The sequence below is a fragment of the Lentzea roselyniae genome (genome assembly GCF_039537795.1).
GTDB lineage: Bacteria > Actinomycetota > Actinomycetes > Mycobacteriales > Pseudonocardiaceae > Lentzea > Lentzea atacamensis.
The window spans coordinates 110107-159565 of record NZ_BAABBE010000019.1 but is presented as its reverse complement, the minus strand read 5'-3'; the positions used below and the strand labels follow the sequence as shown (position 1 = coordinate 159565).

The window sequence follows — 49459 nt, the reverse complement described above, 5'->3', positions numbered from 1 at the left end:
GCTACGACGGGGCAGGCATCGGCGTGTTCACGCCGGTCAAACAACCTACGGACGGCCAGGTGCTCGACATCGACACTCGCACCTACAACGCCCTGCTGCGAGGCCTGCGCTGCCTCGGTGAACGCGGCTTCGCCCTGCTGACAGGGCGCTGGCGCGCCCTGCGGCACTTCACCACCAGCCCACGCAAGATCGGCCACATCGTCAAAGCCGCACTCGTACTCACCCATTTCGAACACGGACGGCTCACCTGAAACTCGTTGAGATCACGTCATTGGCTGCCGAGATGGCGGATGCCGGTGTTCACGAATATTCCGGACCACCTCGTATCCGCTGTGTGACGACCTTTTGGTTGTGGCCAAAAGCTTCGACGACAATTTAGGCCGTCTGGAGACTGGCGGTGGGGCAGGTGCTTGTTGGGGAGAACAGGTCGCCTGGGTAAGAGGGGATACAGGGGGAATCTATGAAGAGGCACGTGCGCGACAGTTTCTTCGTCGTGGGCGAAGGTGTGCTGGAATTCGACGACAAAGGTGAGGCCACCACGCGTCAGCCCTCCACGGCGGAGGAGTTGCGCAGGTTCCGCTTCTCCCGGCTGGGGCCGAAGGGCCCGCGGACGGACGAGGCACTGCGCGAGGCGCTGGCACTGGCGATGACGCCGGGGCGGGAGGTCGCACAGCCCGACTCGGAGAACCCGGCCGTGCCAGCGGGGTTCACCTACCTCGGCCAGTTCGTCGACCACGACCTGACGATGGACCGCACCGAGTCGCAGCTCGGCCAGGACGTCAACATCGACGATCTGATGCAGGGCCGCTCACCGGCGCTGGACCTCGACTCGGTCTACGGCCGCGGTCCGCGCGACAAGGACGACCAGATCTTCTACGCCGAGGACGGCGTGAAGCTCAAGATGGGCACCACCACCGCGCTGGGGCCGGGATTCCCTCCGTTCGAGGGCTTCGACCTGCCGCGCCGCGGAGGGACCGCGGGCACGCCGGCGGATCGGCGGGCGCCGCTGATCCCGGACCCGCGCAACGACGAGAACCTGGTGATCGCGCAGACTCACCTGGCGTTCATCCGCTTCCACAACCGCGTGGTCGACGAGCTCGCGCTCACCGGCCTCACCGGTGACCGGCTGTTCCGCGCCGCCAAGGAACTCGTGGTGCGGCACTACCAGTGGATGCTGAAGACGGACTTCCTGCCGCGCATCGTCGACCCGGCGATCGTGGACGACGTCTTCACCAACGGCCGCAGGTTCTTCGAGGTGCCCGGCAGGCACTACGGCCGGGACAACACCCCGACGATGCCGATCGAGTTCTCGGTCGCGTCCTACCGGCTCGGCCACAGCATGATCCGCGAGGAATACGAGTGGAACCGCGTGTTCAACACGCCCGCCGGCGTGGCGGGAACGCTGTTCCTGCTGTTCGTTTTCACCGGCACCGCCGGCAACTTCGACCCCACTTCGCAGGCGCCGGAAGACCTGGACGACGTGAACAGGGGCGAGCTCTTCACGTTGCCCAGCAACTGGATCGCGGACTTCCGCCGCCTCTACGACTTCACCGAGGCGGACCGGGACGACCTCGTGCCACCGGCGGAGTCCGGCGGCGGCAACGTCACCAAGCGGATCGACACGCTGCTCGTGAACCCGCTGCGAGGGCTGCCGGCCGGCACGTTCGGCGGTCGTGGGACGCAGTTCCCCGAGATCCAGCGCAACCTCGCGTTCCGCAACCTGACCAGGGCGAACATGATGGAGCTCGCCACCGGTCAGCAGATCGCGGAGCTGTTCGGGGTCGAGCCGCTCACCGCCGAGCAGATCCTGACCGGCAACGGTGGCGCGAACCTCGACTCGCTGACCGAGGAGCAGAAGGCGCAGCTGGCCGAGGCGACGCCGTTGTGGTTCTACGTCCTGCGTGAGGCGGAGTTCAACAACGGGCTGATGGGCCCGGTCGGCGGGCGGATCACCGCGGAGGTCTTCCACCGCGCGATGGAGGGCAGCCGGATTTCGATCGTGCGCTCGCCGTACTGGCGGCCCACGCTCGGCCCGGACTCCAGCACGTTCCGCATGGTCGACCTGATGCTGTTCGCCTTCGAAGGCAAGGCGGACCTGCTGAACCCCCTCGGGGACTCGTAGCCCGACAACTGATCTTCCTCGTCCGTCCTGTCTGGCTGGGTGGTGGCAGCCGGACAGGAGAGGGAGATTGATGTTGCGTCCAGAAACCACACGCCGCGAAAGCACGGAAGAACGCCTCACCCGTTTCGCGGGTGGCGCCGGAATTCCACTGCTGCGCATCGGACTCGGGGTCGTGTACCTCTGGTTCGGCGTGCTGAAGCTCTTTCCCGGTGGCAGCCCTGCCCAAGATCTCGTCGAACGCACGGTCTCCGCGCTGACGTTCGGGATCATCCACGGGGATCTCGCGAGACTGAGTGCCGCGATCACCGAAATCGGGATCGCACTGGTTCTGCTGAGCTTCCGCGCACCACGATTGTGCGCGGTCCTGCTGATCGGTCACGTCGTGCTGGTGTCGACACCGCTGGTGTTGTTTCCCGGCGAGATGTGGACCGGTCCGCTGCAGGCGTCCTTCGAAGCCCAGTACATCCTGAAGAACCTGGTGACCGTCGCCGCCGCGGTGGTCATCGCCTCATCGCACCCGAGGGTGCGATAGCGCGGGAGCCGCTCGATCCCCCAGATCGGGCGGCTCCCGCTGCGGTACTTTCCGACCATGGGGGATTCGTTCGCGCCATTGGCGCATCCGGCTTTTCGTTGGCTGCTCACGGCCCGTGCGACGACCATGGCGGGCAGCGCGATGGCGCAGATCGCGCTCGTGTTCGCCGTGCGGGACGTGACCGAGTCGATCACCACACTCGGTGTCGTCGTGGCGGCGCGCTCGATCGCGAACGTCGTGTTCCTGCTGTGGGGCGGTGTCGTTGCGGACCGATTGCCCCGCCAGTACGTGCTCGTGGGTTCGTCCGCGGTCTCCATGGCCAGTCAGGCCCTGCTCGCCGTCCTGGTGCTGACCGGAACCGTGTCCATCCCGGCGTTCGTGGTGCTGGCGGCGGTCAACGGCATGTCGACCGCCTTCTCCTTCCCGGCCTCCGCGGCACTCGTTCCGCAGACGGTGCCTGCCGAGCTCCGGCAACGGGCCAACGCCCTGCTGCGCCTCGCGCTCAACTCCTCGATGATCGCGGGTGCGTCGCTGGGCGGCCTGCTGATCGCGTTCGCCGGACCGGGCTGGGGCCTGGTGGTGGACGCGTTGTCGTTCGGCCTGGCCGCGCTCGCCTTCTCCTTCGTGCGCGTGCCGGCCGCCCGCGTAGCCGCCGAGCACAAGCCGGGTGTGCTGTCCGAGCTGCGGCTCGGCTGGACCGAGTTCGTGTCGCGGACCTGGGTCTGGGGCGTGGTCGTGGCCTTCTTCTTCGTCAATGCGGCCTACGCCGGCGGCACGATGGTCCTCGGCCCGGTCATCGCGGACACCGTGATCGGGCGCGAGACGTGGGGCCTGGTGCTGTCAGCGCAGACCGCGGGCATGCTCGCCGGAGCGTTCGTCGCGATGCGCATCCGCGCGCGGCGCCTGCTCCTGTTCGGCGTGGCATTCGTGATGGGGTTCGCGGGACTGCCGCTGGCGCTCGCCCTCCACCCGGAACCCTGGTTGCTCATGGTCGCCTCGTTCGTCTGCGGCGCGTGCATGCAGCAGTTCGGGGTGGCCTGGGAGACCTCGCTCCAGCACCACGTGCCGGGCGAACGACTCGCGCGGGTCTACTCCTACGACATGCTCGGGTCGCTCGCGGCCGTGCCGCTGGCCCAACTCGTGGTCGGGCCGGTGTCGAGCGCCGCGGGTATCACGGCGACGCTGCTCGGCTGTGCCGCGATCCCAGCGCTTGCGACGGTGGCGATGGTCGCCTCCCCGTCGGTGCGGTCCGTCGAGAACGCTCCAGCGGTTCAGGCGGTCCGCTGACCGTCACCGTCCGGGTTGTGCCAGAGTGCGCGGCATGGGGAGAGCGCTGGGGACACTGGCCGTTCTGCTGCTCTGCGCCGGATGCGGCGCGGGTGAGGTGGCGACGCAGCCACCGCCTACGACGACAGTGCCTTCTGGACACGCGGTGGTCGTGCCGCAACCGGCACCCACGAGCCTGGCTCCGAAGTCCTGCACGCCGGACCCCGCCACCGTGCGGGCGGTGCCTGCCCCGCTGATCCCGAAGGTGGCGCGGGAGCCGTTGTCGCCAGAGGGAAATGTCGCGGGAACCGAGCTCGCCGCCAAGATCCGGCCGGTGCTCGAGCGGGTGTGCGCGTCCGGTGACTTCTCGCCCGAGGCAACCCGGAAAGCGCTTGCTGGTTACGATGCGCGGGTGTTCCGGCCCGACGAGTCGATCACCGGTGTGGCGTTCGTGATCACCGTGCCAAGAGCCTGCGTGCTTGGCGAATTGAGACCGGGAAACGTGCGGATCTCCGTAGAAGGGACTACGAAGTCAGCGCGATGCGAATGATAAAGTACAACTGTATCAGATCCACTCGACTGGGGGAGTGAATGAAGCTCAAGCGGTTCACCGTGCTGTGCACCGCGCTCACGCTGACGGGTGCCACCCTGGCACCGGCCGTGGCTTCCGCGGAAGACCACTCGTTGGCGGAGCGTCTGCGTGAGGCGATCGTCGCGCAGAACTTCAAGGACGTCATCGACCTGACGCCGCCGGAGGCGACCCTCGCCACCGCGCGGTCGGCGGAGCAGCGGGAGAAGTACGACCCGAGCCCGGCCGAGCTGATGAACAAGGCCCAGGCGCGGATGACGATGTCGGCGGAGGCAGCGGGCAAGCCGTTGCACCAGACGCCGAACATGGACGCGGCGATCATCGAGCTCAATGAGTACGGCCGGCCGAAGCAGGTCGCGAACGTGCTGCTCAGCCCGCAGTACCCGAACGGCGTCGTCGTGCCGGTCAAGAAGTCCGGACTGTCGACCGACCAGGTTCGTTACCGCTGGTGGGACGACACCGAGTGGGACGTCAACGGCGGCAAGGGCACGCGTGACGTGCTGGCCGGCCGGGAGAACGCGCCGATCGACTTCTCCTCGCCGTACCCGGCGTCGGTGCTGAAGCTGATGGTGGGCTTCGGTGTGCTGCGCCTGGCCGACGAGGGCAAGGTCGACCTGGACGCCGACTACGTCTACGACCCGAACCCGGTGCGCCCCGCGTGCGGCGGCAAGTCGGTGAAGAAGATCCGTCAGCACTTCGACGAGATGATCACGAAGTCGCAGAACGAGTCGACCTGCGCGCTGATCAAGATGATCCACGATCTGAACGCGTGGGACCACGTCAACCAGACGTTCGTCAACCTCGGCATGCCCACGCTCATGGTCACCGAGACCATTCCCGGCAACGGCGGCCGCTGGATCGGCTCGAACATGAGCGGCCTTGACACCGCGAAGCTCCTGCTGCTCATCAACGGCGGTGGCCCCGGTGCACTGTGGACGACCGGCAAGGGCAAGGCGGTCACCAGGAACGAGCTGTCGCTCTCCTCGCGGAAGTTCTTCCAGGAGACGCTGCTCGGCCAGGGCCACAACGAAATGCTGTCCACCTCGAACTGGTGCGGCCGCGACTACCCGACCCAGGGTCTGCCGCAGCAGGTTCCGTCGCGCTGGATCAGGCCGGACGGCACCGTGAAGGTCGGCGACGCGGTCTACGACCGTGACGTCCGCCCGTGCAACGAGACCGCCGAGGTGACCTTCGCCCACAAGACGGGCTGGGTCGACACCACCGGTTCAGACGCGGGTATCGTGAAGTCGTTCCGCGGCAAGAACAAGCGCAACTACATCGTGGTCGTGTTCTGCAACCTCGGCACCGACTACGTCGACGCCAACCGCCCGGCCGACCCGCCCGGCGTGTTCCCCGTGCTGTACACCCAGAAGTACGCCCAGCTCGGCAAGGCGATCGACAACATCATGAAGAACATGTAGTTCTGGTACCGAAAAGGGCCGTCTCCCGTCTGTGGAGGCGGCCCTTTGTCACACCGCCGCGGTGCCGATCAGCCCGTTGCGCGTCACTTTCGCCGCGAGCTCCTCTTCGGACAGTTGCTCGGTGCCCGCAGGCCGTCGCGGCAGCACCATGTATCGCGACTCGGCGTTCGCGTCCCACACCCGGATCTCCGTGTCGGCGGGCAGCTCCAACCCGAACTGCGCCAGCACCTCCCGCGGATGGCTGACCACCTTCGACCGGTAGGCCGGACTCTTGTACCAGGTGGGCGACGGCCCGAGCAGCGCGATCGGATAGCAGCTGCAAAGCGTGCACACCACCACGTTGTGCACCTTCTCGGTGTTCTCCACGACCCGCAACCGTTGAACCTGAAGCCCGCCGCCCATCGACAACCCGACCGCGGGCAACGCCTCGTTCGCGTTCTCGAGCAGCCTCGCCTTGAACTCCTCGTCCACCCAAGACCGTGCCACGACCCGGAACCCGTTGGCAGGCGTGGCCTTGTGCGCGAACGCCTCCAGCGCCCGGTCAAGTTCAGTCGCGTCCAGCAACCCCTTCTCCTCCAGGATCGCCTCCAGCTCGCGAACGCGCGCGGCGATGGGAGAGTCGTCGTGATCGTCACTCATCGCTGAGGTATTCCTCCCAAAGGGACAGTGTCACCGTGTGATCCCCCTGCCCGAACAGTTCCCGCGCCGTGAACCGCACCAGATGAACCGGCTGCGGCCGCTCAACCCCCCGCGCCCTCAGGTCCGCCAGCGGATGCACGCCGTCATCACCGATCACCACGCCCACCCGCCCACGCGCGTAGCCGGGCAGCCGAGTGTGATGATCCGGGTCCGCAGCGGACGTCCGCACCCGGTCACCCTCCCGGAACCGCTCAGACATGCCCCTTCTCCTTCAGGAGCGTCTGAATGGCCCGGAACCAGTTCTCGTAGTACGACGACTCGTGTGACATCGTCCGCTCAACCGCGTCCCGGAACTCGTCCAGGTTGTAGACACCGCGTCCGACCAGCGCCCGGTTCATCGCGAAGACGTGCGCCTCCCAGTCCGCGTGGAACGCGGGCTCGTCCAACTCCTCCTCGACCGGCCCGAACCCGTCCTGCCCGCCGACGTCGTTGATCCTCGGCATCTCACCTCCTGCGCTCAACCAGATTCTGCGCCGCCTCGGCCCAGTTCGGAAAGCGGAACTCGAACCCGGCCTCCCCGAGCCTGCCCGGCACGACCCTCCGGCTCTTGAGCAGCAACTCGGTGTCACTCCTGATCGCGAACGCCCCGACCTCCGCCATCCGCCGGTTCGCCGGCAGCCCGACGGGCACGCGCCAGGCCTTCCGCAACTCCCGCATGAAGTCCTTCTGCGGCAACGGCCCAGGCGCCGCGAGGTTGACCGCACCCTCGATCGGCTCCCTGATCAGCAGCGCAACGGCCCGCACGAAGTCGTCGTCGTGAATCCACGACACGTACTGCCTCCCACCGGCAACCGCTCCGCCAAGTCCGAGCCGCACCAGCCACGACAGGTAGTCGAACGCCCCACCCCGGTCCGGACTCATCACAATCGCAGCTCTCATCGCGACCTTGCGGGTCTCCGGAGTGTCCGCCTTCTCGAGCTCGGCCTCCCAGTTCTTGGCAATCTCAACGCTGAACCCCCAGTACTCCGGCACACCCTCCTCGTCCCCGCCGACGATCCCGGTCGCCTCGTCGTTGGGCGCGTCGAACCGATGCGCGTAAATCGTCGCCGTGCTCATCTGCAACCACACCTTCGGCGGCCTGGCAGCCCGAGCAATCGCTTCCCCCACCACCCGCGCCGACTCGACCCGCGACCGCATCATCTCGTCGAGGTTCTCCCGCGTGTACCGGCAACTGACACTCCGTCCGGCCAGGTTGATCACCACGTCCGCGCCGTCGATCTCACTCGCCCACACCCCGAGCGTCCGCCCGTCCCACCGAACGCCGCTGCTACGGCTGACGATCACCACCTCATGACCGGCCGCGGTCAACGCCCTGCGCAGCACGCCACCGATCTGGCCGGTGCCGCCTGGAATCACGATCTTCATCATCATCGCCCCCTTCGGTGGCGACGCTAGCCCGCTGAACCTGAGAGTCCGGGTTCGGCGGCTTCGCCGACCCGGCACATGCCCTCCTTCGTCGGGCGTGTGCCGGACCGAATTTCTGTGGCCGGCTTTTGTTGGTGGTTGCGGGGCGTGGTCTGTTTGCTTTCGTTTCGTTCCGGGTGCGTAGGTGGTTGCTAGTGGTTGCGTAGCGTCTAGAGAGAGTTGGTGCGCACGGTGCCATATGGCGGTTGAACTGCTGGTTCACTCGATGGTGTAGTGCTCTGGCCCCTTTGTGGTTTTTGATCTCGAATAGAATTTGGGGTATGGACGCGGTCGAGGTTCTCGATGCTCTCGCCTATCACGAGAAACAAGTCGCCTATCATCAGGCGCAGGGGTTGCGGATTCTTGCGGATTACGCGATCGCGTGTGAGGGTGAGGAATTCTTCGACGCGGAGATCGCGGCCGGGATGTGCTGGACGTCGCGGTGGACCAGCGACCAGATCGCCCTGGCTCTGGACCTGGCGACGAAGCTGCCGCGCACGCTGGACGCGTTGGAGAAGGGGGACATCGACCTGTACAAGGCGCGGGTTGTGCATGACAAGACCGTGCCGCTGTCGGCTGGTCTGGCGGCGGAGGTGGAGCAGCGGGTGCTGGCCAAGGCCGAGGGCAAGACCGGTGCTCAGCTGCGGCAGTTGGCCAGCCGGGTGGTGATGCGCGTCGACCCCGACGGCCACGAGGACCGGGCCGAGTTGCGCAAGGCGCAGCGGTGCACGGGGTTGTCGGTGACGCCGGAGGACGGCATGGCCCAGTTCTGGGCCTATCTCCCGGCCGCGCGGGCCACCGCGTGCTATGAGCGCGTGGACACCATCGCCCGCGGCCTGCAGACCCCGGCCGACCCGCGCACCGTCGACCAGATCCGCGCCGACGTGGTGGCCGACCTGCTGCTGGCCACCCCGGACAAGACCAGCGCGGTGAAGGTCGAGCTGTACGTGACCGTGTCGGCGGCGACGTTGCTGGGGTTGTCGGAGCAGCCGGGTGAGCTGGCCGGGTACGGCCCGATCAGCGCTGACCTGGCGCGGGAGCTGGCCGGTGACGCGACTTGGCGGCGGCTGCTCACCGACCCGACCACGGGTGAGGCGCTGGAGTTCGGCACCAGCACCTACCGGCCACCGGCCAAACTCCGCCGGTTCGTGTGGACGCGGGACCGCACCTGCCGGTTCCCCGGTTGTATGCGGCCCGCGTACAAGTCCGACCTCGACCACACGGTGCCGTTCCCGGAAGGGCCGACCTCGGAGGCCAACCTCGGCCCGTTCTGCCGCCACCACCACCGCGTCAAGCACCGCACGGCCTGGGAAGTCAGCCAACCCGAACCCGGCAGGTTCCACTTCCGCAGCCCCGCCGGAAAGACCTACCAACGCGAACCAGAACCGGTATTGGGCGACCCGCCACCGTTCTAGACCCGCCCGGTGAACGGGTTGCGATCCAAGGAAAATCCCTCGATCGCAACCCGGCCTTTGGCGACCGTCAACGCAGCCGGCGTCCCACCGCATCGCCCTGGGTTGAACCCGCGTTTCTGGCAGCCGTCGACGCAACAGCGCTACCTGCATGGGTCTGGGTTGCAACCCGCTCTTTGGGGACACCCGCGTAACCGGCGTTCCACCGCATCGGTCTAGGTCGCAACCCGACCCCTGGCGACCACCTACACAACTGGCGCCATCCGCACGCCACATGCCCATGCCCCGCAACCACCTACGGGACCTGACCACAGAAACTAGGTCAGGCACACACCCGACGAAGGAGGGCATGTGCAGGGTCGGCGAAGCCGCCCAAACCGCGACCCGGGCCACCCGCCCTACCCACGCAATCCGCGCTACCGGCCTGTGCTAACCGCGCTGCCTAGCGCAACTCGTGCCGCTGGCCTGCGCTACTCGCCCTGTCCACGCAATCCGCGCTACCGGCCTTCGCTACCCGGTCTGCCTAACGCAATCTGTGCCACCGATCCACGCCACTGTCCAACCCAACGTCACCAACGCCACCGACCTGCGCCACCAGCCCGCCAACGCACGCACGTCAGCCCTCCACGTGCGCCCGCCACGTACGCCCACCCACGCCCCCACTGGCGGCCGACCCGTCAGACCGGATGCCGAGCCACCAGCACCATCGCGTCCAACACCCGCCACCAATCCTGCTCACCCGCGTCCACCACCCGCCCAACAGCAGCCAACGCAGCAACCACATCCGCCGGATCAGCACCGATCTCAGCCGCCACCCGCCGAAACCGCTCACTCCGCCCCACCCGGACAAGCGACGGTGGCACCGGCAGAGGCGCCTCCTCGGCACCCTCCCCGAACGAGACGCGCAACTCGGTCCCCAGCGCACCGGCCAACCGCGCCAGCGCCCCGGTGGTCGGGTTGCCGCGCCCGTTCTCAAGGTTCGCGATGTACGGCACGGAAAGCCCGGCATCAGCGGCAACCGAGGCGACAGTGCGCCCGCTGGCCTGACGAAGGGCACGAAGCGTCGGTCCGAGAGAGTCCACGACGCCTATCTTGACAGAGCATAGAACGCCTGTCTCTATCTTGTGAGTATGAGTGCCTGGGGGATGAGGGACTTCCGGTTCCTGTGGACCGGGCGGGCTGTCAGCCTGCTCGGATCGTGGTTGCTGGTGGTGGCGGTACCGGCGCACATGTACGCGCTGACCGGATCGGTGTTCGCCACCGGCCTGACACTCGCCGCCGAGTACCTGCCGGCGTTGCTGCTCGGCCCGATGGCCGGCGTGCTCGTCGACCGCTGGGACCGGCGGCGGGTGATGATCGCGGCAGACGTGTTCCGCGCCGGCGCTGTCGCGGTGATGCTGATCGGGACGCCGGCTGCGATCTACGTCGCGGTGATCGCGGAAAGCGTTGGCGCGGTGGTGTTCCGGCCCGCGGCTCAGGCGCACGTGCCGGCTGTGGTGGGGACTGGTCGCGCGTTGAGCAGCGCCAACTCGTGGAACGCCGCCACCGACGGCGTGGTGCGGCTGGTCGGGCCGCCGCTCGGGGGAGTTCTGCTCGCGTGGGCCGGGTTCGAGGTCCTGATCGGACTGGACGTGGCGAGCTACCTGGTCTCGGCCGTGGCGATCGCCTGCACTCGCAGGAGATCCTCCGAGAAAACAGGACGAGCAGGGTTGAAGGCTGGGCTGAAAGCGTTGGGGGAGTTGAAACTCGCGCGGACGTTGTTGCCGCTCACCGGTGTGTTCCTGGCGGCCAACGCGGCGTTGAGCGCGTTGCTGGTGCCGTTCGGGGTGCGGATCCTCGGTGGCAGCACTCAGGTCGGCATGGTGCTGTCGGCGCTCGGCGTCGGTTTCCTGGCCGGGGCGGTCGCAGTTCGATGGCTCGATCGGGTGCAACTGCGGACGGTGCTCGCGGGTGCGCAACTGGGGACGGCGGGCGGGTTCGCGGTTCTGTTCGGCGCCCAGGAACTCGGGATCGCCATGATCGCCGCGGTGGTGATCGGCGCGTTCGGATCGATCACGGTGGTGGCGCCGCAGACGGCGTTGCAGAGGGTGGCGGACAACGAGTACCTCGGGCGGATCAGTGCGGTGTTCCTCGCAGTGGAGGCGTTGGCGACGCTCATCGGGGCGATCGTCGGGCCGTGGGTCGCGGAAAGTGTTTCGCTCAGCTTCGCGGCCATGGGTGCTGCTGTGATCACGGCGGTCGGGGCGTTGGTCGGCGCTGTGACCGTTCCTCGGGTTATGCTCGCGCCGAAACGCTCAAACGAACAGGCGGACTCCCATGCGTGAACCCGGCGAGGTGAGGCGGCAGCGGATTCTGGCCGTCGTCGCGTCGCGGGGCACGGTCAAGGTGAGCGATCTGGCCAGCGAGCTGGACGTCTCGATCGTCACGATCCGGCGTGACGTCGAGGAGCTGGCCAGGCTCGGCAAGTTGCGCCGAGGGCACGGTGTCGCGCGGTCGCTCGGCCCGGTTCAGCAGCCGCAGCCGGTGAAACCGTCGAACGGTGCGGTGGCGCTGGTCGTGCCGGAGCGGCACGCGTACCTGTACGAGACGATGAACGGCGCGCGCAAAGCTCTGGAAGAAGCGGGCATGCGGGTCGTGCTGCACATCGCGCCGCAGGTCAAAGGCGCGGAGAAACCGATCGTCGAACGAGCGCTCGCCGAACCGGTCCAGGGTCTGCTCATCGCACCGCGGTGGCGCACCTGCGAAGAGGAGTCGGCCGACGACTGGCTCGCCGAGACCGGTGTGCCGACGGTGCTGATGGAACGCCGGCCTAGCGGGCGGCTCAGGGCGATGAACTCGGTGTGCTCGGACCACTGGTACGGCGTGCACCTGGCGGTGAAGCACCTGACCGATCTCGGCCATCGGCGGATCGTGCTGGCCGCGCGCGACGACAGTCCGACGGCGAGAGCGCTCAGACGAGCGTTCAAGGAGATCTCCAAGGACCTCGAAGACGCCATCACGGTCGGGAGCTCACCGGACACGGGGCTCGTCGGCATTCTCAGGGCACATCGGGCGACGGCCGCGATCCTGCACGGCGACGTGGATGCGTTGATGCTGGTCCAGCAGCTGACGGACGCCGGGATCAAGGTGCCGCAGCGGTGCTCGGTGGTGGCGTACGACGACGTGGTCGCGGCACTCGGCAGCATCCCGCTCACGGCGGTCGCGCCGCCCAAGACCGAGGTGGGACAGGTGGCCGCCCAACTCCTCCTGCGGCAGCTGCGCAACCCGGGGCAGAGCGCGGAACGCGTTGAGCTGCTGCCCGAGCTGAAGGTCCGGTCATCGACTGAGCGTTTGAACGTTTCTTGACGCAAAAGCGATCAGGCGATCAGGATGCGAACCATGCGCCTGAGTCGTCGCACACTCCTCGCGGCGGGCCTCACGGCACCACTGGCGGCCTGTTCCACTCCGCAACGCCGCGGTGCCGGAGGCCCGGTAGAGATCACGTTCTGGTCGGCCCTGCGCGGTAGCCAGCAGGTCGTCGACGCGTTCAACTCCTCGCAGAGCCGGATCAGGGTGATCTTCCAGCAGATCCCCTCCGGTCTGCAGGGCGGCTACGCGAAGCTCAGCAACGCCGCCCGCGCCGGCAATGCGCCCGACGTCGCGACCATCGAATACCCGCAGGTGCCCGGCTTCGCCATCGACGGCGTCGCGCGGGACATCACCGACCTCGTCACCGACCGGCTGAAGCAGAAGCTGCTGCCTCAGGCGCTCAAGCTCACCACGTTCGACAACCGGGTGTTCAGCGTCCCGCTCGACATCGAGCCGATGGTGCTGCACTACCGCGCCGACCTGTTCGACCAGTACGGCCTGAAGGTTCCGCGAACCTGGGACGATTTCGCCGAACTCGCGAAAACCGTGCGGGACAAGGACTCCGCGAAGCGGCTCGTGCTGTTCCCGACCGACGGCGCCATGCAGTTCGCGTGCTTCGCGTGGCAGGCGGGCGCGAAGTGGTTCGACACGGCCGGCGGCACCTGGCGCGTCACCATGACCGACGAACCGACGAGGAAGGTCGCCGCGTACTGGCAACGGCTCATCGACGACGACCTGGTGTTCCGCAACGCCGTCGAGAGCAGGCAGTCCGACGCGCAGATCGGCCAGGGGCTCGTCGTCACCCGGCTGACCGGCGCGTGGGACGCGGGTGCGCAGATGCGGGCGCGGCCGGGTCAGAAAGGCAAGTGGCGCATCGCTCCCATGCCCGTCTGGGACGAACCCGCGGTGGGCACGCACGGCGGGTCGACGTTCGCGATCACCAAGGACTCCGCGCAACCCGAGGCCGCGATGGAGTTCATCGAGTGGCAGGTCAGCGACCCCGCCGCGCTGACCGCCAGGCTGAAGAGCGGCACCAGCAGCCAGTACCCGGTGGCGCCCGGCCTCGTCGAGACCGGCAGCAGGGCGTTCCCGCGCGAGTACTACGGCGGGCAGGACGTCTACCAGTTGTTCAAGCAGGAAGCCGACAGGGTGCGGGACGGCTGGGTGTGGGGGCCGCGGATGAGCGCGACGCAGCGGGTGATGCAGGACGGGTTCGCCAAGGCGGGCGCCGGGCGGACCACCCTGATCGAGGCCGTGCGCGAAGCCCAGAACGGCACCATGCCCGACCTCAAGGCACTGGGACTGTCCACTGAGGAGGGAGAGCGGTGAAGGGCAAGCTCGCCTGCGCCGTCCTGCTGGCGCCGTTCTTCCTCCTGCTGGTCACGGTGTTCCTGGTACCGGTCGGCACCGCGGTGTGGCTGAGTCTCTTCGGCGCCGACCAGCCGGGCCTCGGCTTCGGCCCGGAACGCACGGTGTTCGTCGGCCTGCGCAGCTACGTCGCGGTGCTCAGCGACCCCACGTTCCTGGGCAGCCTGCTGACCGTGGTGCTGTACTGCCTGATCTACATCCCGCTGATGGTCGTCGGCGCGCTGACCCTGGCACTCCTGCTGGACTCCGGCGTGGCGAAGCTCAGGAGCTGGGCCCAGATGGGCCTCTACCTGCCGCACGCCGTCCCCGGCATCATCGCCGCGCTGATCTGGCTCTACCTCTACACACCCGGCATCAGCCCGATCATCGACCTCTTCGCCAAGGCCGACATCAGGATCAGCTTCCTCGGCGTGGACACGGTGTTGCCGTCCATCGTGAACATCGCGCTCTGGAGCAACCTAGGCTACAACATGGTGATCTTCTACGCCGCGCTGCAGGCCGTGCCGCGCGAGGTGCTGGAAGCCTCCGTGGTCGACGGCGCCGGCCCGGTCAAGCAGGCCATCCGGATCAAGGCGCCGCTGGTCAGGGCCGCGATCGTGACGGTCACGATGTTCACGCTCATCTGGGCGCTGCAGCTGTTCACCGAACCGGTGCTGCTGAGCCAGTCCACGCCGATGATCAGCACCAGGTTCTCCCCGAGCATGTACATCTACGACGCCGCCTTCACCCGCAACAACTACGGTCTCGCCGCGGCTGCGTCGGTGATCCTGCTGGCCTTCACGATCGCGCTCTCCTACGGCGTCACCCGCTGGACGAACAGGAAGGCCGCCTGATGACCCTGCTCGGCCGGACCACGGTCAACCTGGTCGTCGGCATCTCGGTGCTCTACACCCTGCTGCCGGTGCTGTGGCTGGTGCTCGCCGCCACCAAGAACGTCGATGCCCTGTTCGAAAGCGACCTGTTGTCGCTGAGCAACTTCTCGTTCGCCGACAACGTCAAAGACCTCTTCACGATGGACAAGGGCCTCTACAGCCGCTGGTACGTCAACAGCGTTCTGTACGCTGTCGTCGGTGCCGCCGCCAGTGCGTTCATCTCGGTCGCGGCGGGCTACGCCTTCGACAAGTACTCCTTCCGGCACAAGGAGAAGCTCTTCGGGCTGGTGCTGGCGGCCGTGATGGTGCCGCAGACCGTGCTCGCGCTGCCGCTCTACCTGATGGCGTCGGAAACCGGACTGGTCAACACCTTCTGGGCGGTGTTCATCCCGGTGCTGTTCAACCCGTTCGGCGTCTACCTGGGCCGGATCTTCAGCCAGGGTTACGTACCGGACGAGGTGCTGGAGGCCGCCCGCATCGACGGCGCCGGCGACCTCGCCACGTACTTCAAGGTGGCGCTGCGAATGCTCGGACCCGGCGCGGTCACCGTGTTCCTGTTCCAGCTCACCGCGATCTGGAACAACTTCTTCCTGCCGATGGTCATGCTGTCCGACCAGAAGCTGTACCCGGTGAGCCTCGGGCTCTACCAGTGGAACAGCGCGGCGAGCGTGTCGCCCGAGTACTACCCGGTGGTGATCATGGGTTCCCTGCTTGCGGTGCTGCCGCTGATCCTGGCGTTCATGCTGCTGCAACGGTTCTGGCGAGCCGGCCTGACCGCGGGAGCCGTCAAGTGAGGGGCGCGGGTGCGATGTCGGCGGAGGCCGCCGCCACTGTCCTCGCACCCGTGCTCGGCGACTTGAAGGCGATCTGCGACTTCGGGCCCGTCACCCAGAACCTCGGCGAGCTCCCGGACGTCGACCTGCTCGTCACCGGCTGGGGCTGCCCGCCGATCACCGCGGAAGTCCTGGAACGGTTGCCCGGCCTCAAAGCGATCGTGCACACGGCCGGTTCCGTCAAGGGCTTCGTCACGGACGCCTGCTGGGAACGCGGAATCGCGGTCTCCTCCGCGGCTTCGGCCAACGCGTTGCCCGTCGCCGAGTACACCGTCGCGATGATCCTGCTGACCGGCAAGCGCGTGCTGGAACGGGCTCGTGACTACCGGGCCACCAAGCAGATCGGCCACTACGACCTCCCTCCGACCGTCGGGAACTACGGCGCCACCATCGGCATCCTGTCCGCGTCGATGATCGGCCGTCGGGTGATCGAGCTGCTGCGGCCGTATGATTTCCACGTGCTGGTGCACGACCCGTTCGTGACCGAAGTGGACGGTGCCGAGTCCGTGGGCATCACCGAGCTGTTCGGGCGCAGCGACGTGGTCAGCGTGCACACGCCGTTGCTGCCGGAGACCAGGGGACTGGTGAACCACGAGCTGCTCGGGCTGCTCAGGGACGACGCGGTGCTGATCAACACCGCCCGCGGCGCCGTCGTCGACCAGGAGGCGCTCGCCGCCGAGGCCGGCCGGATCCGGGCGGTGCTCGACGTCACCGACCCCGAGGTGCTGCCTGCCGGCCACCCGTTGTGGCACAACGACAACGTGCTCATCACACCCCACCTGGCCGGTTCGCAGGGCAACGAGTGGCTCCGCCTGGCCCACCACGCGGTCGCCGAAGTGCGCAGATGGGTGGCGGGAGAGCCCTTTCTGACCCCGGTGCCCGCAGAACGAAGGGAACGCATCGCGTGAAGCTGCCAGACGAGGACCGCGTGCTCAGCCCTCACACCGGCCTCACCCGCGCGCATTGGGTGGCCGCCGCCGATGAGCTGCTGGGCTCCGCCTGGCGGTACGCGTCACCCGACCAGGCCTTCCTCGACCTGCCCGGCCGCCCTTCGCGCAGCGGCGTGCGGTCCGACGGCCTGGAGGGGTACGCCCGCACGTTCCTGGCAGCGGCCTTCCGCACCGCGCGGGGTGACGATCCGCACAACTGGCTGGAGCGCTACGCAGCCGGCCTGGTCGCGGGCACGGCGGGGGAGTGGCCAGCCATCACCGACGTCGGCCAGCCGATGGTCGAGTCCGCGTCGGTGGCACTGGGCCTGCGCCTGACCAGGCCGTGGTTGTGGGACAAGCTGTCCGGGGCTCAGCAGGACCGCGCCGAGTCGTGGCTGCGGGAGGCGCTGCGGCACGTCCCGGCCGCCAACAACTGGTACTTCTTCCCGTACACCGTGGCCTCGTTCCTCGAGTCCGCCGGTCGCGGCGACGACGAGACGCAACGCGCGAAACAGCGCGCGATGGAGCTGCTCGAAGGCTGGTACCGCGGCGACGGCTGGTACTCCGACGGCGACGGCCGCGCGTTCGACCACTACAACGGCTGGGCGCTGCACCTCTACCCGGCGCTGGACGCGTTCCTCGACGGCAGGCCGATCACCACACACCTCAAGGAGCACCTGGAGAGCTGCCACCTGCTGTTCGGCGCGGACGGCGCACCGATCTACTTCGGACGTTCGCTGACCTACCGGTTCGCGGCCGCCAGCGCGGTCGCTCTCGGCGCGGTCACCGGCGAGACACCGCTGAGGCCCGGCCACTCGCGGCACCTCATCAGCAACGCGCTCAAGTACTTCCTCGACCGGGGCGCACTCACCGACGGACTGCTCACCCTCGGCTGGCACGGCCCGCACGAGGCGACCCTGCAGCACTACTCCGGACCGGCCTCGCCGTACTGGGCCTCGAAGGCGTTCGTCTGCTTGCTCGCCGGTCCAGATCATCCACTGTGGACCGAACAGGAAGAACGCGACGACTCGGACCGCACGCTCGCGCTGCCGGGCCCAGGTCTGCTGATCCAGAAGCACAACGGCGTGACCAGGCTGCACAACCACGGCAGCGACCACGTCCGGCCGTTCGAGGGCGAGTACGCGACCGACGACGACCCGCTCTACAGCCGCTTCGCCTACTCGACGGCCACTGGACCGACGTCTAAGCACAACGCCCCCGACAACCACATCAGCCTCGTGATCAGAGGCGACCGCAGCGTCCGCAGGCGGATCCACCCAATGGGCGCGCGGGACAACTGGGCCGCCTCCTGGCACCTCCCGGTGTTCGGCGCGAAGCAGCCGATGGCGCCGGGACTGCGCATCGAAAGCGTCACGGCCGTCTGGGACGACCAGGAGCTGCGCATCCACCGGGTGATCGGCGCCCCGCCCGGCACGAGGGCCGAGCTGACCGGCTGGGCGACGCAGCTACCCGCCCCGCTGGTCGGGGTCCGGGGCTGGACCGGCGTCGAACGGCAGGCAGCGCCGCAGGGAACGGCGTTCACCGGCGCGGTCAGCGTTCCCACGCTGACCGCGGAGATCGAGGGCACGGTGACCCTCGCCGCGGTGGCCGTCCTCAACGGCACGGTGGCGGAAGCCGACTGGGAAGCACGCGTCGACGAGGTGCTCAGGTCGACTCTGGACGCGCCGGAGCGGGAGGTCTCAGGCTGACTCTCTGCGGACCAAGGAGGTCGGCAGGATGAGCGACGTCGGCGTGTCGCCGTCGATCAGCCGCAGCAACATCCTGGTCATCTCCCGGCCGAGCGCGTCGATCGGCTGCCGCACGGTCGTCAACGCCGGCGTGGTGTGCTGTGCGGTCACGATGTCGTTGAACCCCACCACGGCCACGTCCGACGGCACCTGAACGCCACGGGACGCCAGCACGGACAACGCCCCGGCCGCCATTGCGTCCGACGCCACGAACACCGCGTCCAGGTCGGGGAACCGGTCGAGCAGGTCCGTCATCGCCGCCTCCCCACCAGTCTCGGTGAAGTCGCCGTGTGCGACCCGCGAGTCGTCGAGCCCGGCCAGCACCACGGCCTCGCGATACCCGAGGTACCGCGCGACCCCGACGTGCTGGTCCTGCGCCCCCGTGATCGTCGCGATCCGCTTGCGCCCCAGCGAGATCAGGTACTCGACGGCCTCGCGCGCGCCACCCCGGTTGTCCGCGTCGACGTAGAAGCGCGGCTCGTGATCGAGCGACCGGCCGCCGTGCACGACCGGCAGCCCGCTGGACTCCGCCAACGCCGACAGCGGGTCGTTCTCCTTCAACGCGAGCAGCATCACTCCGTCCGCCGCACGTGACTTGAAGATCCGCGAGAGCCTGGCCCGGCCCTTGTCCGAGGCGGCCAGCACGAGCTGCAGCTCGAGGTCGGTCTCCTCGACCACCGCGTTCACCCCGGTGACGACCTGAGCGAAGAACAGGTTCGCGAACAGCCCCGGATCGTCGCTGGAGATGGCCAGCACGACGGACCCGCGGCGCTGCCCGGCGAGCGACTGCGCCGTCCTGTTCGGCACGTAGCCCAGCTCGTCGATCGCGCGCTCGACCGCGTCACGGGCCTTGCGGCTCACGTGCGGGGCGTTGTTGATCACGCGCGACACGGTGCCGATGGACACACCCGCGTGTTTCGCCACGTCGTCGACGGTGACCGGCCGGTTGGACATGGGAGTAGTCTGCCTCAAGCCTTGATCGCCCCCTCCATGATCCCGCCGATGATCTGCCGCCCGAACACCACGAACACCACCAGCAGCGGCACGGTCGACACCAGCGCGCCCGCGAACATCAGGGTGTAGTCGGTGTAGTAGGTGGTGGACAGCTGCGACAGCGAGAACTGCACGGTCGGGTTGTCCGCCTCCAGCACGGCGAGCGGCCACAGGAACTCGTTCCACGTGCCCATGAACGTGAACAGCCCCAGCACCGCCGCACCAGGCCGCAACGCGGGCAGCACGACTGTCCAGTAGATCCGGAACGTCGAGCAGCCGTCCACCCGCGCCGCCTCGATCAGCTCGTCCGGCACCGCCTTCTCCGCGTACTGGCGCATCAGGAACACGCCGAATGCGGACACCAGCGACGGCACGATGATCGCTTCGAGCCGGTTCTGCCAGCCCAGCTCCACCATGATCAGGTACAGCGGGATGATGCCCATCTGCACCGGGATCATCATGGTGCCTAGAACGACCAGCAGCAGCGCGTTGCGGCCGCGGAACCGCAGTTTGGCGAACGCGAACCCGGCCAGCGAGCTGAAGAACACCACCGACACCGTCACGACGGCCGACGACAGCGCCGAGTTCCCCATACCCAGCAGGAAGTTCGCCTGCTCTGCGTCGAACAGCCTGCCGACGTTGCCCGCGAGGTTCGGGCCGGGCAGCAACGGCGGCGGCCAGTCGCCCACGACGTCGTTGGCCCGCGTCGCCACCACGAACAGCCAGTACAGCGGGAACGCGGACAGCACGATCGCCGCGGCCAGCGTCAGCCTGACCATCATCGGCTTCTCCTCGTGATCAGGAAGTTCACCACGGCCAGCAGCGTGATCAGCACGAAGATCAGCCACGCCACGGCCGAGCCGTAGCCGTAGTCGAAGTCGCGGAACGCCTTTTCGAACATGAACATCGACAGGGTCTGGAACTGCCGCAGGCTGCCACCGGAGATCGCGAACCCACCCTGCCCGAAGATCAGCGGTTCGGTGAACAGCTGCATGCCCGCGATCGTCGACATGATCACGGTGAACAGGATCGCCGGCCGGATGTTCGGCACGGTGATGCTGAAGAACTGCCGCACCTTCGACGCACCGTCCACAGTGGCCGCCTCGTACAGGTCGCGCGGCACCGCCTGCATCGCGGCCAGGTAGATCAGCGCGTTGTAGCCGGTCCAGCGCCAGTTCACCATCGTCGCGATCGCTGTCCACGACGACCACTTGTCGGCGTGCCAGTCGACCGGCTGCACACCGAGCAGGCCGAGCAACCCGTTCGCCATGCCCGCGTCGCGGTCGAAGATCTGGCTGAACACGATGCCCACCGCCGCCACCGACGTGACGATCGGCAGCAGCACGCCCATGCGCAGGAACGTGAGCCCGCGCAGCTTCTGGTTGAGCAACGACGCCAGCACCAGCGCGCAGAACAGCTGCGGCACCGTCGCGAGCACCAGCATGCCGATCGTGTTGTACGTGGCGTTCCAGAAGTCCGGATCACCGAACAACGTGACGTAGTTGTCCAGGCCCACGAACCCGCCCGGCCCGGCGATGTCCCACTCGTGCACCGACACCCAGGCCGTGTACACGAGCGGGAACAGCCCGAACGCCGCGAAGATCACGAAGAACGGCGCGACGAACAGGTACGGCGAGAGCCGCTCGGTAACGGACTTCATCGGGAGGGACTTCACCTGACCAGCCGCTTGGCGTCGTCGACGGCCTTGACCCAGGCCTCGTCCGGAGTCAGCTTCCGCTGCTCCACGGCGGTCAGCGCGTTCACGACCCGGTCGTTGATCGCGATGTTGTCCGGGCCGAGGTAAACGGGCTTCAACGCCTTGACGCTCTCGCCGAAGATCTTGCCGACCGGCGCGTCGCCGAAGTACGGGTTGGTGAACTCGCGCACCGCCGGGTCGTCGATGGCCTGCGGTGACGACGGGAAGTTGTTCTTCGACTTGAACGCCGCCGTCTGCCCCTTCGCGCTGGTCAGGAACGTCGCCAGCTCGGCGGCCTGCTTCGGGTGCTTGCTCTGCTTCGGCACCGCGAGGAACGAGCCGCCGCGCACCGCGCCGTCGCCAGGCACCCGCGTGACGTCCCACTTGCCCTTGAGTTCCGGCCCCGACTGCTTCTCGATCGTGCCGAGCATCCACGACGGGCAGGGAATCGTGGCGAACGCGCCGTTCTTGAAGCCCGCGTTCCACTGTGGACTCCACTGGTCGACGTTGGCCGACAGCCCGGCCTCGATCATCCGGACCGTCGTCTCCCACGCCTTGAGCACACCGGGATTGCTGTCGATGACCAGCTTGTTCGACGTGTCGTAGTACGTGTGATCGCCTTGCTGCATCAGGACGTTCTGGTAGACGCCGCCGGAGGAGTCGAAGAACTTGGTGCCCTTGAACCGCTTCCCGACCTCGATGTAGTCGTCCCACGTCGGCCACAATGCGCCGACCTGGTCACGATCGGTCGGCAACCCGGCCTGGGCGAACAGGTCCTTGCGATAGCACATGCCCTGCGCGCCGACGTCCGTGCCGAGCCCGACGATCTTGCCGTCACCCGTGACGGCCTGCTTCCACTTCCACGGCAGGAAGTTCGGCTCCAGCTCGGCGGCTCCGTGCTCGCGCAGGTCCGCGAACTGGTCCGGCCTGGCCATGAACTGGACGAGGATGCCCTCCTCCAGCGCGACCACGTCGCCCGCGCCCTTGCCGGTCTGCATCCACTGCTGCAGCTTCGGCGTGTAGTCGCCGAGCTTGCCGATGTTCTCCTCCTTGATCTTGATGCCGGGGTGGGACGCCTCGTACTCGCGGTAGAGGTCCTCGTAGCCGAACTGGCTGAACGTCTTGACGATCAGGGTCGTGCCGTCGCCGGTGGCTTGCGCACCACACGCGGAGAGCGCGACCACAGCGGCGAGCGCGAAGAGTCTGGACATCGGGTACCTCCAGGTCCGGCGGATGTTCCGGAAGCGATTACGGTCTTTTGAAGTGCTGTGATGTGGCGTACAGTTCGCCGAAATTGGAAGCGCTTACAGAACCTTAACCACGAGATCACGCATCTGTGAAGAGGCCACCGATGACTGCTGGACTCAGACTCACCGCGATCGGGCTGCCGGTCGTGCTCGTGCTGACCCTCGCCGCCCCGGCGCACGCCGCCGGGTACGAGCGCGTGCTCAACGGCTCCTTCGACGCGGGCAAGACCCCGTGGTGGAGCAGCGGGAACACGCCGTCACGGGTCGTCGACGGCCGCCTGTGCGCCGACATCCCGGCCGGGACGATCAACCCGTGGAACTCGATGATCGGTCAGAACGACGTGCCGCTGGAGGCAGGTCAGCCGTACACACTTCGGTTCACGGCGTCAGCCACGAAACCGGTCACGATCCGCGCGGTCGTCCAGTCCACCCTGAACAAGCCGGTCACGCTGTCGGCTGCGCCGCAGACGTTCGAGTTCACCGGCAGTTCGACGGTGTCGGACATCCACCAGCAGGTGTCGCTGCAGATGGGCGGTGCGGCCGAGCCGTACACGCTGTGCGTTGACGACGTGTCGCTGACCGGTGGCGCGATCCCGCCGGGCGGTGGCTGGACGTACGGCTCACCGGTGCGGGTCAACCAGCACGCCTACGCGGTGGACGGTCCGAAGCGCGCCACGATCGTGCACCCGTCGACGGAACCGGTGTCGTGGCAGCTGAAGGACGCGTCAGGCCAGGTTGTCCGGAGTGGACGGACAGAGGTTCGCGGCGACGACGCTGTGTCCGGTGACCACGTGCACATCGCCGACTTCTCCCGGTACCGCCTGGCAGGCAACGGTTTCATGCTGGTCGTGGGCGAGGAGGTGTCGCTGCCGTTCGACATCACGCGTGACCCGTACGGGCAGCTGAGCCGGGACGCGCTGGCGTACTTCTACCACAACCGCAGCGGCACTCCGATCGAGCCGGCGCGCGTCGGTGAGGCCTACGCGCGACCCGCCGGGCACCTCAGCGACGCGTCAGTGCCTTGTCTGCCCGGCGTGTGCGACTACTCGCTGGACGTGCGCGGCGGCTGGTACGACGCGGGTGATCACGGCAAGTACGTCGTGAACGGCGCACTGGCGGCGTGGCAGCTGATGGACTCGTACGAGCAGTCCCCGCGCCCGGACGTGCTGGACGAGGCACGGTGGGAAGTCGAGTTCCTGATGCGCATGCAGGCGCCGAACGGCATGGTGCACCACAAGATCCACGATCTGGCCTGGACACCGCTGCCGACCCTGCCGCACCTCGATCCGCAGCCGCGCTACCTGCACGGCGTCTCCACGGCGGCCACGCTGAACCTCGCCGCCGCCGGCGCCCGGTGTGCGCGAGTGATCACCGGCCTCGCGGGCCAGTGCCGGACCTCGGCCGAACGGGCGTGGCAGGCGGCGAACGAGAACCCGGCCGTGTACGCGCCGCGCGAGGACAACGTCGGCGGTGGCCCCTACGACGACACCGACGTCCGCGACGAGTTCTCGTGGGCGGCAGCCGAGCTGTACGCGCTGACGGGGGACCGGAAGTACCTGGGACGCATCAACACCAGGCTCACGAGCGCGGGATTCTCGTGGAAGGACACGGGTGCGCTGGCCGACCTGACGATCCTGCGGGTGCCGTCGCTGTTCCCGGTGGCGAAGGTGATCACCGCGCGGCTGAGGCTGCTCGGCGTCGCCAACGGTTACGTCAAGTCGTTGCGGGAACAGGGCTATCCCGACCCAGCACCCGGCTACGTGTGGGGTTCGACCAGCTCCACCGCGAACGCCGCGATGATCATGGCGCTGGCGCACGAGATCACGCACCACCCGAAGTACCGGGACGCGGTGCTGGAGTCGTTCGACCACTTGCTGGGCCGCAACGCCGTGAACCGGTCGTTCGTCACGGGCTACGGCGAACGGGACGTCCGCAACCAGCACCACCGCCACTGGGCGCACCAGCTCGACCCGAAGCTCCCGAACCCGCCCGCGGGTGCGTTGGCAGGCGGCCCGAACACCGGCCTGCAGGACCCGGTGGCGCAGCAGAACCTGCGTGGCTGCAAGCCCGCCAAGTGCCACATCGACGACATCGGCTCGTGGTCGACGAACGAGGTCGCGATCAACTGGAACTCCGCGCTGGCCTGGGTGGCCGCGTACGCAGATTCCCGTTAACAGAAAGGAGATCCACAATGAGGTGGATCATCTGTCTGGCAACATTGCTGTTCCTCTTACCGGTGCCCGCACACGCGGCGAATCCGATCGACCTGACCAGCGGGTTCTACGTGAACCCCAACTCGTCGCCCGCGGTGTGGGCACGCAACAATCCCGGCGACTCCAGAGCGTCCCGGATCCAGGCGTCCATCGGCTCCAAGCCGATCGCGCGGTGGTTCGGCAACGACGCGAACATCGGCAGCACCGTGGCGAACTACGCGGGTGCTGCGGACGGCAACGGCAAGCTGCCCGTCCTCGTCGCCTACAACCTGCCAGGCCGCGACGCGTGCGGCGGTCACTCCGGCGGTGGGGCGGGCACTCCGGCGGCCTACCGGACGTGGATCTCCAGCTTCGCGGCGGGCATCGGCACGAAACCGGCGGTGGTCGTGATCGAACCGGACGCGCTGGGCGACTTCGGGTGCATGACCCGGGCCCAGATCGACGAGCGCAACGGCATGCTCGTCTACGCCACCCAGATGTTCCAGCAGAAAGCGCCCAACACCTACGCGTACCTGGACGGCGGCAACGCGGGTTGGGTACCGGCGGCGACGATGGCCTCGCGCCTGAACGCCGCGGGCGTCCGCAACGTGCGCGGCTTCGCGGTGAACGTGTCGAACTACTACACGACCAGTGCGTCCGTCGGCTACGCCAACTCGGTCGTGTCGGCGCTCGGTGGCGGACCGAGGTTCGTCATCGACACCAGCCGCAACGGCAACGGCAGCAACGGTGAGTGGTGCAACCCCGGCGGCCGCAGGCTCGGCGTCGCCGCGCAGGTCGGCGGCGGTGCGGAGATGCTGTTGTGGGTCAAGACGCCCGGCAACTCCGACGGCGAGTGCGGCGTCGCGCCGACGGTGCCCGCCGGGCAGTTCAGCCCTGATCTGGCCGTGCGGCTGATCGACGGCATCTGACCGGGGTAACGCGGCGGCGACCAGGTCGATGTACCGATGTGCGCATCACCCTTCTCGCCGCCGCGTTCCTGCTCGCCGCCTGCACGTCGGAGCCCGAGGCCTCGCCGCAGGCCCCGGCACCCCAGACGACCGTCGAGCAACCAGTTGGCAAGGGGCCGAACTGCGCCAACGCCAACTCGTCCGTGGTCGGCAAGGCGCTGGGGCTGAGGCTGCAGGGCCAACAGGAAACCGTCGACAAGACGCTCACCACCTGCACGTACGTCGGATCCGGCATGCCCGTCGAGGTCCGCTTCACCACGAACGCCACCGCCGCGTCGTTCGCCAAGGACAAGCCGGAGAAGGCCAAGGCCATCGAGGGCTTCCACGACGAGGCGTACGAGGCGACGGCGGGCGGCGCGGAGACCGCGCAGCACACGGTCGCCGCGCGCAAGGGCAAGACCCAGATCGAAGTGATGTCGCCGGCCGGCGTGGAGCCGTCGAAGAAGCTGATCAGCGACCTGTTCGGGCGGATCTAGACGGTGCCGGTCCGAACGGGCGCGTCGAAGAACGAGCGCACGCGGGCACCCGGTGCGAGCCATGGCCGCACCAGCTCGTGCGCCCGCTCCGGGTCGCGGTGGAACAGCCCGACCCGCACGGCGAAGACCAGGTCGAAGCGGCGATCGCCGAGGTTCATGTCCTCCAGCGACGCGATGAGGAACTCGGCCTTCCCCGACGCCACGTAGCCGGCGTTGCGGCGGGTGGCGGCCTCGATCATCTTGGTGGAGCGGTCGATCGCGGTGAGCGTGCCCGTGGTCAGCAGCTGGCACACCATGGTGGCGGCCACGCCCTGGCCGCAGCCGATCTCCAGGACCCGGTCGTGCGGGCGGACCGCGAGTTGGTCGACCACACTGCGCAGACGCTCGCTCATGGTCCACATCATGCGTCAGCGCGACGGGCGGGGCCACCACCGCGGCCCCGCCCGTCACAAGATCAGCCCAGACCGCCCAGGTTGACCATCCAGCTCACGCCGAACTTGTCGGTGAGGTCGCCGTACTCGTCGCCCCACATCTGCTTCTCCAGCGGCGTGCCGATCTTGCCGCCGTCCGCGAGCTTGGCGAAGTACTCCTTCAGCACCTCCTCGTCGCCCGACAGGGAGATGGTGATGGTGTCGCCGGGGTTGTAGGGCATGCCGGGCGGCGTGTCGGAGGCCATCAGCGTGTAGCCGGCGTCGGTCTCCAGCTGGGCGTGCATGATCTGGTCGGCCTGTGGTGAGTCCTGCATGCCGAACTCGCCGAAGGTGTTCATCTTCAGCTCGCCGCCGAAGATCGACTGGTAGAACTCCATCGCCTGACGCGCGGTGCCGTCGAAGCGCAGGTACGGGTTGAGGCGAGTGGCCACCGGAATCGCTCCTTTGGAAGAGACGGACCCGCATGCTCCCAAACCCTTGCCACGCCTACAACTTGAAGTTGCCCAAGAAGGTTTTACTCCGTGACTCCCGGGTCACCCTGTGCGACCTTGCCCGCGTACACGAGTGTGGCTTCCGGTGTGAGCGGGTGGAACGTCCCGGCACGCACGTCGCGGTACGCGCGTTCCAGCGGTGAACGCCGGAAGAAAGACCGTCCACCGAGGACCTCCATCGCGAGGTTCACGACCTCGACGGCCTCGACCACGGCGTGGCGTTTGGCCAGCATCACCGTGGTGACCGACTCCGCGCCGGCCGTGTAGTCGTCGCCCAGCTCCTCGATCGAGCCCATCAGCGACCACCACGCGGTGCGCAGCTTGTAGTCCATCAACCCGATCTGCCGCACGGCGTTCTTCGACGTCGACTTCACGGCCACGTCCCGAGCGCCCGCCGCGATGCCGAAGTACGTCGCCCCGCACACCGGCGCGAAGTGGACGACCGCGGCGAAGAGAGGCGCGCCGAACTCCCCGTACGGCCGGCGCGCCGCGATCTTGTCGGCAGGGATGAACACGTCCTCCAGCACCACGTCGTGGCTGGCGGTGCCACGCATGCCGAGCGTGTCCCAGGTTTCCTCGATGCGCACGCCGTCGGCGTTGAGAGGCGCGCTGAAGTGCAGCACCTCCTCGCCGAGCACGGCACTCGTCGCGACGACGTTCGCGCGCGGCGACTGGCTGCAGAACGTCTTGCGTCCCGAAACGAGGAACCCGCCGTCGACCGGTGTCGCCGTGGTCGTGGGCCACAGCCAGTCGGAACCGCCGCTGGTCGCGATGACCAGGCCTTCCGCGGCCACGCGCCGCAGCACACCCTCCGCGTCCGGCGCTCCCTTGCGTCGGCGATAGCCCTGCATCAGCGTCAGATACAGGTGCATCGTGACGGCCAGCGCGGTCGCGCCGTCGTGCCGGGCGAGCTCCGCCTGCGCGTAGCAGACCTGGCGCATCGTGGCGCCGAGACCGCCCAGCTCCTCGGGTACGGCCAACGCCAGATATCCCTCTTCGCGCATCGCCTCGTACGCCTCGGCCACGAACGTCGCGTCACGGTCGTGCCCGGACGCGTGGGCTGCCGCGATCGCGCCGATGCGGGCGGCCATCGGCACGAACTTCGTGTCGTCGTGTCTGGTGACGGTCGGGAACGTGCCGGTCACGCGTGGTGTCTCAAGTGTTGTCATGGGACGAACGTAAGAACCGTCAAGCGCCGCAGGTAGTTCTGAAAGTGAACCGGACGGCGGTAACGAAACGCTCGCCGCGGCGGAGACTTCCATTTGTGAGGACGTGTGCACAGTGTTGTCGAGCGCCGCAGGAAGTCCCTTAGGAGCGGAGGCTGGGCCTTGAGGACGTGTGCACAGTGTTGTCGAGCGCCGCAGGAAGTCCTTTAAGAGCGGAGGCTGGACCTTGAGGACGTATGCGCAGTACTGCCCGATCGTCCGCGCCGTGGAGGTGCTGGGCGACCGGTGGACGTTGCTGATCGTGCGGGACATGCTCATCGGTGCCTCGCGCTTCAACGAGCTGTCCCGCGGTCTCCCGGGACTGTCACGCGCCCTGCTGTCCCGGCGCCTCAGGCAGCTCGCCACCGCGGGCCTGGTGCAGCGCACCGGCGACGGCTACACGTTGACGCCGGCGGGTGAAGCGTTGCGCCCCTTGGTGTTCGGCCTCGCCGACTGGGGCGCCCGGTACGCGTTCGGCGACCCGCGCGCCGACGAGCTCGACCCCGAGGTGCTGATGTGGTGGATGCACGGCCGCATCGACACCGGCACGCTGAGCCGCCGCGCCAACATCGAGATCCGCATCAACGACCGGCGCCGCACGTTCTGGCTCGTCGTCGAACCCGGCGACGCCTCCGTCTGCTACACCGATCCGGGTCTGGAGGTCGACGCGGTGATGGCGTCCGACCTCGCGACTCTCTACCGCATGTGGGAGGGCGAGGTCGAGCTGCTCGACGCCGTCCGCGCGGGCACGATCGAGCTGACCGGCCCGCGCTGGGTGGTGCGCGGCCTGCCGGTGTGGCTGAAGCTCAGCCCTGTCGCCGAGCACGTGCGCGCTGCTCGTGCGACCTGAGCTCGTCGATCCGGACGTCACACGCGCGGGCGTCCTCCAACCGGCCCAGTCTGCCCAGCACACGACCGCGGATCAGCAACGACTCGTGGTCCTCCGCCAGCTGCACGGCCAGATCCGCGTGCTTCAACGCTTCCGGATAGCGGGCCTGGCCGAACAGCTCGTTCGCCCGTTCGACGTGCACGGCTGCCAGCGCTCTCGCCTTGTTCCGGAGCAGCGGGTGCTTGCCGAACACCCTCGGCTCGGCCTGCAGGATCTCGCTGCCGCGTTCGTCCAGCAGCGTGGCGAGCGACCGGTGCTGCCCGAGCCGGTCGTGCAGGTGCGCGGCGGCCGCCGGGTGGCCGTTGCGGGCGTACCAGTTCGCGGCCCGCTGGTAGTTCACGGCAACCGGCTCGACCGACTCCGCGACGGCCGGCACCAGCGCGCCGTCCACCAGCACGCCCAGCCTCGTCAGCTCCACGATCGCCGCCGGATCGACCCCGAGCTCGACGCACAGCGCCCGCCGGACCGGCCCGAGCCGCGCGAACGCCGTGACCAGGTGCCGGGCTTTCGCCGACAACGCCGGCAGGACCGTGGCGAGCACGTAAGCCTCGTGGTCCGGCCACCGCCGGGCGAGCGCGGGCCATCCCAGCGTCGCCCGGTACACCTCGGGCGCGACCGCGGACTCGGCCAGCGCGAGCTCGGCCGGACCGATCTGTTCGGAGTTCTCCCACTCGAACGGTGTGCGCGTGATCAGCGTGACCTGCTCACACGGCGTGCGCTTCAGCCACTCGCGCAGCTCGTCGGGCGGCACGGACGGCTCGTCCAGCACGACCTGCGGAGCCCACCGCCGCGTCCGGATGAAGTCCGCCGCCGCCTCGCCCGCACACCACCGCGCTTGGCGCGACCTGCGCCTGACCGTCTCCGTCTTGCCGTAGCCGGGGGCCGCTGCCACCACCGTCAACCGCACCTTCCTACCCCTTCCGCGACGGCTGGCCCGTCACAGCAAGGGAGGGTCCGGGGTCACCGTGGATATGGGCGAACCGGGTGACGCACGTGAGCAATCGGTCGCGGGCCAGGAGTGGTTCCGTGCCTTTGACCAGGGCATTCTCGTCTCGGCGAAACTTTTTGAAGATTTTCTGGGCGTGGTTGTCGATCCGGTGTGGTGGTCGTTCGACGCATCAGTGGAAGGACACCACAGCCCAGGAGGAACCTGACATGAGCGCCACGATCGCCACCCCCGCCGCCCGCAAGTTCGCCGTCGGCCGTTACGCCACGATCGTCACCCGTGTGCTGACCGGTCTGCTGTTCGCGACGACGGGCTTGAACGGGTTTCTGATGTTCATGCCGGCGCCGGATCCGAGCACGTTGGCACCGGAGGGTGTGGCGTTCAGCGGTGCCCTGTACGCGACGGGGTACATGTTGCAGCTGGCGTCCGGTGTTCAACTGGTCTCGGGTGTGCTGCTGCTGGTCGGCCGGTTCGTGCCGCTGGCGTTGGCGATGCTGGCCCCGATGGTCGTGAACATCGTGCTGTTCCACGTGTTCCTGGAGCCGTCCGGCACGGTGATGGCGGTTCTGGTCGCCGCCGCCGAGATCGGCCTGGCGTGGGCGTACCGCGACAAGTTCCGCCCGATGCTGCAGCCTCGCTAGACCGCACAAGCGAAATCCCCCGCCGGCCACGTGCCGGTGGGGGATTTTTCGTTGTGCGGCCAGGACTTTCTGCCCGGCGATGTCGAAACGGGAGTGTCTGGTTCGACGTATCTGTGAAGGGAAAATCCTTGGAAGGGAACGGAAATGTCCACCACCCGCTGCGCCACCGTCATCACGCGAGTGCTGGTCCGCAGCCGGTTCGCGCCCGCGGTCCTGACCCTGCTGAACGTCCTGCTCGACACCAGCCACCTCGTCACCGCGCTCGTCGTGGCACTGGCCGAGATCGCCGTGGCGCTCTCCTCCCAGAGCTGGCCGAAGGCGGGCACCGCGAGCCCGGTCCAGACGGAGACCAGGTCCTACCGCGCGACGAACGCCGCCAGCAGCGCCTGCACCTCGTAGACGTCGACGCCCTTGCCGAACTGTTTGGAGATCGGCGCGTCACCGCCGGAGACCCAGATCTTGAGCTCCGCGTCCAGGTCGAAGTGACCGGCGGTCTCCACCGCGAACTGCGTGATCGCCCGGTACGGCACCGAGTGGTATTCGACCTTCTTGCCCGTCATGCCCTGTTTGTCGACCAGGATCAACCGCCGGTCCGTGAACAGGAACGAGTCGCGCACCAATTGATACGCCGCGTGGACCTGTTCCCCCTGCGCCAAAAGCCGCCCGAACTCACTCGCGGCCGCCCTCGGGTCGAGCTTTGACGCGTTCCCCATCATTCCGCTGAGAAGTCCCATACGTCCACATTTACCAGGCTTTCCGAAAGGTTGGCCGAACGCTGGGCTGCTCCTGTCCGGACGCTTCTGCGCGTTACCCGAAAGTGGTTGTCAACAGCCACTCGATCGGGAAGGACCTAAACGATGCGTAAGCACCTGGTTGGAGCCGCTGCCCTCGTCGGAGCCGCGCTGCTGGTGACCGGATGCTCCGGTGCCGCCGGCAGCGTCGCACAGCAGGCGCCGAAGGCCGACGAGAAGCCGACCAACGAGCAGATCGCCGCGCTGTTCAACGACTGGAACGCCGCCCTGAAGACGGGTGACCCCCAGAAGGTGGCCGATCACTACGCTCCGAACGCAGTGCTGCTGCCGACGGTGTCGAACAAGGTGCGCAGCACGCGTGCCGAGATCGTCGACTACTTCGAGCACTTCCTGCAGAACAAGCCGAGCGGCACGATCCTCGACTCGCACATCGCCGTGCTCGACAACGACGACGCGATCGACGCGGGCACCTACCGGTTCGCGCTCAACCAGGACGGCAAGCCGACCACTGTGGACGCCCGCTACACGTTCGTCTACGAGAAGATCGACGGAAAGTGGCTCATCGTGAACCACCACTCGTCGGCGATGCCGGAGAAAGTCTGATCCGCACGCAGAGCCCGCCGCCAGGCGCGTCCTCCAGCGTCACGGTGCCGCCGTCGTCGGTCACGAGCTGCTTGACGATGGCGAGCCCCAGGCCGGAGCCGCCCTTGCCGGTGAGGCCCTGACCGCGCCAGAACCGGTCGAACGCCCGCAGCCGATCGGCTGCGGGCAGGCCGGGGCCGGAGTCGATGATCTCGACCACCGCCGGCCGCGTGGTGCGGACCAGGATCGTCCCGCCGTCCGGTGACACCTCCAGCGCGTTGGACAGCACGTTGTCCAGCACCTGCTCCAGGTGACCCGGCGTGGCGAGCACGCGGAGGTCGAACCCTTCGGAGACCAGCGAGATGGAGCGTTCGTCAGCCGACGCGCGCCACGCCGTGAACCGGTCGGCGATGACGTCGTTGACCCACACCGGTTCCGGGTGCCCGACGGTGGCCTCGGCGCGGGCCAGCGCCAGCAGGCCGTTGACCAGCCGGCTCATCCGCACGACCTCGGCCGTCGCCCGATCCACGTCCTCGCGCACGTAGTCGTCGTCCACCCCGTCGGCGACGTTGTCCAGCGACAGCCGCAACGCCGTCAGCGGGGTCCGCAACTGGTGCGAGGCGTCGCCGATGAACGCGCGCTGCGAGTTGACCAGCGTGCTGATCGTCTCGGTGGCGTTGTTCAACGTGCGCGCGAGCGTGCGGGTCTCGGGCGGCCCGGTCTCCTCGGCGCGTGCGGCGAGGTCGCCGTCGCGCAGGCGGCCGGCCATGTCGTTGAGCTCCCGCAACGGCCGGGTGACCCGTTTCGCGAGCCACCAGCCCAGGAACGCCGCCGCGATCAGCACGGTGATCGCGAGCGCGGCACGGAAACCCCAGATCTGCCAGAGCCTCTGCACGATCCGGTCGTCCGGATAGGACAGCCGGATCGCGCCGACGACGGTGCCGTCGGCCCGGCGCGCGGGCACGGTGAGGGTGAGGCCGTTGCGGTCCCAGACCTTGTTCTCCGGCTGCGGGCCGAGCACCTCGATCCGGCCGGGGGTCTCGTGTTCGTACGCGTCGGCGAGCGCCCGCAGCGACCGCGTGTCGCCGGTCGCCAGCAGCAGTGCCGCGGTCTGGGCCTCCCTGCGCGCGGTGTTCTCCGCGTCGTCGTACAGCTGGCTGTTCAGCGTGAACGCCACCGGCACCGTGAACGCCGCGATAGCCACCGCGACCAGGAGCACGTAACTCCAGACGAGTTGGCGGATCACGCGAGCACCAGCCGGAAACCCACACCACGCACGGTTTCCAGCGAGGCCGCGTCACCCAGCTTGCGGCGCAGCACACCCACGTGCACGTCCAGCGTCTTGGTGGGACCGAACCAGTTCTCGTCCCACACCGCCTCCATGATCTGCTCGCGGGTGAACACCGCGCCCGGCTCCTCCGCCAGGAACGCCAGCAGGTCGAACTCCTTCGGCGACAGCTCCACCTCGGCCCCGTCGAGGTGTACGCGCCGCGTCCGCCGGTCTATGCGCAACCGGCCGCGTTCCTGCGTCGGCTCCTTCTGGCTCGGTTGCACGCGCCGCAGCACCGCCCGCATCCGTGCCACGACCTCGCGCACGCCGAACGGTTTGGTGACGTAGTCGTCGGCGCCGATCTCCAGCCCGACCACCCGGTCGACCTCGTCGGACCGCGCGCTGATCACGATGATCGGCACGTCACTGCGGGATCGCAGCTCCCGGCACACGTCGAGACCGTCCATGTCCGGCAGCCCGAGGTCGACCAGCACGAGGGCGAAGTCGCCGTCGGCCGTCAGCGCGTCGGCCCCGTTCCGCACCCATTGCACGTCGAAGCCGTAGCGCGACAGCCCGCGTGTGAGCGATTCCGCGATCGGCTCGTCGTCTTCCACCAGCAGCACCCGCATGGGCGCAGATCATTCCACTGACCGGGGCAGGGCGTTCCCCAGCCTGATGCCGCTCCACCCGAGCGTGCTCGGCACGACGGCGTCCCAGAACGGCCACAGGTTCGGCAGCACCCGCAGCGCGATCCCCGCCTCCTCGTGCAACTCGAAGAGGTCCCCGACCGGCTCGGCCGGCCCCAACGGCGTGACCGGCTCGACGGCGACGACGGCGGCGTCGCCGAAAGGCCGGAACACGTCGGCGGGCAGCCGGTACGCGTACAGCGAGACGGTCCGCATCCGCTCAAGCCACCCGTACTCGACCGCGTGCACCCGCTTACCGCATCCCGGCCCGATGATCCGCTCGCGGTCCTCGTCCGAAGAAGAAGGCACGACCCACGCCATGGCCCGCGGGCACTGCCGGGGAAACCAGTAGTCGGGGCAGCGGTCGAAGCCGACCGCCCACACGTACTCCTCCGGCTGCCGTGCGGTGGCCGCCCGGTGCGGCACGAACCTCGTGATCGCCGGATCCTCCGAAAAGTGCAGTACCTCACCGGGTTCGGGCCGCATGTGGTCATACTGGCCCGCATGCGGAGGCTGACGCTCGCGGTTTTGCTGGTCCTCACCGGTTGCTCCTCAGGCGGCGACGAGTCGGTCGGCTTCACCGCCGTCGACCTCACCGCCGCACCAGAAGCCCTGGCCGCGCACGGCGACATGCTCGTGATCGGCACCCGCCCCACGGACCACCCGGAGCTCGTCACCCGTGCCGAGGACGGCACGCTGAGCAACGTGCGGCTCACCCCGGCCACCCCGTACGGCAAGGAAGCGCACTGGTACGGCATCACCTCCGACGGCTCCACCATCACCGGTGTCGGCGGCGAACGCGGCGGCGCGCACGGCAACGTCCGGTGGAGCGCCTGGACCGGCGACACCCACCAGATCGCCGAGAAACCGCAGGGGTTCAGCACGTTCGGCGGCTACGGCGCGGGCGAGCTGATCGGCGTGGTCCGCACGAAGCAGGGCCCGCTGATCATCGGCACCTGGCAGAGCGCCAAGGCGGGCCTCGACATCGCGATGTGGACGTACGCGGCGGACACGTGGAGCCGCCAGCCCTCGGCGGGCACCGTCCTGGAGAGCTCGCAGGAGCTCCTCCGCTTCCCCCTCGCCGTCACGCCCGACGGTGACGGCGCCCTCGTCGTGGGCTGGCAGATCGCCAAGGGCACGGTGAGCGCGGCGGTCTGGCGGTTCGACGGCAGGACCTGGACCACCGCGACCCTCCCGGACGGCGACGCCGCGCTGGCCGCCCGCTGCTGGGACGGCACCTGCCACGTCGTCGGCCGCAGCAAGGGCAAGCTCGCCTGGTGGTCCGGCCCGGAGTGGAAGAAGCTGACCACCCCGGACATCCCGGTCGGTGACAACCAGAACCTCGCCGCACCCGTCCCGGTCAACGGCACCCCGACGCTGTTCGTCGACCACAACGGCGTGAAACTGGTGTCCGAAAAGGACGAACGGCCGGCGGACGGCCCGACCGGCGAGGTCAAGGCGGCCGAGGTGGCCGGCGGTCAGGTCTTCGTGATCGCGGGCGACCGCCTGTGGCGCGTCACCTAGCCAGCAACGCCCGCAGGGTCTCCAGCCCGTCCAGCACGGCCTTCCGCTCCGCGGGGGAGGCCGCTTCCAACGCCGCGGTGAGCCGCCCGTAAGGCCCTTCGGACAGCTCACGCGTGTACCCGTGCACCGGCTCGGTCACCCGCACGCGGGTGTAGCGGCGGTCATGGGGGTCGGCCTCCCGCGTCACGAGCCCGCGCGCCTGCAGCCGGTCCACGATCCCGGACGTCGTCGAGTGCGACAGGCTCAACCGCCGCGCCAGCTCGGTCACCGTCGCCGACCCCTCGGTCACCAGTGACCTGATCAAGCTGACCTGCGGCGCGGTCAGCCCGCTGCGCGCCCGGTCACCGCTCGGCTCGATCGACGTCGTCAGCAACTCCTGCCGCAACGCGCGCAAGTGCGCCATCACGGATTCCGCGTCCTGGAAAGCGTCGACCACGGCGCGAAGTCTAAGGTACGTTGGACACGACGCGTCGCATACGACGGATCAGGGGATCTGGCCGGCGACGAGGCTCGGCCGCGGCCACCCCGACCCGGACAACGCCTCGAGACTCACCGACTCGGTGGTGCTCGGCAAACCGCACCAAGCCACAGAAGAAGAGGAGAACGAGCGCCACACCTGGATGCGCAGGATGCTCACGCCGTCGTTCTCCGCCAGGAACATGGAGGCGCTGCGCCCACGCGTGCGGCACCTCGTCGACGGCCTGCTCGACGACCTCACGCGCCTGCCCCAGCCGGCGAACTTCCACGAGGCGGTGTCGTTCCCGCTGCCGGTCCTGGTCATCTGCGGACTGCTCGGCGCCTCTGGACCTACATGGGTGAGCTCGTCGAACGCAAGAAGAAGGAACCCGGCGACGACGTCATCACCCGTCTGATCGAAGGCACGCCACCAGGCCAGGAAGAAATGATCGCAGCGCCGGCCTGCTGTTCGCCGGCCACGAGACGACCGTCGCCGTCATCGACCGCGGCGTCATGCTGCTGGGCCTCAACCCCGGCCAGTGGGACGCACTCCGCGACGCCCCCACGACCATCCCGGACGTCGTCGAGGAGATCCTGCGCCACCGCTCACCGGTCTCGGCGCCGCGGGAAGACGCCGGCATGCCCCGGTACGCGATGTCCGACATCGAGGTCGAAGGCGTCCGCATCCCGGCAGACGATCTCGTCCTGCTCGGCATCGACCAGGCCAACCGCGACGAGGACCGCTTCCCCGACCCGGCGGCCTTCACGTCACGCGAGTCCAACCCGCACCTCACCTTCGGCCACGGCCCGAGGTCCTGCGTCGGCGCACCGCTCGCGCGCGTCGAACTGACCGAGGTCTTCGGCGCCCTCGTCACGCGGTTCGAGACGTTCGGCCTAGCGGTCGACGTGGCGCAACTCACCCCCAGGACGGAACAGCTGGTGGGCGGAGTGGCCGAACTCCCGGTGCGCTGGACGGCCCCGTGACCTGGTCCGCATCGATAAAGTAACCCTGCACGCTCAACGCGCTCCGCAGCGTGATGCCCGGTTTCGGATCGCATTGCGCTGCTTGTCCCACATCTTCCGGTCATTGCATTCACCCGGATGCGTCAGGTCCATCCGTGCCCGCAGCAGGAACTTCACGGTGAATACAGCGATCTGGACGCACAATGGTCACGCTTGGACACACAATTGCCGAGAGTCAACTGTTGATGTGGCTGTTCGCCCGCCCATTCCGCCACGCATGGGTGACTATGGCCCGGTCAGTGGGCCCCCCGCGTAATGGTGGGGGTGGGCGGCGGTCCGCCAGATCGGCGGTTAATCTCTTGCAACTCGTCCACTGCAATCCAGTGCGCCGACGTCGCAACCACCGGGGAGAGGACTGAACACGGGTGGCCGGATTTCTGTTGCGGCGGTTGGTCAACTACGTGGTGCTCGCCCTCGTGGCGACGTTCCTCGCGTTCACGTTGGCCTCCGTCACCTTTGACCCGATCGGGGTGCTGCAGCAACGCAACCCACCGCCACCGGCGGCGTCGATCGAGGCCAAGAAACGAGACCTCCACCTCGACCAGCCGATCCCGCAGCGGTTCGTGACCTGGATGGGCGGTGTGGTGCAGGGCGACTTCGGCCGCACCATCGCCGACCGCCCGATCACCGACGAGCTGGGCAGGCGCATCGGCGTGAGCTTGAGGCTGTTCCTGCTCGGCATCACGATCGGCATCCTGTTCGGCGTGCTGCTCGGCGTGGTGAGCGCGATCAGGCAGTACAAGTTCAGCGACTACTTCGCGACCTTGTTCTCCTTCATATTGCTGTCGACGCCGGTCTTCGTGCTGGGCACGTTGCTCAAGATGGGCGCGCAGGGCATCAACGACTCGATCGGCACCAACGTGCTGATCTTCGTCGGTGAGCAGACACCAGGCTTCCAGGGCAACTGGTTCGAGCACCTCGGCGACCGGCTGCAGCACCTGATCGTGCCGACCCTCGCGATCGCGCTCGGCCAGATCGCCTACTACAGCCGCTACCAGCGCTCGTCGATGCTCGACGTGCTGGGCAGCGACTTCCTGCGCACCGCGCAGGCCAAGGGCCTCACCCGCCGCAAGGCGCTGTTCAAGCACGGCCTGCGCACCGCGCTGATCCCGATGGCGACGCTGTTCGCGTTCGGTTTCGGCCTGCTCGTGGTCGGCGGCACCTTCACCGAGCGGATCTTCGGCTGGTTCGGCATGGGTGACTGGCTGGTCACCGGCATCTCGGCGCAGGACACGAACGTGACCGCCACGGTGACGCTGTTCGTCGCGGTGTGCGTGCTGTTCTCCGGCTGGCTCGCCGACGTGCTGTACGCCGCGCTCGACCCCCGAATCCGTGTGAACTAGGCAAGGTGACGACGACGTGACCGTGATCCTCAACGAGGGCGACTCCGCGGGAACCGCCGGCGCCGCCTCTGGCAGCCCCGTCGACGCCGCGCCCGAACCGGGCAAGGCGATGACGCGTGGCCGGCTGGTGCTCATCCGCTTCATGCGCAACAAGCTGGCGCTGGTCGGCCTGGCCATCATCGTGGCGATGTACCTGCTCGCGTTCCTCGGGCCGCTGCTGACGCAGTGGTCCTACGAGGACCGCGACTACACCGCGTTCCTGCAGCCGCCCTACGCCGACCACATCTTCGGCACCGACAAGATCGGCACGGACATGTTCGCGCTCACCATGCGCGGACTGCAGAAGTCGCTGATCATCGGTCTGCTGGTGGCGCTGATCTCGACGACGGTGGCAGCCATCGTCGGCGCGGCGGCCGGCTACTTCCTCGGTGTCGCCGACAAGGCGCTCATGTGGGTGGTCGACCTGCTGCTCGTGTTGCCGTCCTTCCTGATCATCGCCATCCTCAGCCCGTGGTTCCGTGGCAAGTCGTGGTGGCTGCTCGTGCTCATGCTGGCGGCGTTCCAGTGGATGATCACCGCGCGCATCGTGCGCGGTATGACGCTGACGCTGAAAGAGCGCGAGTTCGTGAAGGCTGCCCGGTTCATGGGGCAGCCGGCACGGACGATCATCGCCAAGCACATCGTCCCCAACATGGCGTCGCTGCTGATCATCGACGCCACCATCAACGTCGGTTCCGCCGTGCTCGCCGAGACCGGCCTGAGCTACTTCGGTTTCGGCGTGCAGTCGCCCGACGTCTCACTCGGCACGCTGATCGGCGGCAACGCCGAGTCCGCGACGACCTTCCCGTGGCTGTTCCTGTTCCCGGCGGGCTTCCTCGTCGTGTTCGTGCTGGCGGTGAACTGGGTCGGCGACGGTCTGCGTGACGCGCTCGACCCCACCTCCACGCGCGTGCGCAAGCGGGAGAAGAAGGACACCAAGGAGAAGGCCGCCTGATGACCAGTTCGGAGATCCTGTTCGACTCGCCGGCCGACCCGGTGGTCGAAGGACCGGTTCTGCAGGTCGAAGACCTCCACGTGTCCTTCCCCAGCGAGGCGGGCCGCGTGCAGGCCGTGCGCGGGCTGAGCTACCAGGTCTCGCCCGGCGAGGTCCTCGGCATCGTCGGCGAGTCCGGTTCGGGCAAGTCGGTGTCGTCGCTCGCGGTCATGGGCCTGCTGCCCTCGTCCGCGCGCATCACCGGCTCCATCAAGTTCCAGGGCCGTGAGCTCATCGGCCGCACCGACACGGAGCTGTCGAAGATCCGCGGCCGGCGCATCTCGATGGTGTTCCAGGACCCGCTGTCCGCGCTGACGCCGGTCTACACCGTCGGCGACCAGATCGCCGAGGCGATCCTGGTGCACCGCGGCGGCGCCGTCTCGAAGCAGGCCGCCAACAAGCGCGCGGTCGAGCTGCTCGACCTCGTCGGCATCCCGAACGCCGCCGAACGCGCCAAAGCGTTCCCGCACGAGTTCTCCGGCGGCATGCGGCAGCGCGCGGTGATCGCCATGGCGATCGCCAACGACCCCGACCTGATCATCGCCGACGAGCCGACCACCGCGCTCGACGTGACGGTTCAGGCCCAGGTGCTGCAGCTGCTCGAGACCGCGCAGGAGGTCACCGGCGCGGGCATCGTGATCATCACCCACGACCTCGGCGTCGTCGCCGGGTTCGCGGACCGGCTGATGGTCATGTACGCGGGCCGCGCCGTGGAGACCGGCAAGGTCGACGAGATCTACCAGCAGCCGCGCATGCCGTACACGCTCGGCCTGCTCGGCTCGATCCCGCGCCTCGACGTCGGCGAGAAGCAGCCGCTCGTCCCGATCACCGGCCAGCCGCCGTCGCTCACGGACCTTCCTCCGGGATGCCCGTTCGCGCCGCGCTGCCCGATGGTCGTCGACGCCTGCCACACCGCGGAACCGCCGCTGATCGAGGTGGACGGCTCGGCCGAGCACCACGCCGCGTGCATCCGCACCGGTGAGATCGCCGCGACCGACGCCGAGGGTGCCGAGGCAGCCGCCGAGATCTTCGGTGCCGAGGTCGTCGAGGAGGCCGAGATCGCCAAGGTGCCGCGCGAGCAGCGTGACACCGTGCTGGAGCTCGACCACCTGGTCAAGGAGTACCCGATCAACAAGGGCGTGGTGTTCAAGCGCCGCGTCGGCACCGTGCACGCCGTGGCCGGCATCTCGTTCGACATCCGCGAGGGCGAGACCCTCGGCCTCGTCGGCGAGTCGGGCTGCGGCAAGACCACGACGCTGATGGAGATCCTCGGCCTGCAGAAGCCGATGGCCGGCGAGATCTCCGTGCTCGGCACGAACGTGTCCTCTTTGGACTCCAAGCGCCGCAAGGCGATCCGCCGCGACTTGTCGGTCGTGTTCCAGGACCCGATGGCGTCGCTCGACCCGCGCCTGACGATCAACGACGTGATCGCCGAGCCGATGCAGGTGCACGGCTACGGCAAGGACGAGATCAACCGGCGCGTGCCGGAGCTGATGCGTCTCGTCGGCCTGCGCCCGGAACAGCTCTCCCGGTATCCGGGCGAGTTCTCCGGCGGTCAGCGGCAGCGCATCGGCATCGCGCGGGCGCTCGCGCTGGAACCGAAGCTCGTCGTGCTCGACGAGCCGGTGTCCGCGCTCGACGTCTCCATCCAGGCGGGTGTCATCAACCTGCTGGAGGAGCTGAAGGCCAAGCTCGGCCTCGCGTACCTGTTCGTGGCCCACGACCTGTCGGTGGTGCGCCACATCGCGGACCGCGTGGCCGTGATGTACCTGGGGAAGATCATCGAGATCGGCGAGGTGGACTCGGTGTTCGACGCGCCGCGCCACCCGTACACGCAGGCGTTGCTGTCGGCGATCCCGATTCCCGACCCCGTCAAGGAACGCCAGCGGGAGAGGATTCTCCTGACCGGCGATCTGCCGAGCCCGGCGAACCCGCCGTCCGGCTGCCGGTTCCGCACCCGGTGCTTCCTGCACGCCTCGCTGCCTCCCGAGAAGCAGCGCACGTGCATCGAGCTGGAACCGCCGCGCGAGGTGCAGGCCTCCGACCACGAGGCCGCCTGCCACTTCGCCCAGATCCGTCAGGTCCTCTGAGTCTCAGATGACCTGCGAGCACGAAGGAACAGTGTCCCCGGCAACTGGTGTCCGGGCACGAGGGAGGTTCACGACAGTGAGTCGACGTACCAAGGTGGGAGTGACCGCGCTGGTCGCGGTCGCCCTCACGCTTACCGCGTGTGGGGGGCCCAGCAAGACGGACTCCGGGCTCAAGGGCGCGGACAACGCGGTGGGTCAGGCGGACATCAACCCGCAGGACGCGTCCAAGGTCAAGGACGGCGGCGAGTTCCGCTGGCCGGTTGACCAGCTGCCGGACAACTGGAACTACAACCAGCTCGACGGCACCAACGCCGACGGCCGGCGCATGATCGACACGATGATCCCGAACCTGTACCGGCAGAAGGCCGACTCCACGATCGAGATCAACAAGGACTACCTCGAGGACGCGAAGGTCGCCTCCACCGACCCGCAGGTCCTCGAGTTCAAGATCAACCCGAAGGCCAAGTGGTCGGACGGCACCCAGCTGTCGTGGCAGGACTTCGAGGGCATGTGGAAGGCCCTCAACGGCACCGACAAGGCCTTCGAGGTCGCCGGCACCACCGGCTACGAGGACATCGAGAAGGTCGAGAAGGGCGCGACCGACCAGGACGTCAAGGTCACGTTCAAGAAGAAGTTCGCCGAGTGGAAGGGCCTCTTCTCGCCCCTCTACCCGAAGGCCGCCTACGCGACGGCCGAGGAGTTCAACAAGGGCTGGGCCGACGCCCCGAAGATCACCGCCGGTCCGTTCAAGATCGGCACGATCGACCGCACCGGCAAGGTCGTCACCGTCGTCCGTGACGACGCGTGGTGGGGCCAGAAGCCGAAGCTGGACAAGATCACGTTCCGTCAGGTCGACCGTCCCGCCGTCGCGGACGCGCTCGCCAACGGCCAGATCGACTTCTTCGACATCGGCTCGAGCGTCGACAACTTCGCCAAGGCGAAGACCATGCAGGGTGTCACCATCCGTCAGGCGATCTCGCCCGACTACTCGCACATCACGTTCAACGGCGCGGACACCTCGCTCCTCAAGGACCCGAAGCTCCGCGTCGCGCTGATGCGCGGCATCGACACCAAGACCATCACGCGCGCGCTGCTCGGCCAGATGCTCAAGGGCGACGCGCAGGTCACGGGTAACCACTTCTTCCTGCTGGGCACGAAGGAGTACAAGGACAACTCGTCCATCGCGTCGTTCGACAAGGAAGCCGCGAAGAAGCAGCTCGACGAGCTGGGCTGGAAGCTCGAGGGTGAGACCCGGAAGAAGGACGGCAAGGAGCTCGTCGTCCGCTACGTCATCCCGACGCCGAACCCCGTCTCCGACCAGATCGCGAAGCTCGTGCAGTCGCAGCTGAAGGAGGTCGGCGCCAAGGTCGACATCCAGGCCGTTCCGTCGACCGACTTCTTCAAGCAGTTCGTGAACGTCGGCAACTTCGACATGACCGGCTTCCGCTGGCTGGCCTCGGCCACGCCGATCTCGGACGGCAAGGGCATCTACTACCTCGACCCGAACAGCACCAACCAGAACTACGGTCGCATCGGTTCCGAAGAGGTCAACAAGCTGCTCGACCAGGCGAACGGTGAGCTCGACGACACCAAGCGCGCCGAGCTCGCGAACGAGGCCGACAAGAAGATCTGGGAGCTGGGCCACCAGCTGCCGCTCTACCAGCTGCCCGGCGCGGTCGCGGTGAAGAGCAACGTGGCGAACTTCGGTGCCGTCGCGTACGCGAACCGCCCGTACGACTACATCAACATGGGCTTCACCCAGTGACGTGTAGTTAGCTGTTGAACGGCCCGGCGGGTCTTCCCGCCGGGCCGTTCGCTTCTGTTTGGAGCTTGTCTTGTTGCGTTCCCGGGTTCGTGCGCTGCGCCATGGTGTTCTTGCCACGGCGGTCGTGTTGTTCGTCTGCTTCGTCGTCGCGCTGTTCTCGTGGCTGTCCTATTCGGACGACCGCGATCTGTTGTCCTCCATGACTTCGCGCGAGGTCGGCAACGTCGTGTCGTTCGCCGACGGCGCGGTGGAGGTGCGGTGGCCGACCGGATCCGCTCGTGTTCCCCACGAGAACGGCGACCGGATCGTGGGCAGGCAGACACAGGTGGCGTTCGATCCCGCGCACCCCGATCGCGCGGTGATTCCCGGCGCGGACCTGTTGCTGGAGACCGATCGCGCGCTGGGTGGCGTGACGTTCTCGATCGCGGTGGCGTTGCTGGTGGTGCTCGCCGGTCTGGTGCGGGGGTTCCTGGCCGTCCGGTCCGCGCGTGCCGAACCGGTCACCGTGTCCGTGCGGCGGATCCGGTTGCAGTCGGGGCTGATGGTGCGGTCGTGGCTGGAGATCGACGGCCCGGCCGAGCGGTGGCTGCCCGTCTACTACGACCCGGTGCTCGTGACGCTGCCGTCGCCCGTCGACGTCGAGCTGCGCGGCGGCCGGGTCGCCGTGGTGGACGGCGCGACGATCTACCCGTCGGGCCGGCCGGTGCACAAGCACCCGCGCGGCAGGCGGATCGACAACCCCGTGCAGCCCGACCCGGAGACGCGGGCTCCCCGCGGCCTGACGGCTCAGCTGCGGGTGGACGCGGTGTTCGTCGTGCCCGCGCCGATCGTGGGCCTGTTCTGGGCTTACCTGGACGGCAGCGGTTTCACGGGCTGGATCACGGCGACGGTGATCGCCGCCGCGCTGGGCCTGTGGTGGGGCGCGTTCCGCGGTTCCGACCCGTCGTAATGCTTTGGACCGGTTGAGCGACCTCCTTCCGTAGGAGGCCGCTATGACCGACGTGACTCTGCGCGTCCACGAGGACGGGGCCGACGACGAGCGCATCGAGCAGCTCACCGCCTTCCTGCGGTCCGAGTTGCGGGAACTGGCCCCTGTCTCCAGCGTTTCCGGCGAGGCTCCCGAGGGCGCCAAGGTCCTCGACGTGGCCGAGCTCGGCACCATCCTCACCACCGTCTCGCAGTCCACGGTCCTGGCCGCGCTGATCAACGCCGTGTCCTCGTGGCTGGGCCAGCGCCGCGAGCGGTCCGTGACCGTGGCAGCCGACGGCGACGAGCTGGAACTGACCGGCGCCCCCACGGAAGCCGAGCGCGCTCGAGCCGCGGAGTGGCTGGAAAGACGCCGTCCCAAGCGCTACGCGTTGATCATCGCGAGCTACGAGTTCACCGACCCCGGCCTGTCCGCCCTGCGCGCCCCGGCCCACGACGCCGCCCGCCTCGGTGAGGTCCTGGCCGACCCGCGCATCGGCGGCTTCGACGTGCGCACCCTGATCAACACCTCCGCCCCCGAGGTGAACGAGGCCGTCGAGGACTTCTTCGCCGACCGCGAGCCGGACGACCTCCTGGTCCTGCACTTCTCCGGCCACGGCGTGAAGGACGAGGCGGGCGAGCTGCACTTCGCCACCTCCGGAACCAGGCTCAACCGCCTCGCGGGCACCGCGGTCTCCGCCGATTTCGTGGCCCGCCGCATGAACCGCTCACGCTCCCGCCGCATCGTCCTGCTGCTCGACTGCTGCTACTCCGGCGCGTTCGGCAGGGGCATGGTCGCCCGCGCCGGCGGCTCCGTGGGCCTGGAGGAACAGTTCGGCGGCAGCGGCAGGGCCGTGATCACGGCTTCGTCGTCCATGGAGTACGCCTTCGAGGGCGCCGCGGTGGCCGACTCCTCCGAGGGCGAGCCGTCGGTCTTCACCTCGGCCCTGGTGGAGGGCCTGGAGTCCGGCGACGCCGACCGCGACCAGGACGGCCACGTCGGCCTGGACGAGCTCTACGAGTACGTCTACGACAGGGTCCGCCGCGTCACCCCGCACCAGACTCCGGGCAAGTGGATGCTCGACGTGCGCGGTGACCTGCGCATCGCCCGCCGTGCCCGTCCGGTCTCGGTGCCCGCCGCGCTGCCCTCCGACCTGCAGGAAGCCATCGACCACACGCTGCCGGGCGTGCGGGCCGGCGCGATTCCCTCGCTGGTCCGGATGCTGTCGGTGGCACACGAGGGCCGGGTGCTGGCGGCGCGGCTGGCGTTGCGGCGGCTGGCGGAGGACGACAGCCGGATGGTGGCGACGGCAGCGGCGAAGGCCCTGGAGGAGCGGACGCGGCCCGGCGTTCCCGCGCCGACCTCGCAGATCGCCTCGCGGGGGAGCGCCGCTCCCGATGCGGCCAAGGCTCGCGCAGGCGTCCCCTCCGATCGGGAACCCCCGCGTTCCACGGTACTCAGCGGGTCTGACACCCCGGCGAGCGCCGATCGAGCGGGCGGCGGTGGTCAGGCCGACCGGCCTGACGAACGAGACACCGGACGCGGGCGGTCTCGGCTCACCGCGTCGGGTGCCGGCTCGGCCACGCAGGGACTGAGCGCCGCACGGGTACCGGACTCCGCGACCAGGCCCGCCGCCACGCCGCCGAGCCTCAAGACCGCTGTGCCGCGCCTGACCGCCGGCCTGGCGCTGGTGCTCCTCGTCGCCGGTCTCATGGCAGTCTCCGGCGGACTGCTGGGGCACCTGAGCGACACCACTCCCAGCACCGCGCTGTTCGGCACGCTCTGGCCGTGGGCGCTGGTCGCGGCGATGTTCGTCCTGACCTGCCGCGACCACCCGTGGGTGCCCGGCGCGGCCCTCGGCCTGCTGGCGGGCACGACCGGCCTGCTCGGCGGCAGCGGCGGGAACTACCCGTGGTTCCTGCTGGGCATGGCCGCGGTGATCATCGCCGTCGCCTGCCAGACCAGCCCCGTGTGGCTGGCAGCCGCGGGAGCCGTGCTCGGCGCGGCAGGACTCCTCCTGGTCGCGGACTCGGCAGACACCCTGGAAACGATCAACGGTGACGCCGAGGACGTCGCGTTCCTCGTCCTCGCGGTAGGACTCCTGGGCCTGGCGGGATACCGCGTGTGGCGCGAACGAGCGTGGGTCAGCGCGATCGCACCGGCCCTTCTGCTGCTCGACGCGATCCTCACCCTGACGGGCGGCGTCCCGCTGTACGTCACCCACGCCAGTTTCGCGGGCCTCATCATGGTTCCGCTGATCGCCACACTGACCAGCGGCACCGCCAGGTTCGCCGGCCACGTCACCGTCGCGGCCGGACTGCTGGTGCGCGCCAACGAGTACGTGTCCGCCAGTGAACCCTCGTTCACCAGCGTCGCCCACGTGACCCTGCCCCTGGCCGCGGCGTTGGTCGCCTACTTCTCGCGTTCGCGCTGAGCCTTGCGCCGCTTGCCCTCGTGCATCGCGACCACCCGCGCGACCGGGATGCCGTGCCCTTCGGTGACCAGGTCGTCCGGCAGCCGCTGCGGCTCGGGCATGAGCTCGCTCCACGGGTCGCCGTCGAACCGCGTCCTGACGGTGAAGTCGGCCGGGGTGACGTCGGCGAGCGAGTCCCACGGCACCGGGAACGAGATCGGCAGGCCTTCCCGCAGCCGCGGGCTGTAGGCGGCGACGACCGTGGCACCCCACGCCCGCGTCGAGTCGAGGAACACCTTCCCGTCCCGGTCGGCTCGGATGTAGGCGGTCGTGGCGAGTGACGGATCGAGCTTCTCCGCCCGTGCCGCCACCGCCCGCGTCGCCGCGGCCACGTCGTCCGGATCGTGCTTCTCCAGCGGTACGAAGATGTGCACACCCTTGGCACCGCTGGTCTTCACCGCGCCCTGAAGGCCCGCCTGAGCGAGCGCCTCGCGGATCAGGAACGCCGACCCGGCCACGACGTCGAAACCGGCACCCTCCGGCGGGTCGATGTCGAGCACCATGTGCGTCTGGTGGTCGTCCCCAAAATGATCCTTGAGGAACAACGGCACGTGGTACTCGACCGCGCGCTGGTTCGCGAACCACATCAGCGTCTGCTTGTCGTCGCACAACGCGTACTTGATCTGGCGGTGCGACGTCTCCGCCCAGACGTCGACGGTCTTGACGAACGAGGGCGTGTACTTGGGGACGTTCTTCTGCATGAACGGCTCCTGGCCGCGCAGGATCCGCCACACCGACAGCGGCCGTCCCGCGAGCACGGGCACGAACCGGTCGGCGACGAAGTCCAGGTACTCCACCAGGTCGCCCTTGACCGTGCCACCGAAGAGCGGCTGGTCGAGACTGGAGAACTTCACCTGGTCACTGCTCATCGGGAACCTCGAGTTCGTCTCTGGCGGCCCACTCCAGCAGCGGTTCGATCGACCACACCGCGTCGTCGATGCCGGCGTGCAGGTCTCCCAGTTCGGAGTAGCGCTTCGGCACGGTGGCGATGGTGAACTCGCGCGGGTCGACGTCCGGGATCTCGTCCCACCGGATCGGCGTCGACACCGTGGCCTCGGCGACACCGCGCACCGAGTAGGCGCTGGCGATCGTCCGGTCACGCGTGTTCTGGTTGTAGTCGACGAAAACGAGCGACGGATCCCGGTCCTTGCGCCACCACGTGGTCTCCACGTCGTCCGGTGCCCGGCGTTCGACCTCGTGCGCGAACGCCAAAGCCGCCTTGCGCACGTCCTGGAACCCGTAGTCGGGCTTGATCCGCACGTAGACGTGCAGGCCCTTGCTGCCCGACGTCTTCGGGAACCCGACCGCGCCGAGCTCCGCGAGCACCTCCTCGACCACCAGAGCCACCCTGCGCACCCTGTCGAACGGGCACGTCGGGCCGGGATCGAGGTCGATGCGCCACTCGTCGGGTTTCTCGGTGTCGGCGGCACGGGAGTTCCACGGGTGGAACTCCACAGTGGACATCTGCACGGCCCAGATCACGTCGGCGATGTGCGTGACGCAGAGTTCGTCCGCATGGCGGTTGTAGCGCGGAAAATGCACCCGCACGGTCCGCACCCACGGCGGCGCGCCGTGCGGAAGCCTTTTCTGGTGCACTTTCTCGCCGGTGACGCCCTCGGGGAAGCGGTGCAGCATGCACGGCCGTTCCCGCAGCGCGCGGACGATTCCGTCGCCGACGGACAGGTAGTAGTTCGCGAGATCCAGTTTCGTCTCGCCGCGCGCGGGAAAGTAGACGCGGTCGGGGTTGGAGATCCGCACGACGCGGTCCTCCACCTCTAGCTCCACAGCCGGGGACTTGCCCATGCCGCCACGCTAGCCGTTTCCAGGCGTTTCCTCAGCCCGAACGGTGTCTGCATCGACGCCGCGGTGCCCACGCCCGGTACCGGCCTCGGCAGGACCGCAGGTCAGAGCCTCTGCTCGAGGACATTCGCTCGTTGGCCGACCGGGTCACCCGTTGCTGACCCGCGCCAGGGCGCGCGGGTGCTCTCACGTGTCCACCCTGATCGGTGACGCCGGCCGGAAGGCTTCCGTGAACGGGGCCGGCAACGTCATGATGTCCTTTGTGGACGGTTCCTGAGGGTCGGCGTCACGCCTGATGCCGCAACAGAGATCCATCTGCCTGTGATTCGCAGCCGCTGTAGTTTGCGGGTGTGGATCTTTTTTCGCTTTCTCTGGGGGAACTGCTCACCACCGTCGGTGAGCTCACGGACGACGACTTCGAACGGCCGTCCGGATGCGCGGGCTGGCTGGTGCGGGATCTGGTGTGCCACCTCGTCATCGACGCGCAGGACGTGCTGATCACGCTGGTCACGCCCACCGCGGATCCCGTGACGCACGACTCCGTGACCTACTGGAACGTCGCGCACGAGCCTTCTGGCGATCCGCTGGCGGCGCTGACCGTCCGGCTCGCCGCCGCGTACGGCGAGCCGCGGCTGCTGAAGTTCCACGTCGACGACGTGGGCCAGGCCGCGTTGCGGGCCGCTCAGCTCGCCGATCCGACGCTCAAGGTCAGCACCCGGGGCATGGTGCTGGGCACGGCCGGCTACCTGGGCGCCTACGTCTGGGAGTGGACGCTGCACCACCTCGACCTGGTCATGCACCTGCCGGACGCGGCCGGTCCGCGTGCGGAGACGCTGGCCCGGTGTCGCGAGATGCTGGAGCAGCTCGCCGGTGGTTTCCCGGCTTCGTGGTCGGACGAGGACGTGCTGCTGGTTGGAACAGGACGGCGCGCCCCGACCGAAGCGGAGCGCGCGGAACTCGGAGACCTCGCGATCCCG

At 68.4% G+C, this 49459-nt stretch carries 52 protein-coding genes (1 of these 52 cut by a window edge); 32 read left to right on the top strand and 20 right to left on the bottom strand.

Features of this window, described 5'->3' with window-relative positions; genetic code table 11:
- The 6 genes from ABFX45_RS30525 to ABFX45_RS30500 form a co-directional block, all read left to right on the top strand.
- Positions 1-251: transposase family protein (locus ABFX45_RS30525; RefSeq protein ID WP_346133629.1), on the top strand; the 251-nt coding region annotated here is incomplete at its 5' end.
- A gap of 209 nt (positions 252-460) precedes the next feature.
- Complete coding sequence (locus ABFX45_RS30520) at positions 461-2122, top strand: peroxidase family protein (protein ID WP_109638542.1); 1662 nt, start codon at positions 461-463, stop codon at positions 2120-2122.
- 70 nt (positions 2123-2192) lie between these two features.
- Complete coding sequence (locus ABFX45_RS30515; RefSeq protein ID WP_109638543.1) at positions 2193-2654, top strand: DoxX family protein; 462 nt, start codon at positions 2193-2195, stop codon at positions 2652-2654.
- Between the two features lie 57 nt (positions 2655-2711).
- Complete coding sequence (locus tag ABFX45_RS30510; RefSeq protein ID WP_109638544.1) at positions 2712-3941, top strand: MFS transporter; 1230 nt, start codon at positions 2712-2714, stop codon at positions 3939-3941.
- Between the two features lie 220 nt (positions 3942-4161).
- Entirely contained in the window at positions 4162-4470 is a 309-nt protein-coding gene (locus tag ABFX45_RS30505) for a hypothetical protein (RefSeq protein ID WP_346133626.1), read from the top strand.
- Between the two features lie 41 nt (positions 4471-4511).
- A complete protein-coding gene (locus ABFX45_RS30500) occupies positions 4512-5930 on the top strand; it encodes a serine hydrolase (protein ID WP_346133624.1) in 1419 nt (472 codons plus the stop codon).
- 48 nt (positions 5931-5978) lie between these two features.
- Here the strand turns inward: ABFX45_RS30500 and ABFX45_RS30495 are convergent, their stop codons facing one another.
- The 4 genes from ABFX45_RS30495 to ABFX45_RS30480 are packed head-to-tail and all read right to left on the bottom strand — an operon-like array spanning position 5979 to position 7997.
- Complete coding sequence (locus ABFX45_RS30495; RefSeq protein WP_109638546.1) at positions 5979-6569, bottom strand: nitrile hydratase subunit alpha; 591 nt, start codon at positions 6567-6569, stop codon at positions 5979-5981.
- A complete protein-coding gene (locus ABFX45_RS30490; RefSeq protein WP_346133622.1) occupies positions 6562-6828 on the bottom strand; it encodes an SH3-like domain-containing protein in 267 nt (88 codons plus the stop codon). Before ABFX45_RS30490 ends, ABFX45_RS30495 begins: the two co-directional genes overlap by 8 nt.
- Positions 6821-7072, bottom strand: coding sequence for an SH3-like domain-containing protein (locus ABFX45_RS30485; RefSeq protein ID WP_211337469.1), 252 nt, complete (start codon positions 7070-7072; stop codon positions 6821-6823). Before ABFX45_RS30485 ends, ABFX45_RS30490 begins: the two co-directional genes overlap by 8 nt.
- A 1-nt stretch (position 7073) precedes the next feature.
- Entirely contained in the window at positions 7074-7997 is a 924-nt protein-coding gene (locus ABFX45_RS30480; protein WP_346133620.1) for an epimerase, read from the bottom strand.
- Between the two features lie 317 nt (positions 7998-8314).
- Between ABFX45_RS30480 and ABFX45_RS30475 the strand changes: the two genes are divergently transcribed.
- Entirely contained in the window at positions 8315-9448 is a 1134-nt protein-coding gene (locus ABFX45_RS30475; protein ID WP_346133618.1) for an HNH endonuclease signature motif containing protein, read from the top strand.
- 674 nt (positions 9449-10122) lie between these two features.
- Here ABFX45_RS30475 and ABFX45_RS30470 read toward each other — a convergent pair.
- Complete coding sequence (locus ABFX45_RS30470; protein WP_346133616.1) at positions 10123-10527, bottom strand: helix-turn-helix domain-containing protein; 405 nt, start codon at positions 10525-10527, stop codon at positions 10123-10125.
- 48 nt (positions 10528-10575) lie between these two features.
- On the opposite strand from ABFX45_RS30470, the gene ABFX45_RS30465 reads away from it, so the two are divergent.
- From ABFX45_RS30465 to ABFX45_RS30435, 7 genes are read left to right on the top strand one after another with little or no spacing between them, the layout of a single operon-like run.
- On the top strand, positions 10576-11769 hold the full coding sequence (locus ABFX45_RS30465; RefSeq protein WP_346133614.1) for an MFS transporter: 1194 nt from the start codon (positions 10576-10578) through the stop codon (positions 11767-11769).
- On the top strand, positions 11762-12790 hold the full coding sequence (locus ABFX45_RS30460) for a substrate-binding domain-containing protein (protein WP_346133612.1): 1029 nt from the start codon (positions 11762-11764) through the stop codon (positions 12788-12790). The genes ABFX45_RS30465 and ABFX45_RS30460 overlap by 8 nt, the downstream gene beginning before the upstream one ends.
- Positions 12791-12823: 33 nt before the next feature.
- Positions 12824-14122, top strand: coding sequence for an ABC transporter substrate-binding protein (locus ABFX45_RS30455; RefSeq protein WP_346133610.1), 1299 nt, complete (start codon positions 12824-12826; stop codon positions 14120-14122).
- Positions 14119-14994, top strand: a complete 876-nt coding sequence (locus ABFX45_RS30450) for a carbohydrate ABC transporter permease (RefSeq protein WP_109638550.1) — start codon at positions 14119-14121, stop codon at positions 14992-14994. Before ABFX45_RS30455 ends, ABFX45_RS30450 begins: the two co-directional genes overlap by 4 nt.
- Positions 14994-15827 carry a carbohydrate ABC transporter permease gene (locus ABFX45_RS30445; RefSeq protein ID WP_109638551.1) on the top strand — a complete coding sequence of 278 codons (834 nt, stop codon included), beginning with the start codon at positions 14994-14996 and terminating at the stop codon, positions 15825-15827. The genes ABFX45_RS30450 and ABFX45_RS30445 overlap by 1 nt, the downstream gene beginning before the upstream one ends.
- On the top strand, positions 15824-16774 hold the full coding sequence (locus ABFX45_RS30440) for a hydroxyacid dehydrogenase (protein ID WP_346133607.1): 951 nt from the start codon (positions 15824-15826) through the stop codon (positions 16772-16774). The genes ABFX45_RS30445 and ABFX45_RS30440 overlap by 4 nt, the downstream gene beginning before the upstream one ends.
- Positions 16771-18504, top strand: coding sequence for a DUF2264 domain-containing protein (locus ABFX45_RS30435; protein ID WP_346133605.1), 1734 nt, complete (start codon positions 16771-16773; stop codon positions 18502-18504). Before ABFX45_RS30440 ends, ABFX45_RS30435 begins: the two co-directional genes overlap by 4 nt.
- On the opposite strand, the gene ABFX45_RS30430 is transcribed toward ABFX45_RS30435, so the two are convergent.
- Genes ABFX45_RS30430 through ABFX45_RS30415 form a run of 4 tightly spaced genes read right to left on the bottom strand, consistent with a single transcriptional unit; the run spans position 18496 to position 22443 of the window.
- Complete coding sequence (locus ABFX45_RS30430; protein WP_112228149.1) at positions 18496-19497, bottom strand: LacI family DNA-binding transcriptional regulator; 1002 nt, start codon at positions 19495-19497, stop codon at positions 18496-18498. The genes ABFX45_RS30435 and ABFX45_RS30430 overlap by 9 nt on opposite strands.
- Positions 19498-19511: 14 nt before the next feature.
- Complete coding sequence (locus tag ABFX45_RS30425; protein WP_109638555.1) at positions 19512-20318, bottom strand: carbohydrate ABC transporter permease; 807 nt, start codon at positions 20316-20318, stop codon at positions 19512-19514.
- Positions 20315-21196, bottom strand: coding sequence for a carbohydrate ABC transporter permease (locus tag ABFX45_RS30420; protein WP_109638706.1), 882 nt, complete (start codon positions 21194-21196; stop codon positions 20315-20317). Before ABFX45_RS30420 ends, ABFX45_RS30425 begins: the two co-directional genes overlap by 4 nt.
- A gap of 11 nt (positions 21197-21207) precedes the next feature.
- On the bottom strand, positions 21208-22443 hold the full coding sequence (locus tag ABFX45_RS30415) for an extracellular solute-binding protein (RefSeq protein WP_346133603.1): 1236 nt from the start codon (positions 22441-22443) through the stop codon (positions 21208-21210).
- A gap of 140 nt (positions 22444-22583) precedes the next feature.
- On the opposite strand from ABFX45_RS30415, the gene ABFX45_RS30410 reads away from it, so the two are divergent.
- The 3 genes from ABFX45_RS30410 to ABFX45_RS30400 are packed head-to-tail and all read left to right on the top strand — an operon-like array spanning position 22584 to position 26115.
- Positions 22584-24653 carry a glycoside hydrolase family 9 protein gene (locus ABFX45_RS30410; protein WP_109638557.1) on the top strand — a complete coding sequence of 690 codons (2070 nt, stop codon included), beginning with the start codon at positions 22584-22586 and terminating at the stop codon, positions 24651-24653.
- Positions 24654-24670: 17 nt separating this feature from the next.
- Positions 24671-25600, top strand: a complete 930-nt coding sequence (locus ABFX45_RS30405) for a glycoside hydrolase family 6 protein (RefSeq protein WP_346133600.1) — start codon at positions 24671-24673, stop codon at positions 25598-25600.
- A gap of 38 nt (positions 25601-25638) precedes the next feature.
- The gene (locus ABFX45_RS30400) at positions 25639-26115 is read left to right on the top strand and encodes a hypothetical protein (protein ID WP_346133598.1); all 477 of its coding nucleotides are present in this window, start codon (positions 25639-25641) and stop codon (positions 26113-26115) included.
- On the opposite strand, the gene ABFX45_RS30395 is transcribed toward ABFX45_RS30400, so the two are convergent.
- The 3 genes from ABFX45_RS30395 to ABFX45_RS30385 form a co-directional block, all read right to left on the bottom strand.
- Positions 26112-26507 (bottom strand): class I SAM-dependent methyltransferase, encoded by a 396-nt coding sequence (locus tag ABFX45_RS30395; RefSeq protein ID WP_346133597.1) that lies wholly within the window; start codon positions 26505-26507, stop codon positions 26112-26114. The genes ABFX45_RS30400 and ABFX45_RS30395 overlap by 4 nt on opposite strands.
- Before the next feature lie 62 nt (positions 26508-26569).
- Positions 26570-26977 carry a VOC family protein gene (locus tag ABFX45_RS30390; protein WP_109638561.1) on the bottom strand — a complete coding sequence of 136 codons (408 nt, stop codon included), beginning with the start codon at positions 26975-26977 and terminating at the stop codon, positions 26570-26572.
- Between the two features lie 83 nt (positions 26978-27060).
- On the bottom strand, positions 27061-28206 hold the full coding sequence (locus ABFX45_RS30385; protein WP_170155072.1) for an acyl-CoA dehydrogenase family protein: 1146 nt from the start codon (positions 28204-28206) through the stop codon (positions 27061-27063).
- A 223-nt stretch (positions 28207-28429) separates the two neighbouring features.
- On the opposite strand from ABFX45_RS30385, the gene ABFX45_RS30380 reads away from it, so the two are divergent.
- Positions 28430-29092: a winged helix-turn-helix transcriptional regulator gene (locus ABFX45_RS30380; RefSeq protein WP_211337473.1), complete on the top strand. Its 663-nt coding sequence runs from the start codon at positions 28430-28432 to the stop codon at positions 29090-29092.
- Here ABFX45_RS30380 and ABFX45_RS30375 read toward each other — a convergent pair.
- Positions 29049-30038: a tetratricopeptide repeat protein gene (locus tag ABFX45_RS30375; RefSeq protein ID WP_346133594.1), complete on the bottom strand. Its 990-nt coding sequence runs from the start codon at positions 30036-30038 to the stop codon at positions 29049-29051. The genes ABFX45_RS30380 and ABFX45_RS30375 overlap by 44 nt on opposite strands.
- A gap of 58 nt (positions 30039-30096) precedes the next feature.
- On the opposite strand from ABFX45_RS30375, the gene ABFX45_RS30370 reads away from it, so the two are divergent.
- The 3 genes from ABFX45_RS30370 (at position 30097) to ABFX45_RS30360 (ending at position 31117) form a co-directional block, all read left to right on the top strand.
- Positions 30097-30285: a hypothetical protein gene (locus ABFX45_RS30370; protein ID WP_346133592.1), complete on the top strand. Its 189-nt coding sequence runs from the start codon at positions 30097-30099 to the stop codon at positions 30283-30285.
- 1 nt (position 30286) lies between these two features.
- The gene (locus ABFX45_RS30365) at positions 30287-30718 is read left to right on the top strand and encodes a DoxX family protein (protein ID WP_109638565.1); all 432 of its coding nucleotides are present in this window, start codon (positions 30287-30289) and stop codon (positions 30716-30718) included.
- Between the two features lie 144 nt (positions 30719-30862).
- Complete coding sequence (locus ABFX45_RS30360) at positions 30863-31117, top strand: hypothetical protein (protein WP_109638566.1); 255 nt, start codon at positions 30863-30865, stop codon at positions 31115-31117.
- On the opposite strand, the gene ABFX45_RS30355 is transcribed toward ABFX45_RS30360, so the two are convergent.
- Positions 31075-31452 (bottom strand): PH domain-containing protein, encoded by a 378-nt coding sequence (locus ABFX45_RS30355; RefSeq protein WP_109638567.1) that lies wholly within the window; start codon positions 31450-31452, stop codon positions 31075-31077. The genes ABFX45_RS30360 and ABFX45_RS30355 overlap by 43 nt on opposite strands.
- Positions 31453-31575: 123 nt before the next feature.
- Between ABFX45_RS30355 and ABFX45_RS30350 the strand changes: the two genes are divergently transcribed.
- Positions 31576-32073, top strand: coding sequence for an SgcJ/EcaC family oxidoreductase (locus ABFX45_RS30350; protein ID WP_109638568.1), 498 nt, complete (start codon positions 31576-31578; stop codon positions 32071-32073).
- Here ABFX45_RS30350 and ABFX45_RS30345 read toward each other — a convergent pair.
- The 3 genes from ABFX45_RS30345 to ABFX45_RS30335 are packed head-to-tail and all read right to left on the bottom strand — an operon-like array spanning position 32030 to position 34494.
- Complete coding sequence (locus tag ABFX45_RS30345) at positions 32030-33298, bottom strand: sensor histidine kinase (RefSeq protein ID WP_109638569.1); 1269 nt, start codon at positions 33296-33298, stop codon at positions 32030-32032. The genes ABFX45_RS30350 and ABFX45_RS30345 overlap by 44 nt on opposite strands.
- Positions 33295-33951, bottom strand: a complete 657-nt coding sequence (locus ABFX45_RS30340; RefSeq protein ID WP_109638570.1) for a response regulator transcription factor — start codon at positions 33949-33951, stop codon at positions 33295-33297. Before ABFX45_RS30340 ends, ABFX45_RS30345 begins: the two co-directional genes overlap by 4 nt.
- A 9-nt stretch (positions 33952-33960) precedes the next feature.
- On the bottom strand, positions 33961-34494 hold the full coding sequence (locus tag ABFX45_RS30335) for a DUF6886 family protein (protein WP_346133589.1): 534 nt from the start codon (positions 34492-34494) through the stop codon (positions 33961-33963).
- 18 nt (positions 34495-34512) lie between these two features.
- Between ABFX45_RS30335 and ABFX45_RS30330 the strand changes: the two genes are divergently transcribed.
- Positions 34513-35532, top strand: coding sequence for a hypothetical protein (locus tag ABFX45_RS30330; protein ID WP_109638572.1), 1020 nt, complete (start codon positions 34513-34515; stop codon positions 35530-35532).
- On the opposite strand, the gene ABFX45_RS30325 is transcribed toward ABFX45_RS30330, so the two are convergent.
- Positions 35525-35968: a MarR family winged helix-turn-helix transcriptional regulator gene (locus ABFX45_RS30325; RefSeq protein ID WP_346133587.1), complete on the bottom strand. Its 444-nt coding sequence runs from the start codon at positions 35966-35968 to the stop codon at positions 35525-35527. The two genes, ABFX45_RS30330 and ABFX45_RS30325, sit on opposite strands and share 8 nt — an antisense overlap.
- 127 nt (positions 35969-36095) lie before the next feature.
- On the opposite strand from ABFX45_RS30325, the gene ABFX45_RS30320 reads away from it, so the two are divergent.
- From ABFX45_RS30320 to ABFX45_RS30285, 8 genes are all read left to right on the top strand, one after another.
- Entirely contained in the window at positions 36096-36404 is a 309-nt protein-coding gene (locus ABFX45_RS30320) for a hypothetical protein (RefSeq protein WP_346133585.1), read from the top strand.
- 97 nt (positions 36405-36501) lie between these two features.
- Positions 36502-36972 (top strand): cytochrome P450, encoded by a 471-nt coding sequence (locus ABFX45_RS30315; RefSeq protein WP_346133583.1) that lies wholly within the window; start codon positions 36502-36504, stop codon positions 36970-36972.
- Between the two features lie 404 nt (positions 36973-37376).
- Positions 37377-38354, top strand: a complete 978-nt coding sequence (locus ABFX45_RS30310) for an ABC transporter permease (protein ID WP_109638576.1) — start codon at positions 37377-37379, stop codon at positions 38352-38354.
- Positions 38355-38370: 16 nt separating this feature from the next.
- Positions 38371-39348, top strand: coding sequence for an ABC transporter permease (locus ABFX45_RS30305; RefSeq protein WP_211337474.1), 978 nt, complete (start codon positions 38371-38373; stop codon positions 39346-39348).
- The gene (locus ABFX45_RS30300) at positions 39348-41477 is read left to right on the top strand and encodes an ABC transporter ATP-binding protein (protein WP_346133580.1); all 2130 of its coding nucleotides are present in this window, start codon (positions 39348-39350) and stop codon (positions 41475-41477) included. Before ABFX45_RS30305 ends, ABFX45_RS30300 begins: the two co-directional genes overlap by 1 nt.
- A 76-nt stretch (positions 41478-41553) precedes the next feature.
- Positions 41554-43242 (top strand): ABC transporter family substrate-binding protein, encoded by a 1689-nt coding sequence (locus ABFX45_RS30295; protein ID WP_233439834.1) that lies wholly within the window; start codon positions 41554-41556, stop codon positions 43240-43242.
- A gap of 124 nt (positions 43243-43366) precedes the next feature.
- On the top strand, positions 43367-44191 hold the full coding sequence (locus tag ABFX45_RS30290) for a hypothetical protein (RefSeq protein ID WP_109638579.1): 825 nt from the start codon (positions 43367-43369) through the stop codon (positions 44189-44191).
- A 43-nt stretch (positions 44192-44234) separates the two neighbouring features.
- Positions 44235-46643: a caspase family protein gene (locus ABFX45_RS30285; protein WP_346133577.1), complete on the top strand. Its 2409-nt coding sequence runs from the start codon at positions 44235-44237 to the stop codon at positions 46641-46643.
- Here ABFX45_RS30285 and ABFX45_RS30280 read toward each other — a convergent pair.
- Both ABFX45_RS30280 and ligD read right to left on the bottom strand, forming a co-directional pair.
- Positions 46622-47551, bottom strand: a complete 930-nt coding sequence (locus ABFX45_RS30280; RefSeq protein WP_109638581.1) for a DNA polymerase domain-containing protein — start codon at positions 47549-47551, stop codon at positions 46622-46624. The genes ABFX45_RS30285 and ABFX45_RS30280 overlap by 22 nt on opposite strands.
- Complete coding sequence (gene ligD / locus ABFX45_RS30275) at positions 47541-48485, bottom strand: non-homologous end-joining DNA ligase (RefSeq protein WP_109638582.1); 945 nt, start codon at positions 48483-48485, stop codon at positions 47541-47543. Before ligD ends, ABFX45_RS30280 begins: the two co-directional genes overlap by 11 nt.
- A 347-nt stretch (positions 48486-48832) precedes the next feature.
- Here ligD and ABFX45_RS30270 point away from each other — a divergent pair, with 347 nt between their 5' ends.
- Positions 48833-49459 carry the 5' portion of a maleylpyruvate isomerase N-terminal domain-containing protein gene (locus ABFX45_RS30270; protein WP_109638583.1) on the top strand. 15 nt of this gene lie beyond the right edge of the window, so only the first 627 of its 642 coding nucleotides appear in the window; it begins with the start codon at positions 48833-48835; the stop codon falls past the right edge of the window.

Coding starts and splice junctions, on each gene's coding strand:
- ABFX45_RS30485 (WP_211337469.1), bottom strand. CDS start 7,072: ATGCCGAGGATCAACGACGTCGGCGGGCAGGACGGGTTCGGGCCGGTC.
- ABFX45_RS30360 (WP_109638566.1), top strand. CDS start 30,863: ATGTCCACCACCCGCTGCGCCACCGTCATCACGCGAGTGCTGGTCCGC.
- ABFX45_RS30520 (WP_109638542.1), top strand. CDS start 461: ATGAAGAGGCACGTGCGCGACAGTTTCTTCGTCGTGGGCGAAGGTGTG.
- ABFX45_RS30405 (WP_346133600.1), top strand. CDS start 24,671: ATGAGGTGGATCATCTGTCTGGCAACATTGCTGTTCCTCTTACCGGTG.
- ABFX45_RS30480 (WP_346133620.1), bottom strand. CDS start 7,997: ATGATGAAGATCGTGATTCCAGGCGGCACCGGCCAGATCGGTGGCGTG.
- ABFX45_RS30475 (WP_346133618.1), top strand. CDS start 8,315: ATGGACGCGGTCGAGGTTCTCGATGCTCTCGCCTATCACGAGAAACAA.
- ABFX45_RS30285 (WP_346133577.1), top strand. CDS start 44,235: ATGACCGACGTGACTCTGCGCGTCCACGAGGACGGGGCCGACGACGAG.
- ABFX45_RS30410 (WP_109638557.1), top strand. CDS start 22,584: ATGACTGCTGGACTCAGACTCACCGCGATCGGGCTGCCGGTCGTGCTC.
- ABFX45_RS30350 (WP_109638568.1), top strand. CDS start 31,576: ATGCGTAAGCACCTGGTTGGAGCCGCTGCCCTCGTCGGAGCCGCGCTG.
- ABFX45_RS30455 (WP_346133610.1), top strand. CDS start 12,824: ATGCGCCTGAGTCGTCGCACACTCCTCGCGGCGGGCCTCACGGCACCA.
- ABFX45_RS30330 (WP_109638572.1), top strand. CDS start 34,513: ATGCGGAGGCTGACGCTCGCGGTTTTGCTGGTCCTCACCGGTTGCTCC.
- ABFX45_RS30280 (WP_109638581.1), bottom strand. CDS start 47,551: ATGAGCAGTGACCAGGTGAAGTTCTCCAGTCTCGACCAGCCGCTCTTC.
- ABFX45_RS30515 (WP_109638543.1), top strand. CDS start 2,193: ATGTTGCGTCCAGAAACCACACGCCGCGAAAGCACGGAAGAACGCCTC.
- ABFX45_RS30420 (WP_109638706.1), bottom strand. CDS start 21,196: ATGAAGTCCGTTACCGAGCGGCTCTCGCCGTACCTGTTCGTCGCGCCG.
- ABFX45_RS30395 (WP_346133597.1), bottom strand. CDS start 26,507: ATGAGCGAGCGTCTGCGCAGTGTGGTCGACCAACTCGCGGTCCGCCCG.
- ABFX45_RS30510 (WP_109638544.1), top strand. CDS start 2,712: ATGGGGGATTCGTTCGCGCCATTGGCGCATCCGGCTTTTCGTTGGCTG.
- ABFX45_RS30495 (WP_109638546.1), bottom strand. CDS start 6,569: ATGAGTGACGATCACGACGACTCTCCCATCGCCGCGCGCGTTCGCGAG.
- ABFX45_RS30500 (WP_346133624.1), top strand. CDS start 4,512: ATGAAGCTCAAGCGGTTCACCGTGCTGTGCACCGCGCTCACGCTGACG.
- ABFX45_RS30300 (WP_346133580.1), top strand. CDS start 39,348: ATGACCAGTTCGGAGATCCTGTTCGACTCGCCGGCCGACCCGGTGGTC.
- ABFX45_RS30445 (WP_109638551.1), top strand. CDS start 14,994: ATGACCCTGCTCGGCCGGACCACGGTCAACCTGGTCGTCGGCATCTCG.
- ABFX45_RS30490 (WP_346133622.1), bottom strand. CDS start 6,828: ATGTCTGAGCGGTTCCGGGAGGGTGACCGGGTGCGGACGTCCGCTGCG.
- ABFX45_RS30385 (WP_170155072.1), bottom strand. CDS start 28,206: ATGACAACACTTGAGACACCACGCGTGACCGGCACGTTCCCGACCGTC.
- ABFX45_RS30355 (WP_109638567.1), bottom strand. CDS start 31,452: ATGGGACTTCTCAGCGGAATGATGGGGAACGCGTCAAAGCTCGACCCG.
- ABFX45_RS30415 (WP_346133603.1), bottom strand. CDS start 22,443: ATGTCCAGACTCTTCGCGCTCGCCGCTGTGGTCGCGCTCTCCGCGTGT.
- ligD (WP_109638582.1), bottom strand. CDS start 48,485: ATGGGCAAGTCCCCGGCTGTGGAGCTAGAGGTGGAGGACCGCGTCGTG.
- ABFX45_RS30430 (WP_112228149.1), bottom strand. CDS start 19,497: ATGTCCAACCGGCCGGTCACCGTCGACGACGTGGCGAAACACGCGGGT.
- ABFX45_RS30315 (WP_346133583.1), top strand. CDS start 36,502: ATGCTGCTGGGCCTCAACCCCGGCCAGTGGGACGCACTCCGCGACGCC.
- ABFX45_RS30465 (WP_346133614.1), top strand. CDS start 10,576: ATGAGTGCCTGGGGGATGAGGGACTTCCGGTTCCTGTGGACCGGGCGG.
- ABFX45_RS30340 (WP_109638570.1), bottom strand. CDS start 33,951: ATGCGGGTGCTGCTGGTGGAAGACGACGAGCCGATCGCGGAATCGCTC.
- ABFX45_RS30365 (WP_109638565.1), top strand. CDS start 30,287: ATGAGCGCCACGATCGCCACCCCCGCCGCCCGCAAGTTCGCCGTCGGC.
- ABFX45_RS30460 (WP_346133612.1), top strand. CDS start 11,762: ATGCGTGAACCCGGCGAGGTGAGGCGGCAGCGGATTCTGGCCGTCGTC.
- ABFX45_RS30335 (WP_346133589.1), bottom strand. CDS start 34,494: ATGCGGCCCGAACCCGGTGAGGTACTGCACTTTTCGGAGGATCCGGCG.
- ABFX45_RS30425 (WP_109638555.1), bottom strand. CDS start 20,318: ATGATGGTCAGGCTGACGCTGGCCGCGGCGATCGTGCTGTCCGCGTTC.